This is a genomic window from Enterococcus sp. DA9, assembly GCF_008000875.1.
Lineage (GTDB): Bacteria > Bacillota > Bacilli > Lactobacillales > Enterococcaceae > Enterococcus_B > Enterococcus_B lactis.
In genome coordinates this window covers 2,059,901-2,117,571 of record NZ_CP042839.1, presented here as the reverse complement: position 1 = coordinate 2,117,571, position 57,671 = coordinate 2,059,901, and the positions used below count along the sequence as shown (strand labels likewise).

The window sequence follows — 57,671 nt, the reverse complement described above, 5'->3', positions numbered from 1 at the left end:
CGTTTAGTGCAAAGTGCTGTATCCGTAGCTGAGGAAACCTTAGAGATCACTCTATCTAATAGTAAGTTGTTTTTACTATACCTACATTGCTGCTGTATGATTGAACGAATTTTAAGGAAAGAAAGTGTGGATGAACAAGAAGATATAGAGGAATATACGACTCAAGCAGGTGCAGAAATGGAACAGATCCATCGTGCCTTTTTCGAAATAGAGAGTGAGTATACTATCAAGATTTCCACGTTGGAATTACGATTGATTCATGAAATTATTTATGGATAGGAGGAAGGTTTGTGAATTTAGGCATGATTTTTGATATGGATGGTGTCTTAATTGACTCAGAAAATTTTTATTTTGATCGACGTATGCAATTTTTCAAAGAAAAAAACATCCTACCAGGTTCGACGAATAAGTTGGATTTCGTTGGACTGACAGAAAATGGGATTTGGGAAGTATTGGTCTCAGAAAAAGACCAACGAGCTGATCTTAGAAAAGAATACCTTGCGTACCGGGAAAAACATCCTATTGACTTTAAAATAGCACTGCGAAAGGGTGCGGAAGACATCTTGGATTATTTAAAAAAGAAAAGTATCAAAATTGCTCTTGCTTCTTCTTCTCCTCAAAGAGAAATCGACAAAATGCTGACACAGAATGCTTTAGCACCATACTTCGATTTTGTCATTTCAGGAGAAAAGCTATCTAAAAGCAAACCACATCCAGAAATTTATCAAATCGCAGTAAATGCATTGGATGGTAGACATTGCATCGCAGTAGAAGATTCTCCTGTTGGTATTGCGTCAGCAAAAGCAGCTAATTTATATACGATTGCATTAAAGCAAGATCTGCCCCCTGATCAGGCACAAGCAGATATCGTGATTGATGACTTGAACGATATCATTCAAATAATCGAAACTTACGATATAGATTGATTCAACTATCTGAAAAAGATTTAAATGCCCCGAAACTTCGTGAAATTTTTGAACAAGAATCTTAAGCATATAATTAATTGATTGTGAGAAAAAATGGCTATCAATCGATATAAAAACAATCCAAAAACTGATTGCGAAAAGTATCTTTTCATCAGATATGAAAAGAAACTTCTATCGTGATCAGTTTTTGATTTTTGCAAAATTTATTTTGCTAAGACTAAATAGCAGAGAAAAGAGAATAATCTCTTCTCTGCACTCTATTCTATCGAGAGTTTCTCTATTTTTTGGTAAGCGAGCTGTTGCGAAAATGGAAAAGAGCGGAAATGTTGCGAATGTCAGTTATTTAATGATATGATATTCGGAAAAAGAAATCTCAAAGGGAGGTAACTTTTATGGGATTGAATGAATTTATTTTAGGATTGAACAATTTAGAGACGATCACAAGGGCACCTGGTTTTTTTAAATATACGGAGCATACAGTCGCAGCACATTCGTATCGTGTAGCATCTATTGCGCAAGTTCTAGGAGATATTGAAGAAGCAAATGGGCAGCCAATCGATTGGAAACTGCTCTATGAAAAATCACTGAATCATGACTACACAGAACGTTTTATTGGTGATATCAAAACACCAGTGAAATATGCAAGCAAAGAATTAAGAGGGATGCTGCAAACAGTTGAAGAAAAGATGACGGACGAATTCATCAATCAAGAGATTCCAGCTGAGTTCCAAGAAGTTTATCGCCGTCGGTTGTTCGAGGGAAAAGATGAAACTGTAGAAGGAGAACTATTAGCCATTTCAGATAAGGTTGACCTTCTTTATGAGTCTTTTGATGAAATCATCAAAAATAATCCAGAAAAAGTTTACAAGGAGATGTTCATTGAGGCAGTGACGACTATCAAAAGCTTTGAACATCGGCCTTCTGTTCAGTATTTCTTTAAAGAGATATTTCCGGAACTATTGAACCAGGAATTTTATGGAAAAGAGGCGTTTTTAGAAACTGTCTCAACGATTGTAAAGAAAGAAGAAAAATAAAAACGATATGAGATGCAGGGGGAAGTATAGTTGAAAAAGAATATGGATGTCGAATGGGGCTATTCTGGAGACAGAGGTCCGGAAAATTGGGCGAATTTATGTGATTGGTTTGCGAGAGGTGCGGAATTTCCGTTGCAGTCACCTATTCATTTAACAAAAGGTGAAGAAATAAAAATGAAAGGAGAGACACTTTCGTTTCATTATCAAAAGCAACGCTTCACTGACAAGGAATTCAAAAATACGATTCATTTAGTACCTTTTGATCAACTCAGTTATGTAGAGTTCAAGAAAGAACGCTATTATTTGACAGATATTCATTTCCACTTACCATCAGAACATATCATCGACGGGAAACAGGAAGATATTGAGTTTCATTTTGTTCATATGAACAGCAAAAAAGAGAATCTGGTCGTGGGCGTCATGTATCAGTTAATGGAACAGGAAGGTTGGTTTTATAATCAAGAAAATGGAGAGAGATGGAATTTAGAAAAACATGAACACTGGGTAAATCCAGATGTCTTTTTTCCAGAGAAAAAAAGCCATTTTCATTATGTAGGTTCATTGACAACTCCACCTACCAGCGGACCAATCCAATGGTTTGTGATGGATCATGTAGAAAAATTGAACCAAGAGTTTCTTCTACCCTTCAAAGGGCAGTATGCACAGCCGAACAACCGACCAATTCAACCCTTGAATGGAAGAGAAATTTATTATTTTGAGGAGTTTGAGCAATGAATATTCAACAAATGAAATATGTGGTCGCTGTGGCAAATAATGGTAGTTTCAGAGAAGCTGCAAAGAAAATGTTTGTTTCACAACCAAGTCTTTCAGCTGGTGTCAAAGAATTAGAGACCGAGTTAGGAATCACGCTATTTACTCGAACGAATCGAGGTGCATATTTAACAGAAGAAGGACAAGATTTCTTAAATCGTGCCGAAAAAATCTTGGTTCAGCTTGATACATTAGAAAGTCACTATCTAACGAGTGAAAAGAGAGAGAATTTTTCAATCGCTGCCCAGCATTATGATTTCTTAGGTCCTTTGACCGCACAGCTACTCGAGGAATTCAAAGATGAAATCAAACAATTTCGGATCATGGAGACGACGACGGCGAGAGTGATCGAAGAAGTCAAAGAGCAGCACAGTGAAATCGGCATTATTTATATGAACGAGCATAATCAAGCTGGTATCAGAAGATATTTGCAACAAGGAGAACTAAGTGGACGCAGCATTGGAAAATTTAAAACACACATTTTTTTAAGGCATGGACATCCGCTAGCTACACACGCAGAGATCACAAAAGAAGAATTGTTATCTTATCCTCAAGTTCGTTTTACACAGGATGGAAATAATTTTCCGTATTTTTATGAAGACCTTATCGAGATTCCTGATCAAGAAACAGTGATCTATACCAGTGATCGAGGGACTTTGATGAATATCGTTCTTGAAACTGATGCGTACGCTTCAGGGTCTGGTATTGTGATTGGAGGAATTCGTGAGCACTTGCGGTTAATTCCTTTAGCAGAAGGCGAGCTAAATGAATTTTATATCATTTATTCGGCAAAGCGCCCGCTCAGTGAAATCGCTCAAAGATTTATCAAAGAGCTTCCTCGGTTACTGGACCAACAGAATTAAGAAAAGCAGACGGAACATCTGACTGATATTAAGTAGAAAGAACAGCCAAACAAAACAGTTTATTCGAAATAAGGGGTTGTGACACGAATTTTGTCACAACCCCTCTTTTTATAGAAAGCAATTTATAACTGATTGCTTTTATGAAAAAGTACGAAAATATGATTCTAAGAAAATACATTCATTACCCGTTTTGTTTCATAGCTATAATTTTCTCTTCTTCTGGTGTCACGATGACTGTTTTCTGATTTTCATAAATGACGTAACCAGGTTTGGCACCATTTGGCTTGCGGATATGCTTCACTTGTACAAGATCAACTGGTACTTGGGCAGAATATCGATATTTTGAAAAATAGGCAGCTAACTCGGCAGCTTCGGTAATTGTTTCATCTGAAGGTTGATCACTTTTGATGATGACGTGCGAACCAGGGATATTTTTTGCATGGAGCCAATAGTCGGTTTTCTTAGCTGTTTTCATTGTCAGCTGGTCATTTTGAAGGTTGTTTTTACCAACAAGAATGAGCGTTCCGTCAGAAGAAAAGTATTGATCAGGCTGAGATGGTTTCTTTTTCTTTTGTTTTTTCTGTGTCTTCTTTTTCAAATAGCCCTCAGCAGTCAATTCTTCTTTGATTGCTTCGATATCCATCGGACCGGCAATTTCCAGTTGAGACAAGACAGATTCAAGATATTGGATTTCATCTTTGGCTTCTTGGATTTGTTCGCCAATCAACTTAACGGCGTTCTTCAGCTTTTGGTATCGATGAAAATATTTCTGTGCATTTTGATTTGGCGTCAACGACGGATCTAATGCTATTTTGATTGGCCGGTCTTCTTCATAATAATTAGGTAAAACAACTTCTTTTGCGCCACGTGGTACTTGTGTCAGAAAAGTAGTAAGTAGTTCGCCATCTCTACGGTAATTCTCAGCGTTTTCGGATTCTTTGAGTGTTTGTTCACGTTTTTTCAATTTATTTTTATTTCGTTTTAGTTCATTTTCGATTTTTCGGATCAGTTCTCCGCCTTGTTGTTTTGCCCGATCTTTCTCCGCTTTTTCGTGATAATAGCTATCTAATAATTGACTGAGTGTTGGATAAGTTGTCACAGCAGATGCTTGTTCGGAAAATACCTGATAAACAATCGGCGTAAAGAAATCTTTATTTGTCGTTTCGTAAAAAGTAGGGTCTGGGTGATTGATGATCGATGAGAAAAATTCGTCCCAAACAACCATTTTTTCATTAGGACGTTCAAGCAATCTCTTGGTCAGCTCTTGAGCAGTATCGAAACCGATTCCCTGAAACTGATATTGGATTGCTTTTGGTTCTAGTTCAGTTTGAGAAAGTCGCTGGAAGATTTTTTCTTTATCGGAGCTAAATGGGTTCAAGACCTCTTGTTTTGGCGGAGCAATGTATTCTACGCCGGGAAGCAAAGAACGATAAGTGTTTTGAGAGCTTCCTATGTGTTTGATCGCGTCCAATATTTTTCCAGTTTCTTGATTAACTAAGACGATCGTACTATGACGCCCCATTAATTCAACGATCAATATGATATTCTGTAAATCGCCCAACTCGTTGCGCTTAGCAAAGTGAAAATGGATCACTCGATCGTTTTCGATTTGTTCGATGCTTTCTAAAATAGCACCATCCAAATACTTTCGAAGCATCATCACGAAGTTAGGCGGATTATCAGGATTCTGATAATCGATTTGGGTAATCTGTACACGAGCATAACTAGGGTGCGCAGATAATAATAATCGATGGTTTTTGCCGCGTGAACGAATCACCAGCACGATTTCATTTTCATAAGGCTGATGGATTTTCGAGATCCGGCCAGATAGTAACGTTTCACGCAATTCGTTGACCATCGCATGGGTAAATACACCATCAAAGGACATGGTTCATTCCTCATTTCTTTTCATAAGTATATTCATTATAACGAAAAAAAGAAGAAAAACCAATTTGGCCGAATAGTGAAGCAAAAGTCTAGAAAAAATTGGACTAATTACATAAAAAACAGTGTTTTTATCGTTGAAATCCAAATTTTTAGGTATAATAAAAAATAGGAGAAAAAGTAGAAAAGAAGGTGTTTGTTATTTGGGAAGCAGTTAAATCGAGAGTACAAGAAATGAATGATCATTTCTCAGTGTCATTCGCAGAAAATCCAATTAAGTATTTTCGACGTCTTGTGTTTCTGCTCATCTTATCATTGCTACTAACAATTGCGATGTTTTTGTTGCCGGAAAAAATCCGAGAAGAGCAAGTAAATAGTCTCGTTTATTCATCCATACCAACCAGCAAATTAAAACCTTTTGATTACAGTCAAGCGGATCAGAAAATCAAACAAAGCCGAGCGATATCGGTGATGTTCAGCAAACCGAACGGGAAAACCTATCAGGATATGCTGGATGTCTTTAATGACCCTGAGCTTATGGAAGAATTGAATCGACCGATCTTTTATTATCCGATCGTTTATGACGTACATGAACTGGAACAAAAATATAACATACGAACGGATGAAGTGACATTTATTTTCTTTGATGGAGGAAAAGAAGCAAATCGGATAACTGCGGGTAAGGGAGGAATAACTGATTTTGATAAGGAGTTGATCCCTAAGCTGAATCGACTACCGTTAGCCAATATCAAACAATTAGAAGAAGAAATGGATAGAACAGGAACAGCTTCCCCAAATGCCGAGACTGCTAATTGAGTTGTTAACGTGATGAAATGGTGGCTCTATATAGCGCTATTTTTAATTATCAGAACAAGTGATGTTTGATCTTCAAAATAACAAATGAAAAAAATAAAAAATATAGTTGACGAAATTCAAAAATTCGATTAGACTTAAATCAATTCTTAAGGAAAGGGTGACCTGTAATGAACTTATCAAAACGTATTTCAGCAGAGAACAAAAAAAATTGGCGCAGCTGGCGTAGATAAGTTGTATTAATGGTGAAACTTTCCCATAGATACAACTTTTTAGAGTGCATTTCTAAAGCTTGTATCTATGCTAGACATGAACATTGACTGCCGCATAGATCCTATCTATGCGGTTTTTTGTGTAAAGACAATGACCGTTTTGGCCATTGTCTTTTTTTGTAGACTGGATACTTGCCTGATTTTAATAAATAAAAAGATTGACTTTGCAGGAGGAAAAAATGAAAAACAAACGTTTAATAACAGTTGTAGTAATTATTTTAGTTTATTTAGTAGGTGCATTTATTTATGGAAAAGCCTCAGGAGAAAAAGAAAGTACTTCGACGAACCAGACAAAAAAAACAACAGTTGTCGGGGTATTGCAATATGTGAGCCATCCGGCATTAAATGAGATTTATCGAGGGATCAAAGATGGTCTGAAAGAAGAAGGATTAAAAGAAGGAGAAAATCTTGAAATCAAATTTCAAAATGGACAAGCCGATCAGAGCAAGCTAGCCACAATGAGTCAACAGCTAGTACAATCCGATCCTGATGTTTTGATCGGAATCGCAACGCCTGCTGCTCAATCATTAGCAAACACGACTTCGTCGATTCCCGTTGTATTAGGTGCTGTAACGGATCCTATGGGGGCTGGATTAGTTGGTTCTTTAGAGAAACCTGGTGGAAACGTGACAGGTGTTTCTGATCAGCCACCTGTTGCTTCACAAATCAAGCTTGCTTCTGATTTGCTGCCAAATGCAAAAAAAGTCGGGATCTTGTATGCTTCTTCGGAAGATAATTCAAAATACCAAGTAGCACAAGCGGAAGAAGCTGCAAAAAAAGAAGGGTTAGAAGCAGTAAAATATGCGGTGCCTTCCACTAATGAGATTGCACAAACGGTACAAGTGATGAGCCGACAAGTCGATTTTATCTATGTTCCATTAGACAATACGATTGCCAATGCTATGCAGACAGTGGTTAAAGAAGCGAATAAAGCAAATATCCCCGTCATTCCTTCTGTTGATACAATGGTAGAACAAGGCGGACTAGCAACAATCGGGATCAATCAATATCAATTAGGGCTTCAAAGCGGTAAGATGGCGGCAAAACTTGCGAGCGGAAAAGAAAAACCGGAAACGACACCTGTTTATATGTTTGATCAAGGGGATACAGTGATCAATCAATCTCAGGCTGATCACTTAGGAATCACTATTCCTCAATCGATGAAAGAAAAAGCCAAAATCATTACAGATGAGTCGCAACAAGAAACATCTAAGGAGGATGACAAATGATCGTATCAGCTATTTCACAAGGCATGCTTTGGGCAATATTAGGATTAGGGATTTTCATGACCTATCGGATCTTAGATTTTCCTGATATGACGACAGAAGGGTCCTTCCCATTAGGTGCTGCTGTCTGTGTGACAGCTATCACTCATGGGGTAGCACCGATTTTAGCTACGTTATTGGGCGTAGGTGCTGGTATGGTAGCAGGACTCATTACAGGGTTACTTTATACAAAAGGAAAGATACCGGTTATTCTAGCAGGGATTTTAGTGATGTCAGGATTGAACTCAGTTATTTTGTTTGTGATGCGAACACCAAATCTATCTTTATTGAATCATCCGATTCTACAAGACAGCTTTCATCGCTTTGGATTACCTGATTACTTTGACACAGTCCTTCTTGGCTTCATCTCTTTGGGCATCTTGATTGCTGTACTGCTATTCTTCTTCAATACAGATTTAGGTCAAGGCTATATTGCGACAGGAGACAACGAAACGATGGCTCGGTCGTTAGGGATAAAAACCGATCGTATGAAAATTTTAGGTTTGACTTTGTCGAACGGTGTCATTGCATTATCCGGTGCGCTGATTGCCCAGAATGACGGATATGCAGATGTAAATAAAGGGATTGGCGTGATCGTCATCGGTCTTGCTTCCATCATCATCGGTGAAGTGATTTTCCAAGAATTGACGCTAGCAGAAAGATTGATTGCTATTGTTGTCGGCAGTATCATTTATCAACTATTGATTTTAGTAGTAATCAAACTAGGGTTTGACACGACTTATCTGAAGTTGTTCTCCGCTATCATCTTAGCTATTTGTCTGATGATCCCGCAATTGAAGAAAGCACTGAACTTAAAAACGGGTTTTGAGAAGGAGGCATAGTAATGACAGATATATTGACAATCAAAAACGGCAGAAAAGTCGTAAACAATGGGATGAATGAAGAGAAAGTACTATTGGATGAAATCAACCTTACAATCAGAGAAGGGGACTTTATCACTGTTCTTGGCGGGAATGGTGCTGGAAAAAGCACACTGTTCAATACCATCGCTGGTACGCTTCAACTCAGTCAAGGATCGATCTCTTTTAAAGATCAGCTGATTACAAAAGATTCAGAAGAAAAAAGAGCACGATTCCTTTCTCGGGTTTTCCAAGACCCTAAGATGGGAACGGCTCCCCGGATGACTGTAGCAGAAAATCTGCTACTTGCACAAAAAAGAGGGCAAAAGCGGAAATTCCGTTTACGTAACTTGAAAAATCAAAAAGAAGATTTTTTCAGACTATGTCAAGAAGTCGGTAATGGCCTAGAACAACATTTGGATACTCCAGCAGGGGAATTATCTGGCGGTCAACGCCAAGCATTAAGTTTGCTGATGGCGACGATCACGGCTCCTGAATTACTGTTATTAGATGAACATACTGCCGCTTTAGATCCTAAAACAGCTAAAGCATTAATGCAGTTAACAAATCAGCGGATCAATGAACAAAAATTGACTTGTCTCATGATCACGCATCGAATGGAAGACGCCTTGAAATACGGAAATCGTCTGATCGTACTCCAAAAAGGAAAAATTGTTCAGGATCTTTCTGAAAAAGAAAAGCAACATTTGACAATGGGCGACCTTTTGCAGTTCTTTGAAGAAGTAGTAGATTGATTTCGACAGAAAGTCTCCTTTCAGTAGAAGGACTTGAAAACTCATTGACATCTTCCTTTGATTCATCCTATACTTAAAACAATAAACAATTGGAACATATTTGGGTGTTTTGTAGGATCACGTAGTCAATGATTTTAACAATTAAATAGAATATTCTTTGCTCTGACAAGTGAACGAAGAGAAAAGAATTTGCTACTTTGCCACCTAGACGTTTCGTACTTTTTCGTATCAAACGCTAAGTGGCTTTTTTTATTGAAGTAAGAACAAAGGAGGAATAAGATGATTTCTGGACAAACCAAATTAGCTGGACTCTTTGCTGATCCAGCTTCTCACAGTTTATCTCCATTGATGCACAATACTGCTTTTGAAGCAAACAACATCGATGCGGTGTATTTAGCTTTCAAAGTAAACCCAATGAATTTGAAGCAAGCAGTCGAAAGTATACGAACTTTTGATATGTTAGGTGTGAACCTTTCGATGCCGAATAAAACAGCGGTTATTCCTTATCTGGATGAGGTAAGCCAGGAAGCACAATTGATTGGAGCAGTGAATACGATCGTGCACGAAAAAGGTCGTTTGATTGGCTATAATACCGATGGTGCGGGCTTCATGCAATCCGTACAAGAAGCTGGGATTTCGGTCAAAAAGAAAAAAGTGACTCTGCTGGGCGCTGGAGGGGCAGCAAAGGCAGTCACTGTTCAAGCGGCGTTAGACGGTGCTAAGGAAATTGTAGTTTATAAACGAAACAATCAAACATTCGCTCAAGTAAAAGAAACATTCGAACAACTCAGCTATCGAACTTCTTGTGAGATAAAAGTTCGTGATTTTGCCGATACGTATCAATTAAGAAAAGACTTGAAAGAAAGCTGCCTTCTAGTCAATGCAACAGATATCGGGATGGGAAAGAAAATCGATCAGTCACCGCTCTTAGATATAAACATGATGCATGAGAAACTAGCGGTTTTTGATTTGATTTATGCACCTAGAGAAACACGTTTATTAAAAGAAGCAAAAAAGTAGGAGCAAAAGGATACAATGGACTTGGCATGTTGATCTACCAAGGAGCAATCGCGTTTGAATTATGGACAAAGGAAAAGATGCCGATCCATGTGATTGAAAAACTGTTTGATTAAAAAAGGATAATAGATAAAGATTTTTTATTCTCGCATAAACGGTCTCAAGAAAAGTAATTCTTTATGTATCGAAGCATTTATTTCGTTATTTTTTATTAAATTATCAAAAAATGATAGGCTTTTGTCGATTGGTTATCGTATCCTTTATTTATCAGTAAGAAACGAGGAGGAACCACAATGAGTCGGATGGATCGCTATAAGGACATCCATAAGAAGGCGAAACCTCTGAAGCGGGATACGGGGAGTATTTTTGCTAGAAGAGAACGAAAACGAACGCGTATGGAAAATGAGGAAGATGCTACCCGTATTTATGAAAGAGAGCAGCACTCATTTGAACATTTGAACCAACACGAACAACAGATATATAGAGATGCACCAAGAACAGAAGAACAACAAAAAAATAAAAAATTTTTCAATCGGCAAAAGAAGAACAAACCGTTGAAATCTCGAAGAAAGCGATCGTGGAAAAAAATCATTCTATCGATTTTGCTTGTTTTGATCCTTTATTCAGGTATCTCATTTTTTATTGGTAAATATGTAGCTGAACATGACACAAGCTTAGAGGCAGCGACTTCAGAAACCTTTCATGGGCAAAAAGCGACAAATGGTGCGCATAATATTTTGATTCTTGGGAGTGATACACGCGGAGAAGATGCTGGACGAGCTGATACGATCATGGTCTTACAGTTGGATGGTCCTTCCCATAAGCCGAAACTGATTTCTTTTATGCGTGACAGCTTCGTTACGATCCCAGGGGTAGGACAAAATAAGATCAATTCAGCTTATGCATACGGAGGAGCCGATCTAGTGCGTCAAACTTTAGTAGAAAATTTTGGAATCAATTGTCAATACTATGCGAAAGTCGATTTCAAATCGTTTGAAAAAGTGATCGATGCCTTGTTCATGAACGGAGTGAAGATCGATGCAGAAAAAGATCTGAATCTGGATGGTGTAGATATTAAAAAAGGGGTCCAGAAGATGGATGGACATGTTCTTTTGCAGTACGCACGTTTCCGAATGGATGAAGAAGGAGACTTTGGCCGTGTCAGACGCCAACAGCAAGTAATGAACGCTATTTTCAGCCAATTGAAGAATCCATTGAATCTGATTCGTGCACCTTATGCAGCTGGTAAAGCTTTAGGGTATACATCCACAGATGTCACTGCTTGGTTCTTGACGAAAAACCTCTTTTCGATTGCACGAGGAGCTGGTGGCATTGATCGAATAAGTGTGCCAGTAGACGGTTCGTGGAATTATGGGCAAAGTGATTATGCTGGTAGCATTCTTGAAATTGATAATCAAATGAATCAATCAGCTATTACAGATTTTTTGAATAAATGATCATAAAAAAGATTAAGAAGAAGTTGCGACAAGGCTTTTGTCATGAATCAATCAAACGATTCACTCGTAAAAAACGCTTTCTTATGATAGATTATAACCAAGAAAGGAGCTGTTTACATTGGATATCTATCTGAACTTCAAAAATGAGTCTCGTGAAGCCATCGCTTTTTATGAAAAAGTTTTTGAGACTGAAGCATCAGGTATCACCACATACGGTGAAATGCCTGGAATAGAACAAATGAACTTGCCAGAAGAAGCAAAAAATCTAATCACGAATGCACGGTTGAACATTTATGATACATTAGTTATGTTTGCAGATACGCCAGAAGGAATTGGTCCTGAATTAGTTGTTGGAAATAATGTTTCTTTAGTCATCCAAACAAGAAATGAAGAGGAAACGAAGCGTCTATTTGAAAGCTTAGCTGAGGGTGGTAAGATTGAGATGCCGCTGGATGCTGTTCCGTGGGCTCAGTTGTATGGGATGGTAACTGATCGATTTGGCATCAATTGGCAGATTAACCAAGAGTGACAGCTAAAGATGAATATTTTCTAGAAACATCAAGCAGCAAACGGAACATCGTTTGCTGGCTTGATGTTTTTTGTGCCTATTTCGACTATACGGTATCTTTTTTTTATTGCCAGATGCGAAAATATGTTCCATAATAGAGAAGTCCGCAAAAAATCAAGTAACGGAGGTCAGAAGATGAAGACGGTGATACTAGCTGAAAAACCTTCACAAGCAAAATCCTATGCCGAAACCTTCCAACAGCGAAAGCGGCATGAAGGGTATTATGAAATCAGCGATCCATTGTTTGCTGGTGAAGTAACCATCACTTATGGTTTTGGACATCTGGTAGATATGGTTGCTCCAGGAGCTTATGAAGAGCGTTGGGCAAAATGGTCTTTAGAAAATTTGCCTATTTTCCCAGAAACCTTCCGTTACGAAGTTCCAAGGGACAAACGTGCACAATTTTCGATTGTAAAGCGAGAGTTACAGTCAGCCAATACCATCATTATTGCAACAGATGGTGATAGAGAAGGTGAAGCCATCGCGTGGTCGATTATTCGTCAAGCAAACGCCTTTTCTAAAGAAAAGAACTATTTACGTTTATGGATCAATTCTCTTGAAAAAGAAGCAATATATGAAGGTTTTAAGAATCTCCAACCTGGAAAGAACTATTTTCCAAAATATAAAGAAGCGCAAGCAAGGCAGAATGCTGATTGGCTGATTGGAATGAACGGAAGCCCATTATATAGCTTACTGCTTCAACGAAAAGGGATTGATGGTAGTTTTTCTCTTGGTCGTGTACAAACGCCGACACTTTACATGATTTATCAGCTGCAAGAAGAAATCAAACACTTCAAAAAAGAAACATACTTTGAAGGAGAAGGTTTAATTACGACAAACAAAGGACAATTTTCAGGAAAAATCGTACCAAAAAAAGCATTTAAAACACAAGAAGAGTTAACAAAGGAAATAGAGAGACTCGGAGCGCATTTAGGTAAGCAAAACGGACGGATTCTTGAAGTTACGAAAAAGGAAAAGAGGTTGCATAGCCCACGTTTATTTTCGCTATCTAGTTTGCAGACAAAGATGAATCAGCTAATGAAAGCAAGTGCTAAAGCCACACTTGATGCTGCTCAAGGATTGTATGAAAGCAAATTTCTAAGCTATCCAAGAACGGATTCCTTTTATATCACAGAAAATGAGCATCAGTATCTGGTTAAACATCTGCAAAACTATAAAAAGTTTTTAGGAATAGAAGAAGTACAGACAACTGAGATCAGAGCAAAGAAACGGTATGTCGATGCGAAAAAAGTTCAAGAACATCACGCAATCATTCCGACAAAGACGATTCCGACTCCTGCACGCTTTGCGAAGCTATCTAAATTACAGCAAGCAATCTATTTGCAAGTCTTACGTACCACTGTGGCTATGTTTGCCGCAGATTATATTTATGAAGAGACGACTGTCACGACGGGTGTACAGCAATTAAAGCTAAAAAGCACCGGAAAGATCCCATTACAGCAAGGGTGGCAGGAAATCTTGCGCATCAAGTCAAAAAAGAAAGAAGCTCAGACGCTTCCTCCTATCGTAGAAAATGAAGAAGCAGAAGTAGAGCTGAAAAGTATGGAGAAAGAAACACAACCTCCGAAACCCTATACCGAAGGAACCTTGATCACAGCAATGAAAACTGCGGGAAAAACGCTGGATAATGATGAAGCGCAAGAAATCCTCAAAGAAGTAGAAGGAATAGGGACCGAAGCTACACGGGCCAATATCATTGAAAATCTTAAGCAGAAACATTACATCGAAGTCAATAAAAACGAAATAATCGTTACGCCAAAAGGAATCACTCTTTGTAAGGCAGTAGCTAATGAACCATTGCTGACAAGTGCAGAAATGACTGCACGCTGGGAAGGATACTTGAGAAAAATCGGTAACCAAGAAGGAACGCCATCTGTTTTTTTAGAAAACATCAAAAAATTCATCTTACATTTATTGGCAGAAGTACCTAATCAAATCGATAAGGTAGATTTCTCAGATGAGATCAGCGGAATACGCCAGATAAAAGCGATGGAGAAGAAAAACGACCAATTAGGAAGATGTCCAAAATGTAAAAAAGGGGTAGTCATGCTTTATCCTAAAATCGCTACATGTTTGAACCCGGAATGCGACTTCAAATTGTGGCCAACAGTAGCTAAAAAGAAGCTGACTAAAACAAATCTCAGAGATTTGCTTTCAAAAGGAAAGACAAGTAAAGTTGTCAAAGGTTTTACTGGTAAAAAGGGAAATTCGATGCAGTTTTAGTATTAAAAGAAGATATGACGATCGGTTTTTCTTTTCCATGGATCGAAAACAGCGGAACAAAAGCAGTTGATGGAAACAAAGAAACATCAAGAAAAAATAATGAAAACGAAGTAGAGTAAATGAAAACAATGAAATAGCAGAATATTTATTCCGAAAAGTGAGAATATAAATACCAATAAAACCAAAAAATATCAGTCAATCAAGCAAAAATGTTGGGGTAGGCTGATTTTATATAGATAGCAAGGAGTTTTTTTATTTGAAAAAAGTGCATTCATTTTTAAATTATCTTATGGGAGCAATCACGATTGTGGCTGTATACCAAGCATTTCTAAAGTATCCTGATTACGGGACGAAGTTGCTGTCATTGACGCACAATCAAACAGCATATTCACCAACGCTGATTTTATCGACTTTGACTGCAGGAGCTAAAAGCGCTACTTATTTTTTTCATAAAACGACAAGCATGTTGAAGCGAAAGAAACAGCGTAAACAATTGTTGATGGTGGTAGGGGCTATGATCATTATTTATTTCCTACCAGTTATTACACAAGTATTCCATCAATATTTTGGTTAAAAATACGAGAGTTTGTGACAAAAGTCATGTCACAAACTCTTTTAACTTTTTTCTTTTTCGTTTTTCCGTAAGAAAAAGTAAATCAATAGTATATACATTGATTAAATGTATATACTTAGATATAATGTACTTACTATAGAATGATATAGAATATAGAGGGTGGCGAAATATGAAAAAAATGAAAAAGTATAAAATTAGAAAATCCGGCAATAGCGATGTAACAACTATCCCACCAGAAGTAAAAGAATTCATGGGTGTGCAGACGGGTGACGCAATCAGTTATGTTTTTCAATCTGATGGTTCTGTACGAATGATCAAAGCACAAGAAGAACCTGATATTGATTTATTAGTTGATTCGATCATGAATCAATATGAAGACGCGTTAAAAGATTTGGTTGATTTATGAGGTATCTTTCGACTAAAGAAATTATCAAAATCAACGCAAAAGTTATTTTACGTTACTCACCAGGCGAAATGATTGGTATAAAAGATGCCAATGCATTAGATATGGCAGTTAAACAGCCTTCACAAGCAGTATTTAATCAAGAACTCTATCCCGAAGTCTATGAAAAAGCGGCAATTTTAGCAATTAATTTAGCTAAAAAACATCCTTTTCATAATGGTAATAAACGAACTGCTCTTGTTGCCATGCTGTTGTTTCTTCAATTGAATAATTGTTCAGTTGCTTTTTCTCGTCAAGAAGCTGTTGATTTTATTATAATGATTACCACTAGTTCATTGGATTTCGATTCACTGAAGTCCAAGATAACCAATTATTTACGACAAACCGCAATAAAATGAACGAATTAAAAAAATTTATTTCTCCATTCGATCAGCATGTCATTAAAGAATATGCTGATTTTTTGTATGGTTGTTCATACAAAATAGTTTTTTCATAAAAATATGGATTAATTTTGAAATAATTGATTTAAAAGGAATACAAAAGTGTGAAGAGTAGGAAATAGTGGTTTAGAACTAGTGGATTGATTTTTTATATATTTTAGTTTACATAATATATATTATACGAAGTAGATTTAAAAAATAATAAACCTCTCTCGAACGGTTTTTTATCAAAAATCGTCATTTTTCCATCAAAATCTACTTGTGCAAAATTATAAAAAAATTTTGTAGTTTTTCTTCTTTTTTAACGTTTAATTAAATGATAAAAACCATTTTCTTTATACAGTTAATCCAGATTACGACTCACTGTATTTATGTTTGCCATCACTGAAGGATTTTTAATCACATAGATAAATCATTTACTTAAGTTTTAGTTGTCACTGATATCGATTCGATTATTTAATCAGCAGATTACATTTCATACGTATGGATCATTTTCGACCGAATCGATTATAATCATTCCGTTTATTTGCTTACCTATAGATATCAATAAAAAAACTGCTTAACAGCTGAAATATCTGTTAAGCAGTTTTTGACTTTTTAGTTCTTACTCATTATTTCTTATAATACAGTGTTCAATACTTCTCTTAAAGCACTTGTTGATTTGCTGAACATTGCTTTTTCTTCTTCGTTGATGGATAATTCAACAACTTCACGAACACCATTTTCGTCAACGATTGATGGCACACCTGTAAAGATATCTTTTTCGTTGTATTCACCAGTTAAGTAAGCAGATACAGGCAATACAGCTTGTTCGTTATTCAAGATAGCTTTTACGATACGTGCAGTACTCATACCAATACCATAATAAGTTGCTTTTTTACGATCAATGATCTCATAAGCAGCATTACGAACTTTATCAGCAATTACATCTAATTCGTCTTTTGCGATACGATGATCTTTTTCTACGATTTCAAAAACTGGTTTACCACCAACAGTTGTATGTGACCATGCAGCAACTTCTGAATCACCATGTTCACCTAAGATATAGCCGTGAACGCTACGTGGGTCTATTTTTAATTTCAATGCGATTTCTTTACGGAAACGAGTTGTATCCAATGTTGTACCAGTACCGATAACACGTGATGTTGGCAGGCCTGATTCGTTCCAAGCGATATATGTCAAAATATCTACTGGATTTGAAGCAACAACGATAATTCCGTCGAATCCTGATCCCATGATTTCTTTGACGATTTGGCGCATGATTGACGCATTTGTCTTAACTAAATCTAAACGAGATTGACCAGGTTTTTGGTTGATACCAGCTGTGACAACAACGATATCTGCATCTTTGCATTCTTCATAACCGCCTGACCATACAGCAACGTTTTCATCGCCCCAAGCCATACCATCTAAAAGATCCAGTGCTTCCCCTTCTGCTTTTTCTTGGTTCACATCGATCAAGACTAATTCATTAGAGATTCCTTGGTTGATCATTGCATAAGCGATACTTGTTCCAACAAAACCTGTACCGACGATTACTACTTTACGACTTGTTTTTTTCATGAATAAACAGCTCCTTTTTCATAACTATTTGTTACTTTCATGGAAATTATAGTCTTGTTTATTCATTTTATCAATATGTTAATTATAATAGCTGTTATTATAATTTTTGATGGAAACGAATTCCTAAATACGTACAACAGATAACTGATAAACGATTACACCCATGTACCCTGCCAACACAACTAAAAGTACTAACGCTATCACTAATGGAGCTACTTTAGCTCCACCTTTATCAAAGCTATACTTTTTCCTTGTACGCTTTAGAACTGAAAATAAAACCAAGCCAAAAATAATTAACCATAATAAAAAGCCAATCGCACCTAAAATCAATATCCCTTCATTTACGATTGCAATCCCTATATCCATTTGCTCTGCTCCCTCATTGTCACATCTAAAGTTTTGTTTTGTTATAAACGTTTTTCTTTACTTTGTCCGTATCAGTCAATCCTTTTTCATAATTTTCTTGGATCGTTTTCTTTTGTATTTTATAGGATGCAGCTAACTGTCTTTTAAATCGGCGTTTGTTTTTTCGTATACTGGTGCCTTTTAGATATTCATAGAACTGTTTGACGATAAAAATGAACAGATAGACGGCAAAAAAAGTGGATAATCCGTATCGGATGAGATACATAGCAACGAAGGTGGCAAAAATACCAGTTCCTTCATTTTGTGCTAAGACAGCAAATTCGCTTAAAAAAGTTATGATAAATGCAAAATTTCCCATGCTTCACCTCATTGTAAATAGTAAATAATTGCCGTATCATCCTTTGATTTCTTTAAAGAGATAGAAAATATCATTTACGATAGTTTTTATATTGCTGCTGCTTCTGAAAACCCTTATTACTAGGTGCTTTACTCTTCGTACTTGAACTTGCGGACATCTTTTTGCTCAACAGAACAGTTAATAGAATCACGAAAAAAAGAGCACCTAATAATACAAAACGATACTTAGACAAATACATAGCGAACGCAGAAAATAAATCAGTTTGTCCAACAACGCTGTAAGCAGCTAAACCACTCAACCAACCCTTTACCATTTTCATCTCCTCCTCCCTTCTTCAATCACATTATCTAAAGGATACAATAAAAGAAGTTTAAAAAAGGAACTGCTTTTTCTTATTTATGAAAAAACTGTTCCTTCTATATGTTTATTGGAAGATAAGAAATGAGTACACTAGTATCGGATATACCTTATGATATGTACCAAACAAAAGCCTATCTGTCTGACTAACCTATTGAAATGAGTGAATATTATTAAGAATAAGTCCAATGGTTCATCTTGGATAAAGTATGTCTTTTTGAGTGTCCTCTATTTTTTTCTGCCACGTATCCAATTAACAATGGATTCCCATCTCTGGACGCTAATCTTCCAAATTAGAAAGATCAGCGTATCTATCATCACTGTATGCTTACTAGTGAGTATTTATCAAATGAAGAGAAGGCACAAGTGGAAACAGCCACTACTAAAACATCTATTTATAGCAACTTATCTCCTATATAGTGCCATCAACTTTTTCCTGCTTCTCTTGATTGAGTTTAGTTAATACGCGGGTAAGACTTTGAATAGTCTTATCTGTTTTTTACATGTCAGACTGTTCTTCTTATCGGGGGTTTCTCCATTCATTGGGCGTACATGTTGAATACTTTTTGAATAATTTGAATAAAGAAGTGGTTTGTTTATATCCGATGCGATTAGCAATCTCTTCCAACGAAAAACTCGTTTCTTGAATCAATTCCAATGCAAAGTCAAATTTTTTTTGTAGAACCAGTTCTTGAAAAGAAGCATCAAAATACATTTTCAATTTATTACTAAGATAGACCGGATTGTAGCCAAAATGAGCCGCTGTTTCTTTTAACGTACAAGAAGTAAAATGCTTATCGATATAATCCAATATACCAAGCATCTCGTTTTCTGCGTATCCATCTGCTGACGAAAAGGTTTGCTGTTCTAATAAATGAGTCAATTCGATTAGTAGTAGTGATATATATAGGTTTAGTGAACGGATTTTATGACTGTATGTATCAAAATAAATCAACAGCATATTTTCAATCAAATGCGTCAAACGACTCGTTTTTCCGCCATGAAAATGAATGAATTGCGTATGTTCTCCCTTTTCTTTTGCTGCATTGATCAAAAAAGAAGAAAGCAGATTATTGGTGCTTGCCAAATGGTTCAATATTTCTGTAGATAAGGTCTCTTCCTTTAATAAGATGTTGATTAAAATATCCTCTTGCCCTGTGTATTCAATTCTTTGAGTAGCTTCTTTATCAATGATTACCACGTCACTTTCTTCCATATCCACCCTTTCCCCATTGATGACCTGTGAACATCTTCCGCTATACATATAATTGATCTCAACAAAATCATGTGTATGCTCAGGAACTTCCGCATATCGACGGTGTTTACTGATATGAATATTTCCGTTTTGAAATAAATCTCCTCGGTGGATTTTTGGTGGTGTCTGAAGATGATAAGCTAAGTTTAAGTCATTGACATTCTTTCCTTGTTCACGCTGCAGAGTTTCGATTGATTCTTCATTACGCAAAAAAGTGTCTAATTCAGCTAGTTCCAATTGACTTCCTCCTTATTGTAAGCGGTTTCTTTCGCTTATTAGTTTACGCTGTACTGCAATTATATGCAAAGCTATTTTGGGTTTCACAAAGACTTTCTATGGTTGGGACATGAATTTCCTGTGGTTCCGCTATTGAGTGAAGAGCTACTTCATACTATATTTTTGATAAGCGCTTACAAAAAGTGAAAGGAATATGTGTATGAATAAAAAAATGATGAAATTTTCTCTACTGTCAGTCTCTCTTATTTTGACTTCTGCTGGTGCGGTCACATCAGCGATTCCCAGTATGTCAGCTACTTATACCACGCGTTCTTTATCTGCTGTTGAATTATTAACGACTGCTCCATCTTTTATGGTCACTATTTTCGTTTTGTTTAGTAGTTTTATTGCTAGGAGAATCGGACAAAAACAGACTGTGATCATCGGGTTAGTGATTGCATCGATTTGTGGTGTCCTCCCCCTCTTCTCGCAAAGTTACAGTATCGTCTTAGCTTCACGAGCTGGGCTAGGTATTGGCTTCGGATTGATCAATTCTTTGGCAGTCAGCATGATTGCTGCTTTTTATCACGGAGATGAACGTGCATCTATGATTGGTTTTCAAAGTGCATTTCAGGGATTTGGTGCAGCTCTAATGACATTTGTTGCAGGACAACTAGTACAGTTCGGCTGGCAATATACTTTTTTAGTCTACGCCATCAGCTTACCTATTTTAATCTTGTTTGTTTTGTTTGTTCCTAGACCTGAAACAACTAAGATTCAAGTACAAGGAACAGCTTCAGCAAGACAAGTAATCAAAACAAATCCCCAAATGATTAGTTATGGTATTTTTCTCTTACTGATCATCGTGATATATAACGCTGTCTCAATCAAATTAGCCACAGTCTTGACGACCTATTCTCTAGGAGACGAAACCAATGCAGCGAATATCTTGACCATCATGCAGTTGGCAAGTATGGCCGCCGGAGTTTGTTTTGGCTGGCTTCAGGCAAAAGCATATCGTTATATGCTTACTCTTTCTTTACTACTGATGGGTATTGGCTTTGTATTGATTGCCAGTGCCATGAATCTGTATGTGATTGGATTTGGCGCGATTTTAACTGGGATTTCTTTTTCGTTATTCATTCCTTATTTATTCAACCAAGTGAGCATCCAAGCGCCTAAGCATGCGGAGAATTTCAATACCTCGATCTTACTAGTTGGCGCTAATTTAGGCACTTTCATTGCACCATATGGTTTGCTTTTCCTCTCTTTTGTTTCTCTTGGAAGTAAGACACTTGCTGTTTTCGTTAATGGCAGTATCTTGCTGTTGATTAGCGCGCTTGTTAGCGTTCTAGTGGTATACAGGACGAATAGAAAGTCAGTAATAAGAGTAGATGAAGAAATAAAAGAACAATTGACAACAAAATAATTTTGATGGAGGTCGCGCAAAATGACAAATGAAAAATCACAAAATAGATGGCTTTGGTATCCTGGAGACTTTGAGATCCGCCGTGGACTGCTACAAAATTTCCAACGAGAAGAACGAGGTTTCGACTGGCCGGCGTACTGGTACATGGATGATTGTCATCGGAACGTCAAGTTTAAGAGATATTACTTTCTTGATCATCCTTCCATGTTCAAAGTAACGATCCAAGGAGTTGGGTACGTAGAAATTAATGGGAAAAAGCATCCATCTGGAAAATGGCTGACTTGTCCGGCTGGCAAAGTAAAAATCCGGATCTTCGTTGGACATACATCTGGGCTACCAGCGATGTTTATCGAGGGAGATGAAATAAAATCAGATATCGGCTGGACAGCAAGCAACTTTATTGAAGAATACCCAGCTGGTTGGAGTCCACTCTATGTCGATATCGCTAAAGATCCAAATCAAATCTATTATCAAAAAGAATGTGTCCATCCAGTTACTGAAAGGGAAGTTAATGGAGGAGTCTTATTCGATTTTGGACGAGCAGTGAATGGCTGTGTAGAACTAATGTCTCTGGACGATCCTATCGAATCCATCACTCTATGTTATGGAGAGTCCGATGTAGAAGCTATGGATATCGAGTATTGTTACTATAAACAAATTGGAATGACAAGAAAAATGAAAGCTCGTAAACGCGCTTTTCGCTATTTGTTTATACCAGAGGTTTCTACTGGAATGGTTCAACTTCAAGTTTTTCATGAATTTTTATCTCTTTCGAAACAAGCTACTTTTTCAAGCGATTCTTCTTTATTGGATCAGATCTGGTCAGTATCAGAAGAAACTTTCAAGTTATGTAGTGATTTGTTTTTTATCGACGGTATCAAACGAGATCGCTGGATTTGGTCTGGAGATGCGTATCAATCATTCATGATCAATCAATATCTTTTCTTTGACGAGGAAATCAATAAGCGAACGATATTCGCATTAAGAGGACAAAATGAAATCAAGCAACATATGAATACGATTGTCGACTATTCGATCTTATGGCTGATTGGCATCGAAAACCACTATATGATGACGAAAGACTGCGAATTTTTACGCATTGTCTATCCTAAGATGCAATCCTTGATGAGGTACTTGATGGAACAAACGAATGAATTAGGGTTTATTTATGGAAGAGAAAAAGATTGGATCTTTATTGATTGGTCTGAAATGGATAAAGAAGGAACGCTTGCTGCAGAACAAGTCCTATTACTGAAAGCCTACCACTCTATGATCACTTGCGGAGATATCTTAGCTGAAACATATGGAGAGGCTGAAATTTATCCTACTGATCTCTATCAAGAAAAATATCAGGTATTGAAACAAAACCTATTTGACTACTTTTGGGATGAAGAACTTGGCGCTTTTATCGATTGCTATGAATCTGGGAAAAGAAATGTGACGCGTCATGCGAATATTTTCGCTGTTTTATTCGATTTTGCTAACAAAGAACAACAGCAATCGATTTTAAAGAATGTCTTATTGAATGATACTATCACACAGATCACTACACCCTATTTTAAATTCTATGAACAAGATGCCTTATGCAAACTCGGACAGACGGAAATCGTCTACCAAACGATTCTTGATTATTGGGGAGGGATGTTATCTCATGATGCGGTAACTTTCTGGGAAGAATACGACCCTACTCAAACAGGAAATGAAAAGTACAGTATGTACGGAGATCCTTATGGAAAAAGCTTATGCCACGCATGGGGAGCAAGCCCAATCTATCTTTTAGGACGCTATTTTATCGGTTTGTATCCAACAAAGCCAGGTTATGAAGAATTTATGATACAACCTAATCTAGATTCATTTGAAACACTGAATTGTACGCTACCTATCAAAGATGGAATGATTTCGCTGGAAAAAACAGAAGATAAGATCGTGATTACTTCTGATAGAACAGGCGGAACAGTGAAAATGAATGGTAAAAGTTATCCTCTTCTAGCAAAACAGCCACTTGTCTTAACAAGCCATTCAATAATAAATGCATAAAACAAAAAACTGCTTGCGACATATCAGAAAACATTCGATCGTCTTCTGATATTGTCCAAGCAGTTTTTATTTTGAAACTTGCTTAATTCTGTTCTTTAGAAACAATGCTTGTTCTTTTTCCGGCAAAAAGAAAGCTAGATAATACGACAAGTAAAAAGAAAGCGATGATTCCGACTGTCAATGCCATTTGACCGTATTCTCCTAGTTTCCCAAGTACAAGTCCTGGTACTAGATAATCAGTATCGGCAAATGTAGAAGAAGCGATTTTAAGATCTCCTAATACCGGAAGGATAAATAATGGCAACCAACTAATCAATAAGCTATTGAAAGCAGAACCTAATACCGCCCCTCTTCTACCGCCAGTCGAGTTGCCGAAAACACCAGAAGCAGCTCCGCAGAAGAAATGGCCAACTACTCCAGGGATGATAACTGTAGTCTGTAAGCCTATCATGGCAAACATCGATAGTGTTCCTACAAAGAAGCTGACAAAAAAGCCAATCAATACAGCATTAGGTGCATATGGAAAAACGATAGGGACATCTAACGCTGGTTTAGAATCAGGTACAAGTTTTTTAGCGATTCCTTGGAATGCTGGAACGATTTCTGCCAACACCATCCGAACCCCTTGAAGGACGATAACAAACCCTGCTGTAAATGTTCCAGCTTGGATCAATGCAAAGATTACAGCATTATCTCCATTGCTTAATTCTCTTTCAACAAATCCAGGACCTGCTAATAAGGCAAGTGCGACATATACGATTGACATCAAGAGCATGATCGATACAGTAGAATCTCGCAAAAAACTGAAACTTTTAGGAATCTTTATGTCCTCCGTAGAGCGGTCTTTATTTCCAAAGAACTTACCGATCCACCCGCTAGACGCGTAACCGATATTGCCGGTATGTCCTAGCGCAACTTGGTTGTTCCCAGTAATGTTTTTCATGAATGGTTGACAAAGTGCGGGCGTAATAGTTAATAGTGTTCCTTCAAAAATCCCTCCTAATAAGATCATCCACACGTTTGCAGTAAATCCAGCGCTTACTAAAATGACTGCTGTCAGACAAGAAACGTAAAGCATCGCTTGACCTGTAAGAAAAATAAATTTATATCTTGTGAATCGAGCAAGTAGAATATTCACGATCATCCCTACTAGCATGATCAAGGCAGTAGGTGTCCCGAATTGTTGTAAAGCAATCGCCACTACTGCTTCATTACTTGGAACTACACCTTGGGTATGCAGAGCCGTTTGGAACATCGAAGCGAAAGGGGTTAATGAATTACTGATCAGCCCAGCACCGCCAATCAATACTAAGAACCCGACAAATGTTTTAATGGTTCCTTGGATCACTTCTGAAAATTTCTTTTTTTGCAGAACAAGCCCAAGCAGTGCAATCAGAGAAACGAGGATGGAGGGCTGACTGACGATTGAAACAAACAAATTCAACAATTTATCCATTGATATTTCCTCCCTTGAATCATTTTTATTCTTTTGACAAAATCTGTTCTACTTTTTCTTTTACTTCATCACTATCGATGATCGATTGCAACGGCACGAGTTTTTCATCCGGTATAGAAGTAAGTGTATCTTTCAAAGAATGTTCAATGAAGAAATAATCCGCCATATCGCTAGATACACTCCCAACATCCGTATGACTTACTTCGAAATCGTCCACATCTGCTCCAAGATCTGCAAGAGCTTGTTTGATGTTCATCTCTACCATAAAACTTGTTCCTAATCCACTTTGACACACTGCAAAAATTTTCATGTTATTCGTCTCCCTTTTTTATGATTGCTAGTATTTCTTCTTTTGTTGAGGCTTGTAATAGCTGTTGAAGATTTTGTTTATTAGAAAGCAGCTTGGTTAAATTTGCCAACGCTCGAAGATGTGCCTCGTTATCGATAGCGGCTAAACAGATAAATAAGCTGATGGGGTGAGCAGGATCATCGATTAGATCAACTGGTTGTTGAAGTTTCAGCAAAGACATCCCTACTTCGTTTACGCCGTCTTCCGGACGAGCATGCGGCAGTGCGATGTGGTCACCGATGTGGATAAACGCACCATACTGCTCCACACGTTCAATCATCGCTTTGATATAACTCTTCTCTATTTTATTCTTTAATAATAGTGGCTGTGCGGCAAGTGTGATTGCTTCTTGCCATTTTTTTGGTTGATCGGATAATTGGATCATTTCTTCTGTTAATAATTCAGATAGCATAGGACGTTGATCCTCCTTCTTTTCTAAAAGTTTGTTCATTTTACGATTTAAGACTTGATAGAGCTTTTCTTCATCTACACCTTCTTTTAATTCGATATATGGAAGTAGCGCAGCTAGCAATTCTTGAGCAGAAGGCATGGAGAATCCTGGTATCAGCCAATCTCTTTGTACTTGATTGATCAGCTGGTTTTTTTCCAAGTCAGTCATGATTGGTTGTAGGACATACAGTGACTTTTTCTTATTCGTAAGCGTGAGAGGCACAGTAGAAAAAACAATATCGTAAGAAGTTTCATCAACCTCGTGCAAGCGATCAGCTGAATTGGTCTCTGTAAAAAGGATCATCGGGAATAATTGCTGAAGTTCGCTTTTTAAGATCAATGAAGAGCTAATGCCACTTGGACAGACGATCACGGCTCTTATTTTTCTGTTTCTTTCTTCTTCATCTACTTTTCTTATTTCTCCGCCGAATAGTATAGTGAAAAAACCAACCTCTTCTTCAGGGATGCTCTTCCCTATCCGTTTTTCTAACGGACGCAATGCTTTTCTTGTCATTTCATAGATGGTAGCATATTGATGTTTGATTTGATCAATCATCACATTAGGCAAGTAAAAAGAATAAGAAATACGAAAATAGGCAGGTACCAAGTGATAAAAGACATTCATCAATAATTCACGAAATGAATCAAATTCTATGGCCATCAGGAATTCCATGCGATGGATGACTTCTGAAGAACATTCCAGCAAAAAATCAAGCGCAGGCTCCTGGATATCTCCTTCAACAATGGAGGCTAAGCAAAGAGAGAAAAATAGAATCTCTGACTCTAGATGTTCGGAATAGCCTAAGCCAGTCAATACATGTCGACTGATGTCATTGATTGCAAGAGAAGCTAAAAGTTCAGCATCTTTTACCTTTTCTACAGATATTTTCCCCATTCGATTAGTGGTCAAACTTAAATAATACGCTAACTCATCCATTCGATTGGGTGCAAAGCGTAGATCTGATAGAGAGATTGTGTTATCTAACAAATCTCTAGCTTTTGCATAACAATCAAGAGAAAGCATTGCGTTTAAATACGTGAGACCAAATCTTCCAGCAAGCGATTGCATTAAACGAGCGGTGCGATTTTTTGCTTCCTTTCTCAATATTACTTCTGCCCCCAGTAGCCTAAAGCCTGCTTTTCTAGTATATGTCAGCTGACATTCTTCCCCTTCTAATTCCTTTCTTACTTTTTTGATATCCGATAGGACTGTTCCTTTAGAAACCTGAAGAAAGTCTTGAAAATGAAATACAGAAATAGGTATGGTATTCGAATAGACCATCAAATAAAGAAGATCTCTACGCTCTTGTTCGGTGTACACCGCTTCAAAGCGAGTGATATTCACGTATTTTTCTGCCCAGTCGATCGCTCGAAATTTTTTCAGACGGATATGGGTCTCATCCATATATTCGGCAAAGGGAGCTAGTTGGTTAATTGCCTCGTCTATATTTACTTCGATGATCTCGGCTGCTTTTTCTAGACTGATTTCTCTGGGTGTTTTCAGGAGATAACTAATTTTGTAATTCACAGCGCTGTTCACCTCCTATTTGTATTCTAGTATGATACCGCTTTTAAAGCGAGGATTGTTTGGTACAACTTACAGTTAGATTTTTTTTACGACTGTACTAAACGACCTCTATCGAGTTACATAAAAAAAGCAGGTGACCAAATGGCTCCCTGCTTTTATGAATTAATGATGATCGTGTTTATTTTTTGAAGTCAGTTCTTCAAATTTTTCTTTGACCTCTTCAACCGCTTTTTCGATATCTTTTTCGAGGTGATTAGGTTCGTTAGATTCTGATTCTTCTTCTACGGAATTTGAACCAGATAAAGCTGTTTCTTTGTTTTCTGTTTCACCGGAGTTTGTACCAGCTAATGATTCTTCTTTATCTTCTGTTTCACCAGAATTAGTACCTGCTAAAGCTACTTCATCTTCCGTTTTAGGGGCCATTGAACCTCTTAATCGTTTGTGTTTTTCACCATCATAATTTGTCATATTGGTTCCTCCTAGTAATTCTATACTTTTTCATCGTACAATAAGACAGTTTGTGCGTCAAAAAACAAACCCGATTCTTACAAATATGTCATGTTTTCATCTTTTATTTTCTGATTCTTGAATGTCTTTGATTCCTTCTTCCAAAATTTTCATCTGTAAGATTGTTTCTTCATCTTTAATGACTTTTTCAGCGCCATTGACTAATGTCTCGTAAATGCCTTCGTAGACGCGACTATAATCACCGACCTCGGAAATCACTTTTTCTTCATGATAATCCCCTTGTTCATCTATATAAGTCAATACACCGTAGTGTTCGGGCAAGTCGATCCCAAAGTCTTCATGATCAGGCATATAAAACATTTTAAGATGTTCTTCTTGCCGATCTTTCGTTTGTTTCACGAACATCCCCTTTTTTCCATAAACGACGAAACTTGGACGTTCTTTTATACGGAAATAACTGGATTTTATCGAAATTTTCATGTTTCCGTAGAAAAAGTCCAAATCGAAGTAATCATTCATTCGTCCTTTCCCTAATAGTTGACGAACATCATAGAGGATATCATCTGGTTCGCCGAAATAAGAAAGAACTTGGTCTACTGTATGACAAGCATGTCCATATAAATAGCTGTTTGCAGTAGAAAATTCATGTGTATTTTCTGGTACTTCCGGTCTGAAATAATCGTAATGCATTTCTACTTCTAAAATATCCCCTAATTTCCCGCTTTCGATTACTTTTTGGACTGTCAAGAAGTCAGAATCGAACCGTCTGTTTTGGTAACATTGGATAAATAGCCCTTTTTCTTTTGCTAATGCAAATAACTCTTCTGCTTCCTTTGAGGTTTCTGCAAAAGGTTTTTCTACCAATACATTCTTTCCATGTTCAAGTGCCATTTTTCCATATTCATAATGAAATTGACTTGGTGTAGTAATGACAACTAATTGGATCTCAGGATCATTCCAAAGATCAGACAACTGATCGGTATATTCGATGTCTTCAAATGTTTCCCACACTGGTTTAGATGGGGAAAAAATTTTTTTGATATTGATTTTGTCCGTAAGTTTTCTTGAAAATGGCAAATGATAGCGATTTGTACTCTTTCCATTGCCGAGATAAGCGATTGTAAGCATGATTTGTGCCTCCTTTTATTGTTGTTTTCAGTATATCTTAGAAAAATATAGAAAGTGTCTATAATAGCTATTCTGGCAAAAAAGTTCAGAAAAACATTTGTTATCATTTGGTTTGGTGAAATTTATGTTCAAAGTAAGGTAAAAAATCAAAAAGAGAGTGGCGGAACCAAGCATTTATCAGTAAGATAGAATTTGGAGGTCAGATCATGCTTATTGAAGAAAAATTAACCAAACAAGAGTTGTTTACCACGACAGAGAAACGGATCGCTGATTATATTCGGAGGAATATCGAAGCCACAGTCTACATGACGATTGAAGAATTAGCAAAAGCTACGTATACTTCCCATTCAGCTATCATTCGTTTATGCAAAAAAATGGGCTTCAGCGGATTTAAAGAATTTCGTTTCGAACTAGGACGGGAAGTTCATCAATTGATTGCCCAGTTTAATCAAACGATTGATCCTAATTTTCCTTTTTCAAGTGAAGATAACACACAGCAAATTGCAAAGAAAATGGCAGATTTGTCGATCCAGTCAATAAAAAAAGCGCAATTGCAGATCGAGCATCAAGATTTGGAAAACATCAGTAAAGTATTGAACAACGCACAGCGAATTTTTCTTTTTGCAAAAGGTGATTCCCAAATCACGGCAAGGAAGTTCCAGAATAAAATGGTCAAGTTGAATAAATTTTTGATCTTGGCCGAAGAATATAGCGATTCTTCTTGGAATGCAGCCAATTTGACTAGCGAGGATTGCGCAGTTTTTATTAGCTACAGCGGTCGTATTCATCATTATGAACGGATAATGACCTATCTAAAGCATGTAGGAGCTCCAACATTATTGATTACCGGAAATCAGCATTCAGAAATGGCCAAACAGGCTGATATGTGTCTTGTTATATCGCAGGAGGAATATGATTTTGCTAAAGTAGCGACTTTCTCCTCTCAAATTGCCTTCGATTACGTATTAAATACGTTATTCTCAGTGATATATTCTCAAAATTTTGAAGAGAATATCCGCAACTTGAAAAACAAACAAGAATTGATGCAAAAAGGCCTTCTTAAAGAATATCGGAAAAATTGAGATAAGCTTTCTTTGATATCGTTATAAATATAGACTGGCTGAAGTTTTCTTTTTCAAACTTCAGCCAGTCTATTTGTTTACGCATTGATTTGAATATATCTATCATAGAAAAGAGACACAGTTACCTTCTGTTTCTTATTTTAAATGTCTGCCGAAAAAGATAAATAAGAAACAGAAAAATCAGTATACTTATAGTTATCAATCCGTACAGGAAGAAACGTTTGTTCTCAGATACTTTCTGTACTTCTTTCTGTACTTTTTTTGCATGATAAGGAACGCGATGCCCTCTGACAAGTAAGCGATGACTGTTGATCATATAAGGTGTACAAGTCAGTAGTGTCACGAAATCCTTCCCTTTTTCGATTCTCAGGTCTTTTGTATCAGTTGGTTCTACCGTCTTTATCTGATCGACTTGATAAGCAAGTGTCTGTCCGTTGATCTCGATATAGAAAGAATCACCGAAAGTCAGTTTTGGCAAGTCAGTGAACAACTTTGCTTGAGGCAGTCCCCGATGACTGGAAATAACGGCATGCGTACTTTCTCCCCCAGTAGGATAAGATGTCCCTTCCAATAACGAAGCGCCTTTTTCTAGCAGCACGGTATTTGTTTCGTCAAAAATCGGTAAATGGACATTGATTTCAGGAATCGTCAGAACGCCGATCGTATGTTTTTCAAAATAGGTTTTGTCCATTTTCACTGGTTCCTTTTTCTTAGTAAAGGGATCGACACCGGGATTTCCTCCTTTTTTTGCTAATTGCTGGTTTTTCTTTGTCATGTCTTTTTGGATTTTGGCCATGACTGCTTCATTTTCTTTTACTGCTTGTTGCTGATAATGAGAGATGATTTGCTGATCTAGGTAGTTATTCAGCGCATCGCTAACGAATGGATAAGCCAAGACGCCTATCCCTGACAGAAGCAGAAGAATCATTAGCAGGTCTAGATAGTTCCTTTTCTTTTGTTTCATTTGTGTTCTCCTTGTGCTGACTAGTTGTTAATAAAAGAAAAAGGAGCAATTGCGTAAGCCACTGCTCCTCTTTCCAATTCATGTACAAAGATTAAATCTGACTATGCTTGCGTCTAGCAAAGTACAATCCAGCAATCAATAGAAGGATCACTCCTGCACCAATATAAAGATAGATTCCCTTACCACCTGTTGAAGGAAGTGTACCTTTGTGTTTATTTGGTATTTTTTCAGGAGAAATCAACTGTCCTGCTGTTGCGTAAGATTGTTCATCGACAGTAAATGCTACGCGGTTTGCCAATGGAACATAATTTTCTGGTGCTTTCGTTTCTTCCAGATAGTACGTGCCGTATTTGAGACCTGTCACATCAACTAAACCGTTGTTTGTGGTTGTAAAAACTGTTGCTGATTCTTTCGTCGAAACCCAGTTGACGGCTTTTGTAGATGGGTCGATCGACAAATAGTTGGCTGTGTCACTCTCTTGATCACGAACGACGAATTCTGCTCCAGCAAGTGTTTGATCTGATGCAACATCACCATCTACTTTGACAAATCGTTTGCCGCCAGTAACGACATCGACTGACGGTGGTGTTTGATCATTTGTATGTCCGTTATCGACATTTGCTTGGTTAGAAAACCCTTTTGTTGGATCTGCTTTTTCGTTCAAATACATATAGTAAACAAATTTCAGCGTACCACCAGGAGTGAGTGAAGGAATATAATTCGGATCAACTGAAACCGTGAATCCGTTTGTTTGTTCAGTGACAGAATAATTTGTTGGATCGATTTCTTTATCCCCATCATACAAGACATACGCATACGTTCCTGAAGTTTCATGATCAAATGTCAAAGCAGCGTCATGAGTATCAATGAGTTTGAATGTCGTGTACTTGTTTTGTGTTCCTTCTTTATCAGCGATACCTAAAGGAATATTAACAGAGATCTCATATTGGATTTTTTCTCCGATTGCGACATCTTTTCCATTCAATTGTGGAGTTGTCTTATCGACTTTGGACGTATCATTTTTGATTGTCTTTTCTACAGGTGTTTGACTATTTGCCAAGATCTCAAACGGTGTGTTTGTTTGATTGTCAATCATTTCTGCATTATCAGGAGCTTTTCCTTCTTCTAAATTATATTTTCCAACCTCTAAATGATTGACGATCAACTGTCCTTTTTCAATCGTTGCCTCGGCAAAGTCATTGTTGCCGATATCATAAGAATGACCAGTAATGAAATGTTTGGCTTTCGTTTGATCCGTTGTCCAAGTGTACAATCCATCTGTGACGCTTTGGATATATTTTTTGACGCTTGGTGTTCCTTCTTCTTTAGAAATAATGAATGCTGCACCGTTTAGTGCTTCGTTTTCGGCAGTACCGACTTTGGTTACTTTCAACGTTCCATCATTACCAACTATATTTTTAGGATAGAGATGGATAGTGTCCAATTCTTCTGTCCCATATTTATAAGAGCCATCTGTTTGTTTGATCATCTCATATACAGGAAAAGCGAGCACCATGTTTGTGGCAGCTGTCACTCCGTCTTTTGGTTCTTCTTTGATTGTGTAGACTGCATCTGTCCCATTTTGTTTTTTAGGTAAAGATAAAGTCACATTTCCATCCGCATCTGTCGTTCCTGATGCAATTGGTGTACCAGGAGTCAGAGATTGGACTGCTTGTTTTGCTACATCCACCGACGCTCCTTTCTCCCGTTGCGCATAAAATTCTGGAGTGACGTTATAAACAGAAAATGAAATATCGGCTAATCCTTGGTATTGATCGAATTCGCTCATTTCTTTTCCACTGTTTTGAATCAAAGGATCGGGTAAATCAGTCATTTTCTTTTTATGGAGAATGACTTGAGCTGCTGTATCCTCCGCAAACACTCTTTTTGCACCGAAGCTACTTGTGATTAATGGTAAAATAAGAAAAAGTGCGCCTAATATAATGCTTATTTTTTTATGATTTTTCATTTTGTCACTCCTGTTCTTTTTTTAATAAACAACCATATTGCAAGGCTTGCGAACACCATGCCAACAACGACTAGAAGGATGTTTTTCGTTTCGTTTGTTTTAGGAAGAAATGGACGACTATTTTCTTTTCTGTTCACTACTTTCAATCTACCGACAGTCTCTTTATCCTCAGAGAGACTAGTTGAAATGGTAAACGGAATTTCTGTTTCACTTAAAATATAACCAGATGGTGCTTTGAGCTCTTTTAACCAGTAATCTCCTGTTCTCAACCCGATAATGGAAAAAGCGCCATTTTTATCGGAGGTCAGGTGAAGCGCATCTGATTCGTTACTTGTCCACTTGTATCCATTGGCTGTTCGCTGGAGGTAATTTCCTGCTTTGTTTTTAATAAGGAATACTGCGCCAGCTAATCGTTTGTTTGGTTTATTTGTCTCGATTTTGACAAATTGCTTACTCCCTGTATATACAGAGACTTTCTTTGTACTGATACCAAAACCAAAATCTAGTGTTCCGTTGTTATTGATTTCCTTGTTCGCCTGAGCTGTACTGTTTAGCTGCATCTGATAAGAAATATTCAGGTTTTTTCCAGCATATTTTTCTAGCGAAGGAATCGAAAATGCAATTTCAAATCCGTGTGGTTTCGTGTGTATGACAAATCCTTCTGATAGCTTTTGTCCATTCGATGAAATCGTTAGACTATTAGGTAAAAACGTTAATGCTCCATCCGCACTATCTGATAATACGAACTTTTGATAGTCTAAGATATTCATAGGGATCGTCGTGTGCAAGGAATAAGTGATTTTGTCACCAATCGTAAAATCATCCCTCGATTCTTCTAATACCTTTTCAAAAGGAGGATCAGGGTAGTTATTTTCTTCATTTTTAGGATACAAATGGATAGATGAAAGTTCTTGATCGTTTTGTCCATATACAGGTAGAACAACTACCATGTTCTCTGCTTTTTCTTTGACGACTTCTGGTGCTTTGGATTCAATAAAAAGATACGCTTTCTCTCTTTTTTTATGATCTTTGACAGGTAGAGAAAAAGAAGCAATACCATCTTCGTTGTTCAGAGTTTCGGTCGTTGCTTCTGCGATAAACGTGCCAGAAGACACACCGTTTTTTGCAATCTCTGTTTGTGCTTCCTCTACTGTTTTCCCCTTTTCTCGTAAATGGTAAAAAGATTCTGTGACATCATAAACTTGAAATGTGGCTCCATTCAATCCCCGATACGTTTGCAATAACTCTTTTTCTTGTCCATCACTTGGCTGGTTTTCCGGTAGTTGGCCATTTGGAAACAGTAATTTGTGCAAAGTGATCTGGACCATATCTGGTTCTGTTGCTGTTACTGCCTGAGTAAAAACAGGTTTAAATAGTAATAAGAAGAGACACATACTAAGCCAACCAAGTTTTTTCATATTAGCTGCCCCCTCTTTCTTTTTTGAAAAAAAGATACCAAATAGAAAATGTACAACCAATCATCCCTACTAGATAGATTCCTAAGCGGCCAATTCCTCCCGTTTCAGGTAATGGTACTTTTGCCTGATTCGTGATGTCTAAAGAAATCTGGTTGTTTTTGGCTCCTGGTGAAAGAACAGACTCATAATCTTGTCCCTCCACTTGAATCGATCCATCTTCTTTTATGATGATAGTAACTGGATCTTTTAGTCCTTGGTATCCTCCTGGTGTAAAGGTTTCGGTCAGCTTATAAGTTCCAGGTTTTAAATTTTCGAATAGAAAGGTGTCCGTTTCTTGTCCATCTTTTGGCAATTCTAAGTCTATTTCTGGTCCTTGCAGTCTGAATTTGGCTCCTTTTAATGCCTGTCCGTTGTCTTCCTTTTTGTGTACTGTCAGGTCAAACGCTTTTAATCGATTTTGATGAGTAAGCGTCCACATGCCATTCGTTGTCTCGATGTTTTTCCCCGTGTAAATAATCTTTCCATATTTATCGATTTGGAATTCATAATTTCCCGGTGAAGTATCATATCCTGCAGGACCAGCTGTCTCAACGACTCGATATTCTCCAGGTGTGAGTGAATCAAAAATGGCAAGACCTTTTTCATTCGTTGTCTGGTTGTCCATTGGCTGATAAGCACCGTTTGCTTCTTTTTTCTGTAGGGCAAAAGCTGCACCTTTAAGATTCATCTCTTTGCCCGTCCCTTGCATCGTATACTTACGTACTGCTATAGGAATTTCAATAAAAGGATTTTCAATGGTCAACTGAATCGTATCATCGGAAGTAGTGACTATTTTTCCATCAACGGTTACCGTACCATTAGAAGCAATCTTGATTTTCCAAGTAGTCTTTTTGCTTAATTCATGTCCTTCTGGAGCTTTTGTTTCTGTCAGTGTATAAGTCATTTCTTTTTGCAATTTGACATTTTCCGGAAGAGAATAGGTCCCATCACCATTATCAGTTAGTAAAGTATCAATAGAATCTCCTGTTAATTTGAAAACAGCGCCAATGAGATCCTTTTCTCCTGTAGAGGAATTTTTCGTTATTTTTAAGTCTAACGGTGTGAATTGTTTAGTATTCTTCCATGTCAGTGCATCTATTTGTTGAGAATCATATCCTGGTACAGGAAGTTCTTTGATTGTTTGGTAACTGAATGCTTGACCTTGATTATTGTATTGAGGCAGTGATAGTATCTCTTGATAACTTTCTCCACTATTTGCAGACAGTTTTTCGACGTCTGCACGTTCCCACGTATTTGCAGTATCTTTAGTTGGTTTAGTGATGCGGATATATCCGTTTTTCCAAGCTGCAGCATCTGTTGTATGGTTCCGTTGGATTTCAAAAGTGACTTGATCTGGACGATTAGCTGGATTATTGTCAAATTCTTCCCATAATTTTTTGATGTGAAGATTGACTCCTGGAGCTTTAGCAGATGGTATACCGAATTCAGCTAGTTCGTCAGTGTCAATACTTGGTTGAAAAGTCGTCCTACCGTTCATTTGATACCAGAAATTTGGATGGAAGTCCTCATTTTCTGTTTGGATTCTCACTTGGTAATGGATTTGGATTTCTTGGTCTTTTCCTAAATAGATCTGATTGCTCTTGATGGTATTTCCTTCTATGGAAATAGATGGAGTGACCGTTGTAGGACTTGTCCCCACACTCTTGACTGAAAGTGTACCAGGCTGATAAATGAATGGTTCTGCGATTGGATCATTTATTTGTCCATTGCTTACAGTTGCTGAGATCTGTACAGCTTTTTTGGCTAGGTATTCAGAGATATCTGTTGCATGATCAGCTGATTCATAGTAAAGATCGCCTTTTTCATCTGATGAAACCATTTGTCGCATACGAGACTCTACTTCTGCTTTTGAGAGACTAGCTGCCGGATCGCTTTGAAGTTGGATGCCAAGACCATGTATTTCGATTCCTCGTTCTTTGAGTGCCATCGCTTCTCCGATGGTTGCGATAAACGTACTGTCGATTCTTCTGGATAGATTGTTTTGGTCAGGTGCATCATAGCTTCTTGCAATTCGAGAAGTATTTCCCGGCTGATCTTGCGTATTAGAAAACTGAGTTCCGTAATAATTGCTGCTTGATTGTGCGTGTACCCGCTGTACTTCATAGGAAAATGTTGGTACACCATCCGTCAGCAAAACGATCACTTTTTTATGTCCATTTGGAACGGATAGCATGTTTCCTGCATCTCTTAGTGCTTTTTGTGTAAAAGTACCACCATTTGTCCGTGAAGGTGTAATGGATTTTACTTGATTTTTCACTGAATCAAATGAACCCATCTGTACTGCACCGTTACTGTAGCTATATCCTTCGCTTGAGTAGCCGACATATCCCATATTGATTTTGTCTGTGATACCGCTATCTGCTAAAGTATCGACAAAACGATCGACACCGATTTTTACTTCACCGATCCGATCATTGTCGTTCATACTTCCTGACCAGTCTACGACCAATACGAGATCAAGAGGTGTGATATCTTTTTGTACATTTCCACGGGCATTCAAATAAACATCAAATAATCCAGGTGTAGTTGTCTCCTTTGCAAACTTACGTATCGCATAGTCTGCTTGATTGCCTGTTCCCCCGTATTCGATATACGAATGAGTCCGATCATTAGGATCTCCATCCCAAGAATTTATCCCATCCCATTGATTTGATCCATTTTTATTACCTTGGTGATCAAGAACATTTGTATTTCCTGTAGGTTGCCAATTGGCTTTAGGATAAGTGCCTTGATCATCTGTCGTATACTCTGTAGAAATCGTCTGGTTAGTTGAAACAGTCACAGCCGGCAAAGACAATCTAGGCAATGTAAAGGGGCTGACAGAATTTTCATTTTCTTCTGATACTCCTTCTTTTGTTTCGTCTGTATTTGATGTTGACACTTCTGTCTCTTTCTTGTGTTCTTTCGCATCAGTAATGTCATACTCTTTATTATCGACGATCAGCTTATTTGTCTGGCTATGATAAAGTGTTGGATCGATTGGAAGACTTAGATTGATCGTTTGTTTAGTATTTGGTGAGATTTCCAGCATGGTTTTCCCGCTTTTTACCTGATAAGCATAGCCATCTCCTTCCTTTCTTTCCACATCACTTAAGTAATTCTCAACTAGACCAATTTCCTTCTCTACCTTTTTTGTACTGTTGTTATTCGCATTTAGTTTGACGTTCAGTGCTTTTTTCCCAGATTGATCTGAAGTGATTTCAGCTGAAATGATTTCTAACATTGTTGGATTATCTGCAGCTTCTGCTATTGCAGTTACAGGCAGGATGTTCGATAAACTCAATAATATCAGCACAAAAACAACTTTCAGCTTCTTCCCTGTGGTCGTCATTTTTCCCCTCCTTTTTCTTTTTTTCTGTTTTGACGTGAATAGTGAAAATTATTAAAATAAACAGGCGTTACATAATTTTATTTATTTTAATATGATAATTATTATACGAAGGGCGCTAAAGGGAATCACACCAATTTTCATACCAATTGGTTTCATTTATGAAGTTGATTCCTTCGATTATTGAGCGTTTCATTGAAAGAAAAGGGTTGAGGGAGAAAAACATATGATCAGGTTGTTGGAAGGAAACTATAGAAAGATGGAAAAAATCATTCGAATTCTGTCCATTTCTGACAAGTGGATGACTAAAAAAGAACTTGCCAAACGAATTGGTAGTTCAGAATCTACATTTGTAAGGTATATCGAAGAGATCAAAATCCGCTGGGGAACGGATATAACGATTCAATCTTCACAAAAATTGGGGTATCGTCTTGAACATTTGAATGTACCAGCTTATTTAAATGTTCTGATGGAAATGTCACAAAGTTCTACAAATAGTCGTCTATTAAATGAAATCATTGTCAATCCGGGCAAAACGATCGAGTATTATTGTGAAAAAATCTCGATTAGTCGTTCTTCTTTTACGCGTAAGTTGAAACAATGCAATCAAATTTTAGAAAGCTATTTATTAAAAGTAATCGTCGATCAAGGGTTTCAGTTGACTAGCCTGAAAAGTGAGCTCCAGCTGCGTATCTTTGTCACCTTTTTCTTTTTAAGTTACTACGGAAGACGCACGTTGCCATTTCCAATCGAAAAAAAGAAGATCAAAGAAATTATGGTCAAGAATAATTGTCAGTTGAATTTGTTTCAGGAAGAAAGTCCTTATGAGCAATCTTTCTTTATTATGTATTTTGTTGTGCATCTTATGCGGGAATCACAAGGAAATCCATTCGAATGGAAAGCTGGAGACTCTTATGTACAGTTGATAAATATCGATAAAAAAGACTTTTTGATCTTGAAAAATCTTTTAGGGAAATTGAAGTACAGCAGCTATATAAAAGTAGTGAACTATTTTGTCAATACGATTTTTTCGGAATTTTCGGAGAAAGAAAAAAATGAAATCAGTGAACAAATACGAAGAAATATATCCTACTGTTCATTTTCATCTGCTGATTGCAAAGAAAAAAACGAAGAATTTGTTGTTCGACTCTTAACTCAAATTTATTTTTTCTCACGTATCTTCCCATACGACACGACTCATTTGACGATTCGCGCCACTTACTTTGCAGAACAGATGCAACATCGCCATATACGTCTATATGCTGGATTTCGTGCAGAACTTCAATTTTATTCCACCCTACTGAATCGAAATTTGATTTGTTATTTATCTAGCTATATATTTTGGATGCTTATCGGTAATCCTGAAATACACCATTATACTTCAGATAAAAAAATACTAATCGTCAGTGATTTAAGTCTTCGACATAGTCGATACATTGAAAAATATGTCAGTGATGTTCTTGCTGTGCATAAGATTCACTCTGAAACAACTGCTATCACTGAAGATCAACTTTCGAAGTACAATCTTCTTGAGTATGACCTGATCGTCACGAATCAACCAATTCCGAATACCCATGTTCCTTATATGTTGATTGATGATAGTGTGTCATTCGCAAATGAAGAAGAACTGATCCGCTTATTTGAACTATAAACAATCAAAAAACAGCCATGTATACTCTACTATCCTGATAAAAATATCAGGACAAATAGACATAGCTGTTTCTTTTTATTGTATACCTTCAGCAATCCAACGAGATTTATAGCGAAAGTCTTTTAACAACTCTTCTTTTGTCCAATTATTTGCAATGAGATCCGTCAATGTGTTCATTACGAGGGACATGGAAAAGTATAGGAAACTAACTGCTTCTTCCGACGATTGAATGGAGAAATGATTGATTCTTAATAATTCCAGCCATTTTTTGTTCATTGGAGAATCAGCCGATAGTTCTCTACGTTTGGTTGTCTGCTGATCATTTCGCTGGGTTAACAAGTATAACCTTTGCCAATAGATACTTTCGTGATCTAAGTCGCAGCACCCCTCTAAATATTTTTCGATCCCCAAAAAGAAATGTTGTTTGTTTTCGCTAATGAATTTTAAGATATCTTGATGGACTATGTGAGAACTGCTTTTGATCGTATACAAATAAGCATCTTCCAAATCTTGAAAATATTTATAAAAAGCACCGCGCGACATCCCCATCTTGTCAACAATCTCTGAGACTTTGACTTGGCTGATGTGCTGTGAGCAAAATATCTCCAGTAATAGGTCATCGATTCTCTGTTTCTTTGCGTTCGATAAATTGAAAAAAGTTTCTTTTGGCATCCACATCTCTCCTTTATCTCTGATTATACGTGGATAGCCCTTCATTGTCATGAAGGATTCATTCCTTCTTTTTCTCTTCTTCTGTCAAGTACCCATCTTCCATTCGATAAACGCGATCACTCCATTGAATCATACGGACATCATGAGTAACCATAATAGTTGCTTTTTGTTTCTCATGAGCTTCTTTAACTAGTAATTTGACGACTTCATATGCATGATCTGTATCCAAACTAGCTGTTGGTTCGTCTGCTAAGATCAAGCTTGGCTCATTATATAAAGCGCGAGCAATTGCCACTCTCTGTCTTTCTCCACCAGAAAGGTCTTTAGGATAACTATTTTTAAGTGACTGGATATCTAAAGATTGCAGCAAGGAATCGATTTTTGTTGAATCTTCTTTTTTTGAAGTAACTTGGTCAACTAGTTCAAATTGTTCCTTTACCGTTAAAAAAGGAATCAAATTAGAGCTTTGGAGAATAAATCCAATTTCTTTAAAGCGTAAATCTGCTCGTTTTTTTTCTGGAAGCTCAGTTAGAGAGTGACCGTTGATCACTATTTCTCCGGAAGTCGGTGTTTGCAATCCTCCTGAAATGGTAAGGAAAGTACTTTTACCTGAACCGGAAGGACCAATGATGCTGACGAATTCTCCTTCCTTTACATAAAAATCAATTGCTTTCAAAGCTGAGACCTTTGTATGACCAGAACCAAATGTTTTGGTAACTTTTTTCATCGTTAATATTTTTTTCATTTTTATTAACCTCCTATTGCTGTAATTGGGTCTACTTTGGTTATCGTACGTATCGAAAACAATCCGCCTAGCATTGCGACAATGATCAAAATCCCACTATATAGCAACCATTGTGACCAAAAAACAGCAAAAGGCATCGCGCTTGGTAAAATCAGACTAGCCAAATAAGCAAACAAAAGAGCAAGCAGAACGCCTACCACCCCAACAATAAAGGACTGTGCTACTAAAGATTTAGCGATGAAGAAATTTTTAATCCCTTGTGCTTTCATTACTCCAAAAATAGCAGTCTTCTGAAGTGTCATCACGTACATGAAAATACCGACCACGGCAGCAACCACTAAGAACAAAAAGTATATCATCGCATTTAAGGTCATATTTTGGGCAGAATAGCCAGGAATACTTTCAATGAATGTCCCAATAGTTAATAACTGTAGATCCTTCGATGTTTTTTCTTTCGAAATTTTAGCTGAATCCTTTATTACGATCCCATTGATCGGCTGTTCTTCTTCAGAAGCAAACGGCTGTTTTCCATACTTCAAAGCAGTCCACGTATCTAGGGATGCATAGATGACGGGAGAAACTGTGTAATAAGTTTCAGGAAAGATACCGACAATCGTCAAAGGATCGTCGTAACTGCCAATTTTGATCGTATCTCCAATTTTATAGCCTGAATCAGCCAGATTTTGAGAGATGATGATTTCATTCTTTGTTTTAAATTCATGCCCTTTCGTGAGTTTTGGTAATAAAAATGCTTCTTTCGTTGTGCCGAAAACTGTAACATTTTCTTTATTTTTTCCTTTGATTGCTCCGCTGTACAATCCGATTGGTGCTTTCTCTCCTCCTTCAATGTATTTCAGATCTCCTCTTGTTAATTGTGAAGCTGCAAATACTTGATTTGCATCCTCCGACAAAACAATCTCTTGTGCGTCCCAATCATCGATTGCTTTTTTAAACTCTTCTGAAAGTCCATTCGCTAGTCCTGACAACATGAATACGACATACGCAATCAAGAACATAATACCGACGATCAAGCCATATCGTAATTTAGAATAGCGAATTTCTTTGATAGCTAGAAACATTTGTTTTTCCTCCCTATGATAGATTGATAGTGACAAAATGTCACTCGTTGAATAGTGTAACTTCAAAGTGACATTTTGTCACTTATGTTGTTTTTTTCTTATCAATAAATTGTCTAAGACATCTTTCGATAAAACCTTAACATGAGTCATAAAAAATTTATTTAAGCCAATTTTATGCTTTCCATGATAAACTAAAGTGACCAAATGAATGAGGTGGGAAAATGATCAAACTGTTAGTAATAGAAGACGATAAGGTATTATCCAATAATATAAAAGAAATACTCACAACAATTGGCGAGATAACACAAGTTTATAACGGTAGTGAAGGACTGTTTGAGTTGGAAAGCGGTGTTTATGACCTTGCAATCTTGGATTTGATGATGCCGGAAATGAATGGTTATGAAGTCCTAGCAAAGTTACGGAAAGAAAAAATACAGACTCCTGTATTGATTTTGACAGCAAAAGATAGTTTGGAAGATAAGATTGAAGGATTTGAACGTGGTGCAGATGATTATCTGACAAAACCGTTCTATCGAGAAGAATTGATCATGCGCGTGAAAGCATTATTGAAACGATCGCTTGGTCTCTTTGATGAAAACATTCTGAAGTATAAGGATATCAGTTGTGATCTAAAAAGTAATGAAGTATTGTACAAAGAACAAGTTTTGCCCATACAAGGAAAAGAGTTTGAATTACTCGTTTATTTTTTACAAAATAAAGGAATCATTTTGACAAAAGAGCAGATATTTGATCGGATCTGGGGATTTGATTCTGATACGACGATTACAGTTGTTGAAGTTTACATGAGCAATTTACGGAAACATCTACGCAGTACTGGACTAGATAAAGAAATCAAAACTTTACGTAATGTTGGTTATATATTGCAAGGGGTGTGATGCAATGAATGGAGATATTACGCGTAAGCAACGTAGCCGTTTTTTTATAACGAATGTAGCTGCATTTGCTTTGATCTTTTTTCTTCTGGGGTTCATTACTTTACAGATATTGAACCAATCTGCGTATAGAGAAACGGATCTTTCATTAGAGAAAACAGATTTTGATTCTCGGACAGTACAATTAGAGATACAAAGGTATCAGCGAGGTGATCCCTTTTTGAACCCGAATCAAATGGAACAAAACAGAACAAACATGGAACAACCATTGATGGAACCATCAAATGACCGATTTAACACTCAAGTGATCTTGTGGTCTGAAAATGGTGAGATATTGAATAAGGCAGCTATTGGTGGACGCTTCAATCAGATCAAAGAATTAAAAATGGATACAAAAAATCTGAATACCATCCAAAATATTGAATTAAATGAAGAAAACGACTCGTCTACCCTCTCCTTCCGCTCGATAACGAAAAAAGCAGAGACGAATCAAGTTGGTGTTGCCTATATCCAAATTTTAGAAAATACAAATCAAATCAAAAATTCATTAGCAACTTTTCGCACAATTATGATTTTGTGTATGGTTGTTTTCTGGCTTATCTCAATTGGCATTAGTTATTACTTGTCTAGTCTAAGCATGCGCCCTATCATTCTTTCTTGGAGAAGACAAAAAGAATTTGTCGAAAATGCTTCTCATGAATTACGTACACCGTTAACGATTATTCAAAATAGTTTGGAACATCTATTTACCAAACCTGATCATACCATCATTGAGGAATCTGAAAGTATTGCTCAAGCATTGTCAGAGACGAGACGGCTCACTGGATTGACTTCAGATCTGCTGACGATTGCCCGAAATCATTCTGATCAGCAGCTACTTTCAAAACAAATGATCAATACACAGGAATATATCGAAAACCTTGTTAAACCATTTCAAGAGATGGCCACCATAGACGGAAAGGAGTTTATCCTTCATAACGAGGCAACATCAGAAGTACCAATTGACGAAAAAAAGATCCATCAAGTTTTGGTTATTTTGCTAGATAATGCCTTAAAATATACGAATCCAAAAGATAAAATTATTTTAGATTCGTCTGTTAACCATAAAGAATGGCTGATTCACGTAAAGAATACTGGCCCTTCTATCAGTGAAGAAGATCAAGTAAGAATCTTTGATCGATTTTATCGGGAAGATCAATCTCGTGCGAAGGAAACTGGCGGTTACGGACTTGGATTGGCGATTGCAAAACAGATAATCGAACAGCACCACGGACAAATTTCTGTATCCAATTATCTTCCACAAGGAGTTGATTTTAAAGTCCAATTACCGTTGAAGCCTAAAAAATAATGCTTAACTCTAAAACATACTAGGAACAGGGCTGTGACAATAATCTTGTCACAGCCCTGTTTTCCGAATAAACGGTGTTCCAGAAGTAGCTTCTTCGGAAATAAGCCGAAATTTCACAAAAATTTGAGAAACAAATTTCGTAAATTCCTTCTTATTTCTTGAAGCGGACCTCTTCTGTCACAACCTCTTTAGCTTACGCTTAAGATTTTTTATTGCGGTCTTCAATGTGTACATCACCGCTTGTGTCAATATCCAATTCTTCTCGGCTAACATCTTCTGTCACTTTTTCAACGTCTTCATGTTCTTCTTTATGAATTCCCACTTCTTCACGAACAACTGTATGTTTGCTAACATCTACTTGCTCTTCTTTGATTGGGATAGTGATTGTGTCATCTTCCAAGTTTTCGTCTGTACCCTGTGAAGATGGATCTGTTACTGGTTTGCGCTCGATGACGATTTCTTCACGTTTGACCGGTACTTCTACCGTTTCAGTATCGTTGACCACATGTTTGTGGATGTCGACTTCTCCAGTGGTAACATCATGTGTATTTACATCTAATTTTTCTTCTTTTAGTTGAATCGTATCATCATCTAGATTTGGTTTGCGATCAATGTCTTCAGTCTCTCTTGTACTCATAGAATCAGCTTCGCCAGGTACGTCCATCGGATCAGTTCCTGGTGTCATATTCAATGGATCTGTTGTATTTTGAAAGCCTGTCGTGCCATCTACGTCCATTGGATCAGTGCCAGTCCCAGTCCCTAGTCCTGTTCCCATTGTGCTTGCCGAGGTAACTGTATCTTGCGTATCTATTGTGTCTTTTGTTGTTTCTGGCTGACGATAGCCTTTTACTGTGATGACAAATTTTCCAGCAGAAATATCTCCTCTATACTGATATAAAGGATCATTTTCTGGCGTAGCCGTCTCAGAATCATAGGTATCAAAAGAAAAAGTGTCTTTTATTCTTTCCCATAAAGAACGATCTTCTTCGCCATCCATCCGATTCTCATCTGTTTCAACATCTATACCGGATAATCCGTCGAATCCCAGTCTAGTTGCTGCTTCATCAGTAGTATAAATAACGATATCATCTCGATCATACCCTTCGTTACGTAATCGTTCGATTACTGATAATGCTTCATCCCTTGTGCTGTAGCTACCGATGACTGTTAAATTTTTGTCTTCCATGTAAATTCCTCCTAGCAAATAGATTTATGATTGGTATATTTTTACTTATAAATTTATTCTATAGGAGACGATTGATTTCTACAAATATTTAGATTGGAATTAGATTAAAACGTTTTAATTGAAATTTCGGAATATCTATGCTAATAGCAAAATATATATCACTAAAATACTCATTTGTGCATTTATTCCTATAGGAAATTTTTTGAAAAAAATCCTTATATTTCCATTTATTACGATTGTCTCATTTATCCAATCCGTGAATAAGTAAGCTACTTATATAGATAAAGAGACTGATTCCCAGTATAATCATTCCTATCATAGGATAAATTCCTATGTAAGGTGAGGAAGTCCCAGCTATTTCTAATATTCCTTTAAGAATCATCCCGACGATATAGCTAGTCAAACCAGTATTGAATAAATTGAAAGCCAAGCGATTTTGAAAAGTATTTAATATTTTTTTGAAAATAAAAAGGAATGCCCCTCCTACCATTGGAATAACCCAGACCCATCTCAAGGCTTGTGAAGTGACCCCGTGGCTAAAATGATGATAAATCCATTGAAAGATGAAAAGAAGGACTGAACTAATAAAATAACTATAAAATGTTTTTTTCTTATTCATAACTATACCCCTTTTCTTAACCTATAAAAACGATATCACTGACAGATCGTTCAGAGTTTCCGCTTCCGCCGACTGTTTGATTAATGACTTTTCCATTGAAATAAAGTGTTGTTGATCCTCCACCATCCAAATTATATGCGGTTTTTGCTCCGTGATTTTTCAATACAGTTGCTAGTTCGCTGAGACTCAACCCTTGACTATCATCTGTTTGACCTTCTGAAACAACAACGAGATAATGGTTTGTTCCAACTTGAGCAATTGCGGTTCGTGGATTACTTTTCATCGACTGCGACACTTCCTCATCTTCAGAAACAGTGACTTCTCCATTTTCAACTAAAGCAGGACCAAAAGATAAAACTTGTTGTACGTCTTCTTCTACTAGCTTCTCAGCAGATGTTTCTGCTTCTTTTATTATTGAGAAATCACCATTTTTATCAATTACTAAGTCTTCTTTCGTTTCATCATCACTAGGTGTATCACGATATAGTGTGCCATTTCTAAGTACATATCCTTTATCTCTAAAACCATAATAATCTCCGTTTATCGCTAAAATTGCTTGTTGTTCTTGTGCGATCGCAGATGTAGTTTCTTTGATGTTGCGTCCATACGTATTGTTTGCCAAAGCTGTTTTTAAATAGCTAGAATCGCTTACTGTAATATCAGCAACATAAACTGTGGTTTCATCAACACGTTCTGAAGATAATGTGATATTGATATTTTCATCTTGGTAGCTATTATCTGTAATCACTGGTTCAAAAGAACTTGAGTTACTCGTGCTTTTTGTGTCTGTCGTCGAGCTGGAAGTCTCTTTGGATATCGTTTCTACTGATGCTATTTCCTGAGGCAAAACAAATGTTTTTAGTAATATATAACTTGAACTTCCTAAAAAGAAAACACTCGATAGACATGCCCACATATATTTTTTTCTTAAAAAAAGTTTCATATAAATTTCCTCCTAACGAAAGACTATGCGCCTTTGAATAGAAAAACTGGCAAAAAACAATAAAATATCTACAACAGCCTTACAAAGCAAAAGCGATTGAATAATAACCGAAAGGATTGACACACCTAGCCAACTTAAAATTAGTTGAAAGAGAAACAATAAGCTGTATTTATAAAAAGCAGTATGGGCTCTTTGCTTTCTGAACACATAATGTCGGTTCATTTGATAATTGAAAATTCCTGATAGTACTCTAGAAAGTATGGTAGCAATCAACAAAGAAGCCATTGTATGATTTCCAATAAAAAATATAATGGAATAGAATAGTCCAATATCCACCAATGAAGAGGAAATCGAAGAAAAAAAGAAACGAATGAACGGACGATAAACAAGATAGGAATCTTGGAATATTCGAAAATGGGAACCTTTATTTCCATCGCTATATATTGTTTTGATAGGGATCGTAGTCATTCGATAGCCGATCTTTGGTAAAACTAGCAGTTGATTGATTTCATATTCAAACCGATTTCCTTCGATTTTGAGCAGTTCAGATAAACTAGAGATAGAAAATCCCCTCAGTCCTGTTTGTGTATCCTGTAAGTGGATACCTGAGGAAAGATAATAAAAACCGCTCGTCATTCGATTCCCGAAATAGCTTCGAAAGGGCGTGTTTTCATACGAAAAATCTCTTACACCCAAAAGGAATTCCTGACCAGCTAATCGATCTACTGCCACTAGCATTTTTTGGATGTCTTCGATTTCATGCTGACCATCACTGTCTGCTGTGACAATGCCAGTAATGTCTGGATAGGAATCAAGTATAACTGAAAAGCCGAATTTTAATGCATATCCCTTGCCTTTGTTGTCAAAGTAGCTGATTTTAGTGATATTAGGATGTTCCATTCGCTGAAACAGTTTTTGATAGGTTTTCCCACTTCCATCATCAACAATGATAATCGGTACGTTTACAGATTGTGCTAATTGATTAATGAAGAATACAGTGTTTTCTGTGGGTTCGTAGATTGGAATTAATAGAATAGCTGACATATATTCACCTGTTTTTATTTGAAATTGTAGTTATTGTTGCAAGTGAAACTTAAGGGCTTCTTAAAAACTAAGAGAATCACCTCTGGTTTTGTAAAGACTTTTAAAAGACAGTTACATGGATGCTCTTTATCAAAGCAAGACAAAGTCTCTATCCTCATTTGAAGAAATGCGGTAAAATAAAGGAAATGAACAATAACTGGAGGGATTTGTATTGGACAGCAAAACTAGAAAACAACTGCAAGAAAAATTAAAACAACGTACACATTTGCTCCCTTCCGTCTTTCAACAGTTTTTAGAAGAAAATCGTTCTTCTTTATCATTAGGTAGTCGCTATGAATATGCAAAAGATTTCCATTTGTTTACTGATTATTTGAGAAAAGTATTTTCTGAAGAAGTGGATGACCAGCTGATTATCCGTCTAGAAAAACAAGATTATCAGAATTTCTTAGCTAAAATCTATCGACATACTCGTTCGTTCCAAACTACAGCGAACCAAGAAACGGAGCAATTGTTTGAAAATAGCTATTACGGGATTTCGAGGAAGCAATATTCATTAAATCATTTTTTACGATTTTTGTATCAAAAAGGACTGATTGAAGAAGAGATCTCTCTTTTGGGTACAAGTTTACCGGAAACAACCAAAGCAGCTCCGCGATATATCGATGCTGAACTTTTCAAAGATTTTGAGCATTTGTTTATCCCGATTGAAGGCTTTCGAACAAGCAGAGAAGCTAGCTTTGAAGAAAAAAATAGACCGAGGAACCTTCCGATTACTGCCATTCTTCTGTATTGCGGATTAAAGATCCATGAAGTAGTAGAACTTAAACGTAAAGATGTATCTTTGACCAAGCAGATTCTTAATCTGAATAGAAAAGAAAACAGATTGAGTAAAGTACCAATACCAAAAGAAGCGATGCCGTTTCTGGAGAACTATTTTAAGTTAACAGCACAAAATACGGACGAAAATTCTTTTGTTTTTCGTTCCTCGCATGATCAACAAATTTCTCCTCGGACTATTCGCCAAATTTTGAGCAAAATCACAGTGTATAAGAATGTATCACCAGAATTATGCCGAAAAACCTATCGCTATTATACTGAACTATATTTAGATGATGCTGACGCGGTAAACTATTTATGTGGTAATCGATACCTATCTTCCCATTCTTTTCAAGAAATCTGGGAAAAAATGGTTGATTTTTCTTATCATGAATTAGCGACATTCGTTCAGGTTTCTGTCACATAGAAATCTGAACTTTTTTCACAATAAACTATGTTATTATACAAAGGTTTATGTTACGATTATCTTTAGTTTGTATATTACTTAACAAAAGATAATGGAGTGTGAATGATGGAGACCATAATGTATTGCCCTTTGAATTTATTTACGAATTTTCAAGAAGCTGCAGCTGGCTTTTCCGAGATCCCGATTATCTTTGATCAGCCGCTTTCTGCTTTTCCTGAGTTAGGACTTGAAACAACTTACAAAAAATGCTTTGAAAGTGTATTAGATCGAGCTTATCAATTGGCCCATCTTGGTGTGAAATCTGGAGACAAAGTCATTATCTATAAGAGTTCCGCTTTTGACACATACCTTCTCGCTGTTTCTGTGTCTTACCTTGGTGCAGTGCCTGTCATGACTTCTTATCATCTACCAACAGCGACAATGGAAGTATTTATCGACCGTTTAGAAGACCCCTTCGTTTTATTTGATGATGAGACAAAAAAACGAGTGGGAGAAATTTCAAACGGGACTAAATCAAAACAGATTCCTATTGTTTATTTACTGGAGCAACCTACTTTTCCTGTTCTCCAATCGTTTTTAGCTAAAAATGAAATTTCTTATATGACCCATACTTCTGGTACAACTGGTATCCCTAAGCTTATTTGTCATTCCGCTCATTCTATGGGTTGGCGAACGAAATGGCAAAAAACTGTTTTTGCAAAAATTTCAGAAAAGAAATTAATTGCTTTTCACATTTCCCCCGTACATTCTAGATTCAATATTGGCATCTCTTCTTTGATGTCCATGGGTTTTCCTATGATGCCTTTAGCAGACGCACAAAGTTCAAAAGTTATTCATATGTTGGAAACCTACCGACCAATCGCATTAGAGACTCATCCGAATAACTTTGTTCAGTGGAGTTTTACTGCTAAAGAACATCCAAAAGCTTTCTCTGGCATCCGTTATTATCACTCTACTTTTGATGCCATAAACAATCAGACAATGGAAACATTTTTGCGAACATCAATAACACAAGATGCGGTATTTCTTCAAGTATATGGCCAAAGTGAATGTGGACCAATGATTCTTAAGGCTCATACACTCGACAGTTTGAAAACGAGTGATGCAAGAGATATGGGCGTTGGACTGGAAGACATGACAAGCGCACGGATCACAGATTCAGTCGGGAACGTCCTTCCTGAAAATACAGATGGTCATATACAATTACTGTCTAAAGGACGGGCTTTGACTTATTATAAGGAAGATGCACGGTTCCAAGAAAATGTTTATGGCGATTGGTGGGATAGCGGAGATTACGGTTTTATGGATGAACATGGCCACCTATTTTTGAAAGATCGGCAAGTGGATCTGATCGAAACGATCAATAGTACATTAGCTATTGAAGACTTTTTATTAGATTCGTTAGATTTTTTGGCAGAGGTAGTGATTGTAAGAGATAAAAATCATTCTCCACAGCCGATTATTGCTTTAGCTCCTGATAAAGAAATGGATTGGAATCGCTGGTGGGAGCAAGTCCATGAACTTCCACGTTTGAACGCCCCTATCATCCGTGACTTTGATGCAATCCCGCGAACAGCTACAATGAAAGTTCAGCGGCTTCAAATCGAGAAAGAATTAAAAACACAAAACAACTAATCGTTTTTAAGCGGTTGTGAAAAAGCTGTCCTGCATCAAGTAATAAGAACAGCCAAACAAAAATAGTTCCTTATATTTTACCGTTTGTTGAGCTAATATCGAGGGCCAGTTAATTGAAGACCGTTTATTTGGAAAAAGGGAATGTGACACGATTTTTGTCACATTCCCTTTTCGCTTCTTTTTGAAAATTGGATGAGATAAAAATATGCCAATTGGCTGTTTTTCTTTTTTGAAAATTTCGTTATACTCTTATTCATGGAGGGAAATGTTATGAAAAGAATCTTGACGATTGGTGGCTCTGATCCATTTGCTGGTGGAGGAATCCAAACAGACTTAAAAACTTTTGAAGATTTTGGTTTATTCGGGCTAAGCGCCTTGACATCTATAGGGGTACTAGATACGAATGGGCGATTTATCTTGGAATCTATTCCTTCAGAATTGCTTGAACGACAGTTGGCTTCAATTGATCAAATGACTTCATTAGATGGAATCAAGATTGGGTTATTAAATTCAAGTGAAGCAATCATGGTTGTTCGAGACTTCATAAAAGCAAAACAAAATATCCCAATCATTTTAGACCCTGTTTTGGCATTCAAAGAAACTGAAACTGTGATCAATCAATGGTATATTTCGCAGCTCATCGAAGAACTTTTTCCACTTGTTACGATGATTACGCCTAATTTGGCAGAAGCTGCTTTACTTTCTGGTCAAGCTCTCCCCTCTTCGTTGATAGAAATGATCCATCTCGCTAAAGAGCTCACTGCTTCAGGAGCAAAGAAAATTGTAATAAAAGGCGGCACAAGGATGGCTGGCGAACAAGCTGTGGATCTTCTCTATTCAGTTGACCATCATGAGGTGTTTTCTCAGAAAAAAGTCGATACCCCGACAGTAAATGGTGCCGGTTGTGCCTTTTCTTCTGCAATAACAGCGAATCTTGTATTAGGAACAGACGTTTCAAAAGCCGTAGCAGAAAGTAAAAAATTTGTTGCCCATTGTATTTCCAATGGTGTGCTGATGAATGATCATACAGGAAGCGTCTGGTCTGGCGGTATCCAAAAAGGAGGAACGATAAATGAAAACTAAACAACTAACAATCTATGCGATGTTGATTGCGTTGACCGTTGCACTTTCATTAACTATTTTGATCCCTGTACCGGCTACGAACGGCTTTGTGACATTATGTGAGGCTGGAATTTATACTGCTTCTTCTCTTTATGGTCCAATGGGTGGATTAGTTGTCGGTGCTTCCAGTGGTCTATTAATCGATTTGATTTCAGGATATCCGCAATGGGCTATTTTTTCATTAGTGATTCACGGATTACAAGGATATGTTGCCGGATCTTTCAGTAAATCTTCTACTCGTATGTGGCTATTTGGTCTTTTTTTAGGAAGCTTAGTTATGATCGTCGGCTATGGTATCGCCGGTTGGATTTTGTATGATTGGCCGGCTGGAGTGGCTTCTATCCCAGGGAATACCTTTCAAAATCTTATCGGTATGGGTCTTGCCTTTCCTATAACTGCAAGTCTTCAACGTATTCAAGCACGGAAGCAATATTAATTGAAAAGAAGGTTTTAGAGAATGAAGTTGTCAGAAAAAGAATTGAAAGTTCAATTGACTGAAATAGTTAATGACGTATTGGCTGAGGCACACTTGAAAAAAGGAGATCTCTTTGTTTTAGGGTGCAGCACAAGTGAAGTCGTCGGTGGACATATTGGAAAAAATTCCAGTGCGGAAGTTGGTCAGTGGATCATCCGTACGTTAAAAGAGCTATTAGATCCTAAAGAAATTGCCTTAGCTGTCCAAGGTTGCGAACATTTGAATCGAGCATTGGTGGTAGAACGAACAGTGGCAGAAGCAAAAAAATTCGAAATCGTCTCTGTTATCCCTGCATTACACGCTGGAGGTGCTTGTTCTGTTGCTGCTTTTGAGCAGTTCAATGACCCTGTCGAAGTGGAGCATGTAATTGGGCAAGCCGGCATCGATATCGGTGACACTTCGATCGGTATGCATATCAAACATGTCCAAGTGCCTATCAGACCTCGTTTGAAAACCTTGGGACAAGCCCATGTGACAGCCCTTCGCTCTCGTTCTAAATATATCGGTGGTCCTAGAGCAAATTATTAAGATGGGTAAATTAGAAAAACTTCCTCGGAAAGTCCAACTATTGAACTTTAACGAGGAAGTTTTTTAATTGTTTGTTTTATACAGCCGAGCTTCATAAGGGGCTAGTGTTCCTTTTTTTTCAAAGTTTCCGCTAGAATAATTTGATAAGAGCAATGTCCATGACTGATCTGCTTCTTTTGGGAGTTCATAGTCAGCAAATGATTCCGTCAAGTTTACCATAATAAGATACTGTTCATCTTCTAAATCTCTTTCATAGACATATAGTTGTGGATGTTCATGAAGATATTCTTTATAAGAACCGTATATCAGGCCTTTATTGATTTGTCTAATGCGGATCATGTTCTTATAGAATTGCAAGATCGAATCCGGTTCATGTTCTTGTTGTTCTACATTGATCGTTTTGGTATTAGGATTAGTGATCATCCAAGGCTCATGTGTAGAAAAGCCGGCATATTCTTCTGAAGTCCATTGCATGGGTGTTCTGCTATTGTCTCTGGTGGTTTCACGAATGATATCTAATGCTTCTTCTCTTGTCTTACCTTCCGCAAGAAGCCTTTCATATAGTCTTTTCGAATCCACTGCATCAACTTGATCGATCGATTCAAAAGGCATATTCGTCATTCCGATTTCTTGTCCTTGATAAATAAATGGCGTTCCTTGCAAAAAGAAATACATCATAGCGATTGCTTTTGCAGACATAGCCCAAAATTCGGGACGGGTATCTCCGAACACAGAAACGGCACGAGGAACATCATGGTTTTCCATATATAAAGCGTTCCATCCGATACCATCTAGGGAAGTTTGCCAAGCACTTAATGCATGTTTTAACTTAAGGACGTCTAATTGCCCTTCTTTTTCTTGCTGCCAAATATGGATATGATCGAATTCAAAGATCATATCGAAATAACCGTCTTTTCCTACCCATTCCGGCCCTTCTTCTGCAGTGACGCCGCTTGCTTCTCCGACTGTCATGATATCGTACTCTTCGAAAACATGTTTTAAATCAGTCAAATGTTCTTCGATTCCCGAGACATTTTGAAAGGGTGAAAAAGGGTTCTCTGTGGCTTTTACTGAATATTCATCTTTTTTTACATGAGAAATCGCATCTAAGCGAAATCCGTCTATCCCTTTATCTAGCCACCATCGAATCATATTGAATAGTTCTTCTTTCAATTTCTCACTTTCCCAATTTAAGTCTGGTTGTTCTTTTGCAAAGACATGCAGATAATACTGTCCTGTTTCGTGAGAATATTCCCAAGCAGAGCCGCCGAAAATCGATGTCCAATTATTTGGTTCTTTGCCATCTACTCCATCGACCCAAATGTAATAATCTCGATAAGGGCTTTCTTTGGATTTCTTCGATTCTTCAAACCATTGATGCTGATCCGAACTGTGGTTGATGACAAGATCCATAATAACTTTGATTCCTAATTCATGTGCTTCTTTCAGCAATAAATCAAAATCTTCCATCGTGCCGAATCGCTTTTCTATGTCTTGATAGTCACTTACGTCATAACCATTATCGATAAATGGAGATTGATAGATTGGATTGATCCAGATAAATCCGATGCCAAGATCTTTCAAGTATCCAAGTTTTTCGCGGATCCCATTGATATCTCCTTGTCCATCGCCGTTGCTATCTTTGAAACTGGCCGGATAGATTTGATAGCCTACTGCTTCTTTCCACCATTTTTGTTCTTGTATCATATCGTTTCACTCCTTTAACGGTCCCTCTTGATTATAACCGATTCTATTTTAGAAGTATCCTTGTTACCGGTAACTAGAAACGAAAAGCTCAACGAATCTGCTAAGTGCGTTCGTTGAGCTTTATTTTATCATAGATAACGGGCAATCAATTGAATCATTTGCTTGGGAAATTCATTTAGGTCAGTAATATCTACAAAACGGCTTTCACCGTAGATTGACTTGATCTCTTCTTTGTCTTGACCAATGGCTGCGGAAACAAATAATATGCCTTGACGCTCGTATTCTTTTAAAACAGACTGGATGTCCTCTTTTGCTTTTTTGCCAGTATAATCTGGCAACGCCTTTGGCTGACCGTCACTAATATTAAGCAACAGTTTGGTTGTGGCGGATTGTCTGTTTAATTTTTCCGCTGCTAAACGAAGTGCCGCTCCATCACGATTGTTTTGTCTTGGTTTCATAGTGACTAATTTTTCATTTAACCATTGAAACCCGTCTTCAAATTCTTTATAAGAAAACAAAGAAGTCTTTTCTCTTGCTGAACGGTCTGCTGTATCCCCGTAAATCAACAAGGGGATATCGACTTTCTTAGCAAATTCGGCAATGGCGATCGCTGCTTTTTTTGCCGCTTCGATCCGATTATCCCTTATCATTGATCCAGATTCATCGATCCGCACAGCTACCGCTAAGGAAGGTTGCTCATGTGGCGGGTTCTTTTTGTCAAAATTTCTCAAATCACCATATGCTACTCTACTTGCGTTAAACCGCTGTCCTTCATATTTTCCCTTTTGGTACGTCTCTGTTTGTTCATTATCCAGTAATTCTAAAATTTGTCGGCTAAGTGATTCTACTATCGGCATGACTTGCATTTGTAGTTCACGTGCTTCTTGCGTTTTTCCTTGGAAAGCTGGTCGGTGAACGATGAGACCTTCTTTTTCATGAATCGTTTCCTTCATGATTTGCCGCGCTTCTTTATTTAATTGCTTCTTGATTTCCTTATCATGTGTTTCCATGTCAGAAGCAGACATTTCTTGGGAATCCTCTTCTGTTTGTTGTTGTTCCTTCTGATTTTTCCCTTCGATATCGCTCCTGCGTTCTTTTTGCATTTGAGGAGGCATCTCGTTTTTTTCTGTTGTTTTCTCTAGTCTCTCTTCTTCCACATTTGGTTCTTCATCAGACAGTTGTTTCTTTTCATCTAAGCGCAAAGTTTCTTCAGCATCTTCAGTGATGTTTCGTTCGTTTGCTTCTTCGGCGCTGATAGTTCTTCCTTTTGTATGCTCAGATTGAGGTTCTATTTGAGGATAGCCCCATTTTTCTTTTCTCAAAATGTCTTGAAGTTCTAATAACAATCCACTCTCAGACAAATCTTGCTCAAGGATTGCCAATTCATCTGGATCAGTGGATAATTTATACAAAACTTTTGGATAAATCGACTGGAGTAAATCTTGTCCTTGCTTATAGGTATTCGCCCAATAAAAATATGAACGCATTCCTGCTACACCTTTGATGGCATTTGCTTTTGCAGTTTCATCCAATAAACGGATAATCTCTGCCATCTTCATAAGGAGTGCTTGATTTTGAATCATGGTTTTCGCCATCGCACGTTCTGCCATGAATTCTAAGGCAGGAAGATCCATTTTTTCCGCATGCTGCATCCGATCTCTTAAGGATTCATTTAAGGGTCGATTTCCTTGGTAGTTTCGATTTGTGGTAATGACAATAATACAATCTGGATGGCGACGAATGATTCCTGTTGGCAAATTCAACATCCCATTTGGTTCGAGCGCTGAGTTAAGTGCCACAAGAACAGAAGCATCACGGATGACAGTCGGCTCTTGGATCTCTAATAGATATCCTTTTTCGACCGCTCGAACGATTTCAGAAGGATAATAACTATAATGGATTGCATCTGGATAATCGGCTTCGATTCTTTGAACTAACTCTGCTAATTTTTCTTTGGCAGAAAAAGAATCAATGCCGTAATGGTTCTGGATCAGTGTCAGTACAGCTTCAAGTGTATCTGTTTGGTAAATAGCTTCCAGCAATTCTTGGTCTTGTTCTTTATCGGAATCTACTACAGGTAATAAGGCGCCGAACACATCTGATTTATCCATATCTGCAAAACATGTCACTTTTGTATAGGGAAGTTGCAAATCAGCAGATAGTGCTTTTGCTAACTGTGTCTTACCCGATCCGGCGTCTCCTTCTAAAAGAACGTTACTGATTTTCATTTCAGGATCTTGCCAATTTTCTTTGATTTCGGAGGCGATCCGCCACTCTTCTGCACTTGTCCGATGGCTTTTCGGTTTCTTCCAGATCATTTGCTTTTCTAGCCGTGAAAAGGTCCGGTTTTCTGTTAGTGAGAAATTCTCCATGCTTCTCTTCCCCTTTTGATCATCTCTGTCTATTAATATCCTAACTCATCTAAAAGACGTTTTAAAATACGGAATCGTTCCCCAATCAGTTCTCCGTCTTTTTGTAGTGTATCGTAATACAAAATAATGTCTTCATCGATCTTTGGATTTTTGGTATCTACCTCGACTGTCATCCGGTTTCCCTGCAAACCAATGATGTCCACAACTGGATTTTCTGGATCATAGAATTTTTCATAACGATAAGCATCTTGGAAGTATAAACTTCCTTGTGCAGCTAAGATCGCTAAGTCTAAAATACGTGTAATTGGTAATTCTTCTGATTGTCGAGACCATTTTTCTCCAGTATGTCGCCATACTTTGCCTGATATGTCGACTTTTCCACGGTCATTCCATTGAGCGAGACCTAGAGAAAGACCTTTTGCGTCCGTATTCAATGCATTTCTTCCATCAACTTTATCGTAGTCTTCTACAACGAGCACTGG

51 protein-coding genes and 2 pseudogenes (2 of these 53 running past the window's edge) are annotated in these 57,671 nt (G+C 37.3%); 28 read left to right on the top strand and 25 right to left on the bottom strand.

Going from position 1 to position 57,671, the window contains the following annotated elements:
* The 6 genes from FTX43_RS11140 to FTX43_RS11115 all read left to right on the top strand — a co-directional run.
* On the top strand, nt 1-279 hold the final stretch of the coding sequence (locus FTX43_RS11140; RefSeq protein WP_147607072.1) for a sigma 54-interacting transcriptional regulator. Its footprint begins 2,451 nt before the window's first position; only the last 279 of its 2,730 coding nucleotides appear in the window; its start codon lies beyond the left edge, outside the window; it ends in the stop codon at nt 277-279.
* A gap of 11 nt (nt 280-290) precedes the next feature.
* Nucleotides 291-926: an HAD family phosphatase gene (locus FTX43_RS11135; RefSeq protein ID WP_147607071.1), complete on the top strand. Its 636-nt coding sequence runs from the start codon at nt 291-293 to the stop codon at nt 924-926.
* Nucleotides 927-1,002: 76 nt separating this feature from the next.
* Nucleotides 1,003-1,281, top strand: a complete 279-nt coding sequence (locus tag FTX43_RS15440; protein ID WP_073490441.1) for a hypothetical protein — start codon at nt 1,003-1,005, stop codon at nt 1,279-1,281.
* 37 nt (nt 1,282-1,318) lie between these two features.
* Nucleotides 1,319-1,960 carry a YfbR-like 5'-deoxynucleotidase gene (locus FTX43_RS11125; RefSeq protein WP_002288886.1) on the top strand — a complete coding sequence of 214 codons (642 nt, stop codon included), beginning with the start codon at nt 1,319-1,321 and terminating at the stop codon, nt 1,958-1,960.
* 42 nt (nt 1,961-2,002) lie between these two features.
* A complete protein-coding gene (locus tag FTX43_RS11120; RefSeq protein ID WP_002316248.1) occupies nt 2,003-2,695 on the top strand; it encodes a carbonic anhydrase family protein in 693 nt (230 codons plus the stop codon).
* Nucleotides 2,692-3,594 carry a LysR family transcriptional regulator gene (locus FTX43_RS11115; protein ID WP_147607070.1) on the top strand — a complete coding sequence of 301 codons (903 nt, stop codon included), beginning with the start codon at nt 2,692-2,694 and terminating at the stop codon, nt 3,592-3,594. Before FTX43_RS11120 ends, FTX43_RS11115 begins: the two co-directional genes overlap by 4 nt.
* A 181-nt stretch (nt 3,595-3,775) precedes the next feature.
* On the opposite strand, the gene efbA is transcribed toward FTX43_RS11115, so the two are convergent.
* A complete protein-coding gene (gene efbA / locus FTX43_RS11110; RefSeq protein WP_147607069.1) occupies nt 3,776-5,482 on the bottom strand; it encodes a fibronectin-binding protein EfbA in 1,707 nt (568 codons plus the stop codon).
* Between the two features lie 188 nt (nt 5,483-5,670).
* Here efbA and FTX43_RS11105 point away from each other — a divergent pair, with 188 nt between their 5' ends.
* From FTX43_RS11105 to FTX43_RS11055, 11 genes and pseudogenes are all read left to right on the top strand, one after another.
* Nucleotides 5,671-6,294, top strand: a complete 624-nt coding sequence (locus tag FTX43_RS11105; RefSeq protein WP_147607068.1) for a hypothetical protein — start codon at nt 5,671-5,673, stop codon at nt 6,292-6,294.
* A 448-nt stretch (nt 6,295-6,742) separates the two neighbouring features.
* On the top strand, nt 6,743-7,792 hold the full coding sequence (gene trpX / locus FTX43_RS11100) for a tryptophan ABC transporter substrate-binding protein (protein WP_147607067.1): 1,050 nt from the start codon (nt 6,743-6,745) through the stop codon (nt 7,790-7,792).
* A complete protein-coding gene (locus FTX43_RS11095; RefSeq protein WP_002309295.1) occupies nt 7,789-8,670 on the top strand; it encodes an ABC transporter permease in 882 nt (293 codons plus the stop codon). The genes trpX and FTX43_RS11095 overlap by 4 nt, the downstream gene beginning before the upstream one ends.
* A gap of 2 nt (nt 8,671-8,672) precedes the next feature.
* Nucleotides 8,673-9,443, top strand: coding sequence for an ABC transporter ATP-binding protein (locus FTX43_RS11090; RefSeq protein WP_002309294.1), 771 nt, complete (start codon nt 8,673-8,675; stop codon nt 9,441-9,443).
* Nucleotides 9,444-9,722: 279 nt separating this feature from the next.
* A pseudogene (gene aroE, locus FTX43_RS11085) lies at nt 9,723-10,576 on the top strand (shikimate dehydrogenase).
* Nucleotides 10,577-10,753: 177 nt separating this feature from the next.
* Nucleotides 10,754-11,917, top strand: coding sequence for an LCP family protein (locus FTX43_RS11080; RefSeq protein ID WP_002313776.1), 1,164 nt, complete (start codon nt 10,754-10,756; stop codon nt 11,915-11,917).
* A gap of 118 nt (nt 11,918-12,035) precedes the next feature.
* Complete coding sequence (locus FTX43_RS11075) at nt 12,036-12,446, top strand: VOC family protein (protein ID WP_002299733.1); 411 nt, start codon at nt 12,036-12,038, stop codon at nt 12,444-12,446.
* A 174-nt stretch (nt 12,447-12,620) separates the two neighbouring features.
* Nucleotides 12,621-14,848: pseudogene (topB, locus tag FTX43_RS11070) on the top strand (DNA topoisomerase III).
* A 170-nt stretch (nt 14,849-15,018) separates the two neighbouring features.
* A complete protein-coding gene (locus FTX43_RS11065) occupies nt 15,019-15,303 on the top strand; it encodes a hypothetical protein (RefSeq protein ID WP_002313773.1) in 285 nt (94 codons plus the stop codon).
* 169 nt (nt 15,304-15,472) lie between these two features.
* Nucleotides 15,473-15,709, top strand: a complete 237-nt coding sequence (locus FTX43_RS11060) for an AbrB/MazE/SpoVT family DNA-binding domain-containing protein (RefSeq protein WP_002309281.1) — start codon at nt 15,473-15,475, stop codon at nt 15,707-15,709.
* On the top strand, nt 15,706-16,104 hold the full coding sequence (locus tag FTX43_RS11055) for a type II toxin-antitoxin system death-on-curing family toxin (protein ID WP_002329191.1): 399 nt from the start codon (nt 15,706-15,708) through the stop codon (nt 16,102-16,104). Before FTX43_RS11060 ends, FTX43_RS11055 begins: the two co-directional genes overlap by 4 nt.
* Before the next feature lie 660 nt (nt 16,105-16,764).
* Here the strand turns inward: FTX43_RS11055 and FTX43_RS11050 are convergent.
* The 5 genes from FTX43_RS11050 to FTX43_RS11025 form a co-directional block, all read right to left on the bottom strand.
* Nucleotides 16,765-17,709, bottom strand: a complete 945-nt coding sequence (locus FTX43_RS11050) for an L-lactate dehydrogenase (RefSeq protein WP_147607066.1) — start codon at nt 17,707-17,709, stop codon at nt 16,765-16,767.
* Nucleotides 17,710-17,832: 123 nt separating this feature from the next.
* Nucleotides 17,833-18,075, bottom strand: coding sequence for a hypothetical protein (locus FTX43_RS11045; protein WP_002309278.1), 243 nt, complete (start codon nt 18,073-18,075; stop codon nt 17,833-17,835).
* A gap of 25 nt (nt 18,076-18,100) precedes the next feature.
* Nucleotides 18,101-18,433 (bottom strand): hypothetical protein, encoded by a 333-nt coding sequence (locus FTX43_RS11040; RefSeq protein ID WP_002309277.1) that lies wholly within the window; start codon nt 18,431-18,433, stop codon nt 18,101-18,103.
* A gap of 70 nt (nt 18,434-18,503) precedes the next feature.
* Nucleotides 18,504-18,746: a hypothetical protein gene (locus FTX43_RS11035; RefSeq protein WP_147607065.1), complete on the bottom strand. Its 243-nt coding sequence runs from the start codon at nt 18,744-18,746 to the stop codon at nt 18,504-18,506.
* Between the two features lie 564 nt (nt 18,747-19,310).
* The gene (locus FTX43_RS11025; protein WP_025476932.1) at nt 19,311-20,255 is read right to left on the bottom strand and encodes an AraC family transcriptional regulator; all 945 of its coding nucleotides are present in this window, start codon (nt 20,253-20,255) and stop codon (nt 19,311-19,313) included.
* Between the two features lie 220 nt (nt 20,256-20,475).
* Between FTX43_RS11025 and FTX43_RS11020 the strand changes: the two genes are divergently transcribed.
* Entirely contained in the window at nt 20,476-21,690 is a 1,215-nt protein-coding gene (locus tag FTX43_RS11020; protein ID WP_172867967.1) for an MFS transporter, read from the top strand.
* A gap of 21 nt (nt 21,691-21,711) precedes the next feature.
* Entirely contained in the window at nt 21,712-23,727 is a 2,016-nt protein-coding gene (locus FTX43_RS11015; protein WP_002344219.1) for a family 78 glycoside hydrolase catalytic domain, read from the top strand.
* 82 nt (nt 23,728-23,809) lie between these two features.
* Here the strand turns inward: FTX43_RS11015 and FTX43_RS11010 are convergent, their stop codons facing one another.
* The 5 genes from FTX43_RS11010 to FTX43_RS10990 all read right to left on the bottom strand — a co-directional run bounded on the left by FTX43_RS11010 (nt 23,810) and on the right by FTX43_RS10990 (nt 29,106).
* Nucleotides 23,810-25,183, bottom strand: coding sequence for a PTS ascorbate transporter subunit IIC (locus tag FTX43_RS11010; RefSeq protein ID WP_002309271.1), 1,374 nt, complete (start codon nt 25,181-25,183; stop codon nt 23,810-23,812).
* A 25-nt stretch (nt 25,184-25,208) separates the two neighbouring features.
* Entirely contained in the window at nt 25,209-25,493 is a 285-nt protein-coding gene (locus FTX43_RS11005) for a PTS sugar transporter subunit IIB (protein ID WP_002309270.1), read from the bottom strand.
* A 1-nt stretch (nt 25,494) separates the two neighbouring features.
* Nucleotides 25,495-27,510 (bottom strand): PTS sugar transporter subunit IIA, encoded by a 2,016-nt coding sequence (locus FTX43_RS11000; protein ID WP_002309269.1) that lies wholly within the window; start codon nt 27,508-27,510, stop codon nt 25,495-25,497.
* A 162-nt stretch (nt 27,511-27,672) separates the two neighbouring features.
* Nucleotides 27,673-27,978: a hypothetical protein gene (locus tag FTX43_RS10995; protein ID WP_002313766.1), complete on the bottom strand. Its 306-nt coding sequence runs from the start codon at nt 27,976-27,978 to the stop codon at nt 27,673-27,675.
* A 96-nt stretch (nt 27,979-28,074) separates the two neighbouring features.
* Nucleotides 28,075-29,106, bottom strand: a complete 1,032-nt coding sequence (locus FTX43_RS10990) for a Gfo/Idh/MocA family oxidoreductase (RefSeq protein WP_086307282.1) — start codon at nt 29,104-29,106, stop codon at nt 28,075-28,077.
* Between the two features lie 206 nt (nt 29,107-29,312).
* Between FTX43_RS10990 and FTX43_RS10985 the strand changes: the two genes are divergently transcribed.
* Nucleotides 29,313-30,188 carry a MurR/RpiR family transcriptional regulator gene (locus FTX43_RS10985; protein ID WP_002309266.1) on the top strand — a complete coding sequence of 292 codons (876 nt, stop codon included), beginning with the start codon at nt 29,313-29,315 and terminating at the stop codon, nt 30,186-30,188.
* 121 nt (nt 30,189-30,309) lie between these two features.
* On the opposite strand, the gene FTX43_RS10980 is transcribed toward FTX43_RS10985, so the two are convergent.
* The 4 genes from FTX43_RS10980 to FTX43_RS10965 form a co-directional block, all read right to left on the bottom strand.
* A complete protein-coding gene (locus FTX43_RS10980; RefSeq protein WP_073490397.1) occupies nt 30,310-31,152 on the bottom strand; it encodes a class C sortase in 843 nt (280 codons plus the stop codon).
* Between the two features lie 91 nt (nt 31,153-31,243).
* The gene (locus FTX43_RS10975) at nt 31,244-33,121 is read right to left on the bottom strand and encodes a SpaH/EbpB family LPXTG-anchored major pilin (protein WP_147607064.1); all 1,878 of its coding nucleotides are present in this window, start codon (nt 33,119-33,121) and stop codon (nt 31,244-31,246) included.
* Nucleotides 33,118-34,539, bottom strand: a complete 1,422-nt coding sequence (locus tag FTX43_RS10970; RefSeq protein WP_086307279.1) for a SpaH/EbpB family LPXTG-anchored major pilin — start codon at nt 34,537-34,539, stop codon at nt 33,118-33,120. The genes FTX43_RS10975 and FTX43_RS10970 overlap by 4 nt, the downstream gene beginning before the upstream one ends.
* Before the next feature lies 1 nt (nt 34,540).
* Complete coding sequence (locus FTX43_RS10965) at nt 34,541-37,930, bottom strand: SpaA isopeptide-forming pilin-related protein (RefSeq protein ID WP_073490400.1); 3,390 nt, start codon at nt 37,928-37,930, stop codon at nt 34,541-34,543.
* Nucleotides 37,931-38,186: 256 nt separating this feature from the next.
* On the opposite strand from FTX43_RS10965, the gene FTX43_RS10960 reads away from it, so the two are divergent.
* Nucleotides 38,187-39,578, top strand: a complete 1,392-nt coding sequence (locus FTX43_RS10960; protein ID WP_033655613.1) for a helix-turn-helix domain-containing protein — start codon at nt 38,187-38,189, stop codon at nt 39,576-39,578.
* Nucleotides 39,579-39,653: 75 nt separating this feature from the next.
* Here FTX43_RS10960 and FTX43_RS10955 read toward each other — a convergent pair whose 3' ends face one another.
* From FTX43_RS10955 to FTX43_RS10945, 3 genes are read right to left on the bottom strand one after another with little or no spacing between them, the layout of a single operon-like run.
* Nucleotides 39,654-40,301, bottom strand: coding sequence for a TetR/AcrR family transcriptional regulator (locus tag FTX43_RS10955; RefSeq protein WP_002309256.1), 648 nt, complete (start codon nt 40,299-40,301; stop codon nt 39,654-39,656).
* 7 nt (nt 40,302-40,308) lie between these two features.
* Nucleotides 40,309-40,995 (bottom strand): ABC transporter ATP-binding protein, encoded by a 687-nt coding sequence (locus tag FTX43_RS10950; RefSeq protein WP_002286060.1) that lies wholly within the window; start codon nt 40,993-40,995, stop codon nt 40,309-40,311.
* Between the two features lie 5 nt (nt 40,996-41,000).
* Nucleotides 41,001-42,074 carry an ABC transporter permease gene (locus FTX43_RS10945; RefSeq protein WP_002313755.1) on the bottom strand — a complete coding sequence of 358 codons (1,074 nt, stop codon included), beginning with the start codon at nt 42,072-42,074 and terminating at the stop codon, nt 41,001-41,003.
* Nucleotides 42,075-42,295: 221 nt separating this feature from the next.
* Between FTX43_RS10945 and FTX43_RS10940 the strand changes: the two genes are divergently transcribed.
* Together FTX43_RS10940 and FTX43_RS10935 are read left to right on the top strand one after the other, a co-directional pair.
* A complete protein-coding gene (locus FTX43_RS10940) occupies nt 42,296-42,970 on the top strand; it encodes a response regulator transcription factor (RefSeq protein ID WP_002309252.1) in 675 nt (224 codons plus the stop codon).
* Nucleotides 42,971-42,974: 4 nt separating this feature from the next.
* On the top strand, nt 42,975-44,315 hold the full coding sequence (locus FTX43_RS10935; protein WP_147607063.1) for a cell wall metabolism sensor histidine kinase WalK: 1,341 nt from the start codon (nt 42,975-42,977) through the stop codon (nt 44,313-44,315).
* Between the two features lie 199 nt (nt 44,316-44,514).
* Here the strand turns inward: FTX43_RS10935 and FTX43_RS10930 are convergent, their stop codons facing one another.
* The 4 genes from FTX43_RS10930 to FTX43_RS10915 all read right to left on the bottom strand — a co-directional run bounded on the left by FTX43_RS10930 (nt 44,515) and on the right by FTX43_RS10915 (nt 48,107).
* Entirely contained in the window at nt 44,515-45,501 is a 987-nt protein-coding gene (locus FTX43_RS10930; protein WP_147607062.1) for a DUF2382 domain-containing protein, read from the bottom strand.
* A 241-nt stretch (nt 45,502-45,742) separates the two neighbouring features.
* Nucleotides 45,743-46,120: a hypothetical protein gene (locus FTX43_RS10925; RefSeq protein ID WP_147607061.1), complete on the bottom strand. Its 378-nt coding sequence runs from the start codon at nt 46,118-46,120 to the stop codon at nt 45,743-45,745.
* 16 nt (nt 46,121-46,136) lie between these two features.
* Nucleotides 46,137-47,063 (bottom strand): phosphodiester glycosidase family protein, encoded by a 927-nt coding sequence (locus FTX43_RS10920; RefSeq protein WP_073490405.1) that lies wholly within the window; start codon nt 47,061-47,063, stop codon nt 46,137-46,139.
* Nucleotides 47,064-47,075: 12 nt separating this feature from the next.
* Nucleotides 47,076-48,107 carry a bifunctional glycosyltransferase family 2/GtrA family protein gene (locus FTX43_RS10915; protein WP_002313750.1) on the bottom strand — a complete coding sequence of 344 codons (1,032 nt, stop codon included), beginning with the start codon at nt 48,105-48,107 and terminating at the stop codon, nt 47,076-47,078.
* A 211-nt stretch (nt 48,108-48,318) separates the two neighbouring features.
* On the opposite strand from FTX43_RS10915, the gene FTX43_RS10910 reads away from it, so the two are divergent.
* The 5 genes from FTX43_RS10910 to FTX43_RS10890 all read left to right on the top strand — a co-directional run bounded on the left by FTX43_RS10910 (nt 48,319) and on the right by FTX43_RS10890 (nt 53,110).
* The gene (locus FTX43_RS10910; protein ID WP_147607060.1) at nt 48,319-49,350 is read left to right on the top strand and encodes a tyrosine-type recombinase/integrase; all 1,032 of its coding nucleotides are present in this window, start codon (nt 48,319-48,321) and stop codon (nt 49,348-49,350) included.
* 102 nt (nt 49,351-49,452) lie between these two features.
* A complete protein-coding gene (locus tag FTX43_RS10905) occupies nt 49,453-50,985 on the top strand; it encodes an acyl-CoA synthetase (protein ID WP_179189003.1) in 1,533 nt (510 codons plus the stop codon).
* 270 nt (nt 50,986-51,255) lie between these two features.
* Nucleotides 51,256-52,068 (top strand): hydroxymethylpyrimidine/phosphomethylpyrimidine kinase, encoded by an 813-nt coding sequence (locus FTX43_RS10900; protein WP_002306723.1) that lies wholly within the window; start codon nt 51,256-51,258, stop codon nt 52,066-52,068.
* Complete coding sequence (locus FTX43_RS10895; protein WP_002313748.1) at nt 52,058-52,543, top strand: ECF transporter S component; 486 nt, start codon at nt 52,058-52,060, stop codon at nt 52,541-52,543. Before FTX43_RS10900 ends, FTX43_RS10895 begins: the two co-directional genes overlap by 11 nt.
* A gap of 21 nt (nt 52,544-52,564) precedes the next feature.
* Nucleotides 52,565-53,110 (top strand): TIGR01440 family protein, encoded by a 546-nt coding sequence (locus tag FTX43_RS10890; RefSeq protein WP_073490409.1) that lies wholly within the window; start codon nt 52,565-52,567, stop codon nt 53,108-53,110.
* Between the two features lie 63 nt (nt 53,111-53,173).
* On the opposite strand, the gene FTX43_RS10885 is transcribed toward FTX43_RS10890, so the two are convergent.
* From FTX43_RS10885 to FTX43_RS10875, 3 genes are all read right to left on the bottom strand, one after another.
* Nucleotides 53,174-54,817: an alpha-glucosidase gene (locus FTX43_RS10885; protein WP_002306719.1), complete on the bottom strand. Its 1,644-nt coding sequence runs from the start codon at nt 54,815-54,817 to the stop codon at nt 53,174-53,176.
* Nucleotides 54,818-54,945: 128 nt separating this feature from the next.
* Entirely contained in the window at nt 54,946-57,189 is a 2,244-nt protein-coding gene (locus FTX43_RS10880; RefSeq protein ID WP_147607059.1) for an AAA family ATPase, read from the bottom strand.
* 32 nt (nt 57,190-57,221) lie between these two features.
* Nucleotides 57,222-57,671: the 3' portion of a DUF6530 family protein gene (locus FTX43_RS10875; protein ID WP_002290778.1), read on the bottom strand. It continues 30 nt past the right edge of the window; only the last 450 of its 480 coding nucleotides appear in the window; its start codon lies beyond the right edge, outside the window; its stop codon occupies nt 57,222-57,224.

Bases quoted from the DNA above. Each gene is read 5' to 3' on its own strand.
- FTX43_RS11125 (WP_002288886.1), top strand. From the start codon at position 1,319: ATGGGATTGAATGAATTTATTTTAGGATTGAACAATTTAGAGACGATC.
- FTX43_RS11120 (WP_002316248.1), top strand. From the start codon at position 2,003: ATGGATGTCGAATGGGGCTATTCTGGAGACAGAGGTCCGGAAAATTGG.
- FTX43_RS11115 (WP_147607070.1), top strand. From the start codon at position 2,692: ATGAATATTCAACAAATGAAATATGTGGTCGCTGTGGCAAATAATGGT.
- efbA (WP_147607069.1), bottom strand. From the start codon at position 5,482: ATGTCCTTTGATGGTGTATTTACCCATGCGATGGTCAACGAATTGCGT.
- trpX (WP_147607067.1), top strand. From the start codon at position 6,743: ATGAAAAACAAACGTTTAATAACAGTTGTAGTAATTATTTTAGTTTAT.
- FTX43_RS11095 (WP_002309295.1), top strand. From the start codon at position 7,789: ATGATCGTATCAGCTATTTCACAAGGCATGCTTTGGGCAATATTAGGA.
- FTX43_RS11090 (WP_002309294.1), top strand. From the start codon at position 8,673: ATGACAGATATATTGACAATCAAAAACGGCAGAAAAGTCGTAAACAAT.
- FTX43_RS11080 (WP_002313776.1), top strand. From the start codon at position 10,754: ATGAGTCGGATGGATCGCTATAAGGACATCCATAAGAAGGCGAAACCT.
- FTX43_RS11065 (WP_002313773.1), top strand. From the start codon at position 15,019: ATGGGAGCAATCACGATTGTGGCTGTATACCAAGCATTTCTAAAGTAT.
- FTX43_RS11060 (WP_002309281.1), top strand. From the start codon at position 15,473: ATGAAAAAAATGAAAAAGTATAAAATTAGAAAATCCGGCAATAGCGAT.
- FTX43_RS11055 (WP_002329191.1), top strand. From the start codon at position 15,706: ATGAGGTATCTTTCGACTAAAGAAATTATCAAAATCAACGCAAAAGTT.
- FTX43_RS11050 (WP_147607066.1), bottom strand. From the start codon at position 17,709: ATGAAAAAAACAAGTCGTAAAGTAGTAATCGTCGGTACAGGTTTTGTT.
- FTX43_RS11045 (WP_002309278.1), bottom strand. From the start codon at position 18,075: ATGGATATAGGGATTGCAATCGTAAATGAAGGGATATTGATTTTAGGT.
- FTX43_RS11040 (WP_002309277.1), bottom strand. From the start codon at position 18,433: ATGGGAAATTTTGCATTTATCATAACTTTTTTAAGCGAATTTGCTGTC.
- FTX43_RS11035 (WP_147607065.1), bottom strand. From the start codon at position 18,746: ATGGTAAAGGGTTGGTTGAGTGGTTTAGCTGCTTACAGCGTTGTTGGA.
- FTX43_RS11020 (WP_172867967.1), top strand. From the start codon at position 20,476: ATGTGTATGAATAAAAAAATGATGAAATTTTCTCTACTGTCAGTCTCT.
- FTX43_RS11015 (WP_002344219.1), top strand. From the start codon at position 21,712: ATGACAAATGAAAAATCACAAAATAGATGGCTTTGGTATCCTGGAGAC.
- FTX43_RS11010 (WP_002309271.1), bottom strand. From the start codon at position 25,183: ATGGATAAATTGTTGAATTTGTTTGTTTCAATCGTCAGTCAGCCCTCC.
- FTX43_RS11005 (WP_002309270.1), bottom strand. From the start codon at position 25,493: ATGAAAATTTTTGCAGTGTGTCAAAGTGGATTAGGAACAAGTTTTATG.
- FTX43_RS10995 (WP_002313766.1), bottom strand. From the start codon at position 27,978: ATGACAAATTATGATGGTGAAAAACACAAACGATTAAGAGGTTCAATG.
- FTX43_RS10990 (WP_086307282.1), bottom strand. From the start codon at position 29,106: ATGCTTACAATCGCTTATCTCGGCAATGGAAAGAGTACAAATCGCTAT.
- FTX43_RS10985 (WP_002309266.1), top strand. From the start codon at position 29,313: ATGCTTATTGAAGAAAAATTAACCAAACAAGAGTTGTTTACCACGACA.
- FTX43_RS10980 (WP_073490397.1), bottom strand. From the start codon at position 31,152: ATGAAACAAAAGAAAAGGAACTATCTAGACCTGCTAATGATTCTTCTG.
- FTX43_RS10975 (WP_147607064.1), bottom strand. From the start codon at position 33,121: ATGAAAAATCATAAAAAAATAAGCATTATATTAGGCGCACTTTTTCTT.
- FTX43_RS10970 (WP_086307279.1), bottom strand. From the start codon at position 34,539: ATGAAAAAACTTGGTTGGCTTAGTATGTGTCTCTTCTTATTACTATTT.
- FTX43_RS10965 (WP_073490400.1), bottom strand. From the start codon at position 37,930: ATGACGACCACAGGGAAGAAGCTGAAAGTTGTTTTTGTGCTGATATTA.
- FTX43_RS10960 (WP_033655613.1), top strand. From the start codon at position 38,187: ATGGAAAAAATCATTCGAATTCTGTCCATTTCTGACAAGTGGATGACT.
- FTX43_RS10955 (WP_002309256.1), bottom strand. From the start codon at position 40,301: ATGACAATGAAGGGCTATCCACGTATAATCAGAGATAAAGGAGAGATG.
- FTX43_RS10950 (WP_002286060.1), bottom strand. From the start codon at position 40,995: ATGAAAAAAATATTAACGATGAAAAAAGTTACCAAAACATTTGGTTCT.
- FTX43_RS10945 (WP_002313755.1), bottom strand. From the start codon at position 42,074: ATGTTTCTAGCTATCAAAGAAATTCGCTATTCTAAATTACGATATGGC.
- FTX43_RS10940 (WP_002309252.1), top strand. From the start codon at position 42,296: ATGATCAAACTGTTAGTAATAGAAGACGATAAGGTATTATCCAATAAT.
- FTX43_RS10935 (WP_147607063.1), top strand. From the start codon at position 42,975: ATGAATGGAGATATTACGCGTAAGCAACGTAGCCGTTTTTTTATAACG.
- FTX43_RS10930 (WP_147607062.1), bottom strand. From the start codon at position 45,501: ATGGAAGACAAAAATTTAACAGTCATCGGTAGCTACAGCACAAGGGAT.
- FTX43_RS10925 (WP_147607061.1), bottom strand. From the start codon at position 46,120: ATGAATAAGAAAAAAACATTTTATAGTTATTTTATTAGTTCAGTCCTT.
- FTX43_RS10920 (WP_073490405.1), bottom strand. From the start codon at position 47,063: ATGAAACTTTTTTTAAGAAAAAAATATATGTGGGCATGTCTATCGAGT.
- FTX43_RS10915 (WP_002313750.1), bottom strand. From the start codon at position 48,107: ATGTCAGCTATTCTATTAATTCCAATCTACGAACCCACAGAAAACACT.
- FTX43_RS10905 (WP_179189003.1), top strand. From the start codon at position 49,453: ATGATGGAGACCATAATGTATTGCCCTTTGAATTTATTTACGAATTTT.
- FTX43_RS10900 (WP_002306723.1), top strand. From the start codon at position 51,256: ATGAAAAGAATCTTGACGATTGGTGGCTCTGATCCATTTGCTGGTGGA.
- FTX43_RS10895 (WP_002313748.1), top strand. From the start codon at position 52,058: ATGAAAACTAAACAACTAACAATCTATGCGATGTTGATTGCGTTGACC.
- FTX43_RS10890 (WP_073490409.1), top strand. From the start codon at position 52,565: ATGAAGTTGTCAGAAAAAGAATTGAAAGTTCAATTGACTGAAATAGTT.
- FTX43_RS10885 (WP_002306719.1), bottom strand. From the start codon at position 54,817: ATGATACAAGAACAAAAATGGTGGAAAGAAGCAGTAGGCTATCAAATC.
- FTX43_RS10880 (WP_147607059.1), bottom strand. From the start codon at position 57,189: ATGGAGAATTTCTCACTAACAGAAAACCGGACCTTTTCACGGCTAGAA.